Below are 57,671 nucleotides of genomic sequence, written 5' to 3'. Positions count from 1 at the left end.
AATAACCAAGTCCTTCTAAAAAAACTAAAACCGAATGAATCAACTCTCCTAACATCATGTACCTCTCTTTACTGTTTTCATTACAAAAATAAAAGTACAAGCAGGAAATATCTTGTACTTTTATTTTTTTCAATTTAGTTAGTCTTCGTATCCCACTTAAAGATTTTATTTAAGAATTTATATACATTCTTCGACTCTTTTGTCAAAAGTGGGCCTAAAATGGATAGTATAAGCACGTATAGTGCTGAGAATGGTTTCAGTACTGACATTAAACCACCGGCGATACCGATATTAGCCATAATGATGGAGAACTCTCCTCTTGAAACGATTGTTAATCCGATATTTGTTGATGCTTTATGAGATAATCCAGCTTGTCTTCCTGCGATCATTCCTGCTACAAAGTTACCGATTATCGTAAGAAGGACAGCGCCTAACGTTAACCATATCGCTCCGCCTAATGAGAACGGATCAATACTTAACCCGAAGCTGAAGAAGAAAATAGCTCCGAAAAAGTCTCTAAATGGAACAACAAGATGTTCAATTCGATCACTATGCTCTGTCTCAGAGAAAACTAATCCTAGAAGAAGTGCTCCAATTGCTTCTGCAACGTGAATTGTTTCTGAAAAACCAGCAATGAAGAATAACGAAGCAAATACTACAATAATAAAGATTTCATCTGAGCTAATGTTGAGCAATTTATTTAATAACGGCGTAGCCTTTCTAGCTACTATAAAGAATAGAAGCATATATCCTAAAGCAATTCCAATTGAAGTAAGGGCACCTAAGAAGGAAGCGTGATCTCCAAGTACTAAACCAGAAACAACTGATAGATATACAGCAAGGAATATATCTTCAAACATAATAATTCCTAAAATTAATTCGGTTTCATTATTACCAGTTCTTCTTAAGTCCACTAACACTTTAGCAACGATAGCGCTAGAAGAAATCGTAATAATACCCGCAATAATTAAGATTTCTAGTAATGGGAATCCCATTATAAATCCGTATAACAAACCAAGTGAAAAGTTAATTAAAATATAAATCGTTCCACCAATCGCAATAGAGCGTCCAGATTTAATTAGTTTTTTCATTGAAAATTCTAATCCTAGATAGAATAGAAGGAATAGAACCCCAATCCGTCCAAGGAAGGAAATTACACTTGCACTTTCAATAAATTTGAGATCGATAACACCTATCGTCGGTGCATGCGGTCCTACTAACATTCCAAGAACAATTAGAAAAGGAATTACTGAGAATTTAAATTTTCCAGCAATTACTGCTGCAATTGCCACTAAAACTAAAGCTGTACCAACTTCAAAAATTAACGTATCCATCTAATCAGTCCCCCCTATTTGAAAGTAATTCATTAATAATTTTTTTAATTTCTTCTCTCTCACCTGAAACTACAAGCATATCTCCGTCTTCAATTACTGTTTCTGGTCCTGGATTAAATAGCTTCTTCATGTTCTTCTTCATAACTGCGATTATCGTTACGCTATATGTTTTTCTTATTTCAAGATCGCCAATTGTTTTTCCGATTGCTGGAGCTGTATTCTCCACTTTGAACCACTCAATCGCTAAACCTTCAAAAACCATCTCAACATTTTCTAACGCCCTAGGCTTATATACCATTCCACCTAATATTGCTGCGATTTGTCTTGCCTCTGAGTCACGTAGTGAAATACTTGAGATGCTTTCTTCATGGTCTGAATCAAAATGATACATTTCTCTACGTCCATCATCATGAATGACAATTACCATCTTTTCGTTACCTTTCGTAACGATTTGAAACTTATAACCAATACCCGGAAGTTCACTTTCTCTAATATTCATTTTTAGCTCCTCCATAACTTTTTTTATTTTAATTTTCTGTTTTTCTGTCTTTTATTCATCCAATCAATTTTAGAAATTCTAACCACTCAGGATATTTGTGATTTGGAAATCTTTTATTGTAATAATAAGTGGATCCTAAAAAGATACTTAAAGATGTAATGATAAAAAATATATTACTTCTCATTTTCAAACTCTCAAGGCTTACTTTCCATAAAGAATCTTCTTTCAAATTATCCCCACCTTCTCGCTTTAAATTTAGTTTTTTAAAATGTAAATAATTCTAAAAATATTACGATGTAACATAATCATAACACAAAAATGATTTAAGTAACATAATTTTTTAGAAAAATTGATTCTCGTATATTTTTTGCATATAATTTTCTTATTACGAAAAAAAGGAAGTGTATTATATGGTTGATATCTTTAGCAGATTCCTTGAGGTAACGAATAATATTTTATGGTCATATATTCTTATTGCAATGCTAATCGGCTTCGGTCTTTACTTCTCTTTTAAATTAAAATTTGTCCAAATTACTCATTTCAGTGAGATGGTCAGCTTAATTAGTAAAGGGTTTAATCGAAAAGAAAAAAAGAAAGATAGCATCTCTCCATTCCAAGCATTTTGCTTAAGTGCAGCAGCACGTATCGGTATTGGGAACTTAGCCGGTGTAGCATTAGCAATTTCAATGGGTGGACCTGGCGCAATATTTTGGATGTGGTTTATCGCGATTATCGGAGCAGCTACTAGTTTCGTAGAATGTACACTTGCGCAAATTTATAAAGTAAAAGATGGAAGTAGGTTCCGTGGTGGACCAGCATATTACATGGAAAAAGGGTTAAACAAACGCTGGATGGGCGTCTGGTTTTCACTTCTTATTACAGTTGCGTACGGATTAATTTTCAATTCAGTTCAAGCGAATACAGTAACAATAGCGTTTGAAAATGCTTTTGGACTAGAGCGAACGATCGTAGGAGCTCTATTAGCCTTATTAGTTGCAGTTATTATTTTTGGTGGTATTAAGAGCATTTCACGTATTACAGAAATGATTGTTCCGCCAATGGCAATCGTTTATATCGGCGTGGCTATTTTTGTCGTTATTAACAACTTCAGTATGTTACCAAGCATTTTCATGGAAATCTTTAACGGTGCATTCGGTTTAGACCAAGCCATCGCTGGTGGTGTTGGAGCAGCAATCAAGTTCGGTATTCAGCGCGGTTTATTCGCTACAGAAGCAGGAATGGGTAGTTCTCCTAATGCAGCCGCAACATCTGATGTATCTCACCCTGTAAAACAAGGGCTTGTTCAAGCATTAGGCGTTTTCGTAGATACATTCTTAGTATGTACATCAACAGCATTTATCGTATTATGTTCTGGACTTTACAAAGGATCAAATTTAGAAGGCATCGAATTAACACAAAACGCATTAAGTTCACAAATTGGACCGTGGGCAAGCACTTTCTTAGCGATTATTATTTTCCTATTCGCTTTCAGTTCACTTCTAGGAAACTACTATTATGGTGAAACAAATATCGCATTCATTAAAGAAAGCAAAACATGGTTAATGATTTATCGTGTTGCAGTTGTCGGAATGGTATTCTTCGGATCAATCGCTGCTCTTAAAACAGTTTGGAGTTTAGCTGATTTATTCATGGGACTAATGGTATTCACAAACTTAATTGCCATCTCATTCCTTAGCAAATTTGCTTACGCTGCATTAGTAGACTATTTGAAGCAAAAGAAACAAGGCAAAGATCCTGTCTTCGTTGCAAACTCTATCCCTGGCTTAAAGAATACAGAGTGCTGGGATGGACAGGATGTAGAAGAAAAACAAAAGGCTGTTTAACAAATAAAAGCGGAGGTGACTTGCTCAGAACAGGAGGGCATTGGAGCTCCTGACGAAGAGGCGTTCTTTGCCTCACAGGAAGGCGCGAAATGACCGACTGGTCTAGTCACCGGAGCTGGATATCACTAAAAGCACAAGCGGCTCGTTTAGAACAAGAGCCATATCTCAAACAAAGGCCCTATTACTTCATCGTAATAGGGCCTTTTATTTACAACAGTTCATAATTTGTTCAAATTAATTCCAGCAAAAGGGTTGATTTATAGAGATTACTAGATTATAATAATTATAAATTAGTAATTGATATCACATAACAACTCAAAAGGAGATTGATCATAATGAACAAACAAGTAATCGAAGTATTAAACAAACAAGTAGCAGACTGGAGCGTTTTATTCACAAAACTTCACAACTTCCATTGGTACGTAAAAGGACCTCAATTCTTCACATTACACGAGAAATTCGAAGAACTTTACACAGAATCAGCTACTCACATCGACGAAATTGCAGAACGTATTTTAGCAATTGGTGGTAAACCAGTAGCAACAATGAAAGAATACCTAGAAATATCTTCTATTCAAGAAGCAGCTTACGGAGAAACTGCAGAAGGGATGGTCGAAGCAATCATGAAAGACTACCAAATGATGCTAGTCGAACTGAAAAAAGGCATGGAAATTGCTCAAGACTCTGACGATGAAATGACATCTGACCTACTACTAGGCATCTACACAGAACTAGAAAAACACGCTTGGATGCTACGTGCGTTCTTGAATCAATAATACTTAAAAGCGGAAGCGGCTCGTTTAGAGTCGCTTTTTTATGTAATGGTCGCACTTAACGGTACACGAAATTATATCAACGATTTTTCAAATATATCGATCATAACTCGCAATATATCAACGATTTTTTCATTATATCGATCATTACCCGCAATATATCAACGATTTGACAAAGGATATCAATTTGCCGACAAATCACGACAATATCAGCGCCCCTCTCCCCCTACTTTTATCAATATATTACAATCTCATCTATGTTAAAATATAGGAAACACCCTTTAGCTTTTCCAAATTCATCATTTACTACTTAAATGACGGGAGTGGTTCAGTTGAAAGACTACTTAATTAGAGCATTTTTTGCGTTAATAACAGTTGGGATTCTCTTACTTATAGCTAATATTTTCAATATACGTGTCGAGGTTAAGGACTATGCTTTCCTCGTTGTCGTAGCAATTGGTGGCGGCTGGGGTGGCTGGTACCTGTATAAAAAACAAAATAAAAATAACAATAAAGGCATTCCGAAATAATATGGAATGCCTTTATTCTATATTACATAATTAAACTTAAACCAATAATAAAAGCAGTCCCCAAAAAATATCATAAAAACCCATATTCTATGGTAAATAAAAAGAATTCATTTTGAATATAGAAACAGTCCAAAATCTTGCATAACAGAGGTATAACCCATTTGCCGCAACATTGTGGCTATATTCCCACGGTGATATGCTCCGTGGGTGACGACGTGTAGTATTGTTTCAGAAACCGTCGTATCTAGGTGCCCAGCATATGGATTATCAACCTCAACCACTTTTTCATAATCTTGTTGACTACTTAAAAGTACTTTATATCGTTTAGATAATTCATAAAAACTAGTTTTCATTTCCTCAATATTTTTTGTTTCCAGCTGCTCTTTCAATTGGTCTGTGTGTACCATTGCATCACTCATGCTTTTACCAGAAATAATCTCAAACCAGGCTAAATCTGTGAGGTATATGTGAGACATTACTTTTGCCACCGAAGAAAAACCACTCTTAACTTCCTTATGGAAAATGTCTTGCGGTAGTTCTTTTAAGCGATTTAAAATAACTTCATTTGCCCATAAGTGGTAGTTATACATTTTTAATACAGAACGCCCCATGCTCATCTCTCCTCCAATTTTCATTTTAATGATTAGATTATGATACATAGCTGATTAAAAATTTCCAAAGGATTACATCTATAAAATTTATTCTCATTTCGATTAAAAAAACCTCTACTAACTTCATAAAAACATTCGGTATCTTCCACAATCTGACCCTTTAACGGAACAATTATATGTCACTCAATAATTCCTTACTCACCCTTTATTCAGATGTTCTTTTTTAATTCATCAAAACATCCCTCCATCTACTTCCCCTCTTCAAACGCTTCCACATCTCACTATCAATATATTGAACCAAATTAAAAACACATGCTTTTTTAAAATAAACTTTCATGTGTTTCCAAAGACATCTATAAAAAACAAAGCAATCAAAATGATAATGGCATTCCAAAGTAATATGGAATGCCTCTTTTATTGCCTTCTGTAATAAATAATGAAATTCAGACCACTAATACAACCAATCGCAATAAACATACAAAACGATTGTGGATCTCCAGCCAAATTATACTCATCAACAATAAAGCCAATCATAAAGAGTGTTATCGCCGAAACACCGATACACAATATCGAAATAAACCAAAGCGAAAATTCATTAATTAGCTCTTTCTTCTGTGTTGAAACGATTAGCATAACAAGAATAGACGCTGCTAAAATACTTTTAAAAACAGGACGTAAATACACAAACTCCTCCATCAATTTCTCCTTTTCCAAAAAACATCATATCTCAACATTAACATATTTAACCAAATTAAAAACACATGCCATCTTAAATTAAAACGACATGTGTTTCCGTATTTGCTATGATAGTTGCTTCCACTTCGTTCCCAAAACAGGACGCTCATAATTTTGGATTGCATGAATTAGTTTATCTGCCGTCTCAGCTGAAACGATCAATTCTTTATTTGATGGATTCATAAATCCTTCTTCTGCTGCACGTTCAACCATTTGCAGAATTGGCCCGTAAAAACATTTTATGTTTAATAAACCAACCGGCTTATTATGTATACCAATTTGTGACCAACATACAACTTCAAATAGTTCTTCAAACGTTCCGTATCCGCCTGGAAGCGCAATAAAAGCATCTGCAAGCTCTGCCATTTTCGCTTTACGTTCATGCATCGTCTCTACTTCAATTAATTCTGTTAATCCTGTATGCACAATTTCTCCTCGGAATAGACCGCGTGGCATAACACCTGTTACACGTCCACCTAAACGAAGAACTTCGTTTGCTACTTCTCCCATTAATCCAACGCATGAACCACCGTATACGAGCTCATACTCGTTCTCAACAAACATTTTACCTAACTGAATTGCCTGCTCTTTGAATTCTGGTCTCTCCCCTAAATTAGAACCTGCAAACACACAAATCTTTCTCATTCCTACACCCCGAAACTATATATTGTTATGATACAATTGACATTGTACAACATATTGAGGAGATGAGGAAGAAATGGATATCGTTGCATTTCAAAGATGGGTTGAGGAATTTTACGAAAAACGAAGCTGGTCACAGTATAATGCCTTTATTCGCTTAAATTTCTTAACCGAGGAAGTTGGGGAAGTTTCACGAGTCGTTCGTGCTATTGAAATCGGCCGCGATCGCCCTGATGAAGATGCGAAAACAGAAGAAGAGCTAAAACAAGAACTAAAAGAAGAACTTGGCGATGTACTATCTAACCTTATTATTCTTTCGCAAAAATATGATTTAGACTTACAAGACATTATGGACGCACACGTCACAAAGCTTTCGAAAAGGTTCGAAGTATCTAAATGAGAATATTATCAATTATGGTATAATATTCTTGTCACAATACTAAGGGGGATTTTATGTTATCAAAAAAATTGCACGACGCATTAAATGAACAAATGAACTTTGAATTTTACTCTGCCCATGCTTATATGGCAATGGCTGCTTACTGTACAGCTGAGAGCTATGATGGATTCGCTAACTTTTTCCTTGTACAAGCTGAAGAAGAACGTTTCCACGCAATGAAGCTTTACAACTATATTAATGACCGCGGAGAGCGCGCTATTATTACTGGATTTGATAATCCGAATAACGAATACGAATCTGTATTAAACGCTTTTGAAGTCGCACTTGAGCACGAGCGTGAAGTAACGAAACGTATTTACAACTTATCTGATATCGCTTGGGATGAGCGTGAACATGCAACAATTACATTCTTAAAATGGTTCGTTGACGAACAAGTTGAAGAAGAAGCTTCATTCGATAGCATCATCCAAAAACTAAAACGTATTACAAGCGATTCAAACGCACTGTTTATGCTAGATGCTGAATTAGAGAAACGTACATTTACGCCTCCAGCTGAGTAATATTTCAATCACCTTAATACATGTATTAAGGTGATTTTTTTGTTTGCTCTCTATCTTAAAATCACCTTAAATTTCCTCATATTTGACATAGTGCCAGATATAAAATGGTATTATTTTCAATATAAAAACGAATATACGAGGAGAGGAAAAATGAATCAACGTGTAGAAGCTGTTGATGCAATTCGTGGTTTCGCTTTGTTTGGCATTTTACTAGTCAATATGACATTAATTCAATTTGGGTTCTTCACCAGTGAAAAACCAACTTATCTATTTGGCGATCTTGATAAAGGTGCTAATTGGTTTATTCAATTTTTCGGCACACATAACTTTATATCCCTATTTTCTTTTCTATTTGGGCTTAGCATTATTTTGTTACAAAAAAGTATTATCGCAAAAGGAAAAAAATTCTTCCCCACATACATAAGACGTATTATCATTCTTTTACTACTCGGCTACATTCATGGCACTTTTGTTTGGGAGGGAGATATTTTATTTGCATACGGAATAATCGGGATTTTTTTAATGATATTCATCAATCGAAAACCGAAAACTTTGCTTATTTGGGCGATTATTCTACTCGCACTTATTACACTTATGTCTTATCAAACTGATCCATCTACAAATATAAATGATTTCGCACCTTATACTGAAAAAGAACATAAAGTCCATCAAACTGGAAGCTATATGGATCACGTCAACTTTAGATTGACTGAAAATCCTTTTGATTACATGGGAATTGACGGTGCATTCGGATTATTTTTCATATCAGTTTTCGCAATAATTTTTATGTCTCCACTGTTCCTACTCGGAATGTATGTAGGGAAAAAAGGCTGGCTATTTGAGGTCAGTAAACATATACCTGCTGTCAAAAAAATATGGTTTGCCACCGGTCTCTTCTCTTTTACAATTAAAATCTTAGCTATGTTCATAAAACACCCGGTTTTAATTATGTTACAAGATGGCCTTACACCAGTAACTATGACCTTCTTTTACGGAAGCACAATCATTTTATTATTCCATTACAAAAAAGCAACCCGTCTACTAACATACATGGCGAACATGGGGAAAATGTCCGTTAGTAATTACTTAGCGCAATCTATTATCGCAACAACCATTTTTTACGCATATGGATTTGGCTTATACGGGAAAATCGGCTATTTCTTCGGTATTCTTTTAACCATCGGAATTTATACGATTCAATTATTCGTTAGCACCTATTGGCTCCAGAAATACCGAATGGGGCTAGTGGAATATGTCTGGAGACTGGGAACTTATTTAGAGAAACCACATTTTAAAAGAGACTTGGATAAAGCAAGTTAAAAAAAAAAGCAATGAGCCTACGCTCATTGCTTTTCTTAATTTATTAAAGCATAACCCCAACGATAATCGCTGATAATATACTTACTAACGTTGCACCGTATACAAGTTTTAAACCGAATGATGATACAACGTTTGCTTGTTTGCCATCGATACTCTTCGTTGCACCTGCGATAATTCCGATAGATGAGAAGTTCGCAAATGATACAAGGAAGATAGATAGAATACCTACTGTACGAGCTGATAAATCGCCCGCTACTTTTCCAAGGTCAAGCATTGCAACGAATTCGTTCGTTACTAATTTTGTTGCCATAATTTGTCCTGCTTGTAACATCTCTGATGTTGGAATACCCATTACGAATGCTAATGGTGAGAAGATATATCCTAAAATGCTTTGGAATGTGATTCCGAAAATTGAATCGAATACACCATTAATTGCTGTAATTAATGCCACGAAACCGATTAACATCGCCGCTACTGTTACAGCGATTGAGAAACCAAGCATAATATATTCGCCTAACATTTCAAAGAATGTTTGTTTCTTGTCTTCTTGTAATTCTAAAATATCGTCTTCTTCTTTTACTTCATATGGATTAATGATATGAACGATAATGAATCCACTGAATAAGTTTAATACAAGTGCTGTTACTACATATTTTGGATCAATCATTTTCATATAAGAACCGACAATTGACATCGATACTGTAGACATTGAAGATGCACAAAGTGTGTATAAACGATTTTTCGGTAATTTGCTTAGTTGATCTTTTACTGTAATGAATACTTCCCCTTGACCAACGATTGCAGCTGCTACCGCATTATATGATTCTAGTTTTCCTAAACCGTTAACTTTACTTAATAGGAAACCGACTGCACGAATGATAATCGGTAAAACTTTAATATGTTGCAGGATCCCGATTAATACTGCTAAGAAAATAATCGGTAATAATACTGTTAAGAAGAATGGTGCTTGTCCATCGTTTGCTAGACCACCAAATACGAAATTAACCCCAGCTTCCGCAAATTTTAAAATAGAACCAAATCCATCTGCGATCCCTTTTACTAATACAAATCCGACCTTTGTATTTAGTAAGAAATACGCAAGTACCAATTGAATGACGAGCATAAGTGCAATTGGTTTATATTTAATCTTCTTACGATCTGAACTGATAAGGAAACCTAGTACAAACACTACAAGTAAACCGACTAGAAACATTACGAACTTCATATGTGAATCCTCCACTTCTCCCACGAGTTATTGGTCGTATAACGTATAACGAATGACGTCTGACCATTGTTGTTAAAAAAATTTAAAACCCCTAAAACTATTCAACTGTCATCTAAAATCAGTAAGCGTTTACATAAATTGCAATTTATAAAAGGTAGCTTCTTCTCTCCTACCATACTTGAAAGCCTGAAATTGATACCACCTACAAATCAAATTGTAAGCGTTATCTAGGTGAAATGCAATATAAATTTTAAAAGATTTTTATATGTTAATATATTCCTAATTAATTGGTTTTTTCATGCAAATTTACCATAAAAAAAATAGCCCTAGCTATGAGCTAGAGCCATCCTTTTTTTATAACATAACACCAACGATAATCGCTGATAGAATACTTACTAACGTCGCACCGTACACAAGGCGTAAACCGAATGATGATACAACATTTGATTGATTTTCATCGATACCTTTCGTTGCACCTGCGATAATTCCGATAGATGAGAAGTTCGCAAATGATACAAGGAATACAGAAAGAATACCAACCGTACGAGCCGATAAATCACCAGCTACTTTTCCAAGGTCAAGCATCGCAACAAACTCGTTTGATACTAATTTTGTTGCCATAATTTGTCCCGCTGTTACCATTTCTGCTTGCGGGATGCCCATTACGAATGCTAATGGTGAGAAAATATATCCTAAAATAGCTTGGAATGTAATACCGAACATTGTATCAAACAAGCTATTGATTGCTGTAATTAATGCTACGAAACCGAGTAACATAGCTGCTACTGTAATCGCAATCGTGAAACCAAGCATAATGTACTCGCTCAGCATTTCAAAGAATGATTGTTTTTTCTTATTTTCTAATTTCAGTGTATCTTCTTCTTCTGTAATATCGTACGGGTTAATAATATGAATGATAATGAAACCACTAAATAAATTTAATACAAGTGCTGTTACTACATATTTCGGTTCGATCATTTTCATATAAGAACCAACGATTGACATCGACACTGTCGACATAGAAGATGCACATAATGTATATAAACGATGTTTTGGGATTTTACTTAATTGATCTTTTACTGTAATAAATACTTCTGCTTGTCCAACAATGGCAGCTGCTACTGCGTTATATGATTCTAGTTTTCCTAGACCATTCACTTTACTTAACAACGTACCAATAGCACGAATAAATATCGGTAAAATTTTAAAGTGTTGCAGAATTCCGATTAAAACCGCAAAGAATACGATTGGTAATAACGCTGTTAAGAAGAATGAAACCTCTCCTTTATTAACAAGACCACCAAATACGAAAACGATTCCAGCTTCCGCATATCCAAGAAGTGCGCCAAATCCATCTGAAATTCCTTTTACTAAAATATAACCAACTTGCGTATTTAATAAGAAATAAGATAATGCTAGCTGAATAATAAGCATAATTGCGATTGGTTTATACTTAATCTTCTTTCGATCGGCACTTATAAGAAAACCGAGTACAAATACAACGAGTAATCCTACAAGGAACATAACAAACTTCATTAATAAAATCCTCCATTTAACTCTTCATTAACGTTGAACGTCTGACCATTCAAAACAAGAAATAATCCGAACTTTCCATTTCTCCTCCAAAATCTTCAATCGGATAGGAAAGATCATAAAACCTCTTATTTCAAAGGCATTTTCCATTCTAACATAAATCACAACTCATATCCGCACTTTTCTTAAAAAAATACATTTTATTATGAAACATTCATGAATGTTCGTCTTTTTCATTATAAAGCGAAACTTTAATGATCAGGAGTTTCACTTCACACAAATAGCTGAACCAACAAAAAATGAGCATCAAGTTTCACTTGATGCTCACCTCATTATACTGCTTTTTCTTTATCAGCTACCGCTGGCTTATCCCAACACTCTGTATTGTTCAAACCTGGAATAGACTCCGCATAAAAGACTGGATCTTTCCCTTGTTTCTTTTGCTTAATATAATCTGATAACGCTGCGAAAGCGTACTTAGAAAGGAATACAATTGCTACTAAGTTAATAACAGCCATAATTCCCATAAATAAATCTGCTAAATCCCAAACGATTTGAATTGTCGCTACAGATCCTAGCATAACCATACCAAGTACAGCAATGCGGTATGCATTTAATAGCACTTTACTTCCATTTAAGAATTCAATATTTGTTTCACCATAGTAGTAGTTACCTACTAATGAACTGAATGCAAACAAGAAGATTGCAACTGCTACAAATATAGAAGCCCATGGACCGATATGTTGACTTAACGCCTGCTGCGTTAATTGAATTCCATTTAAATCAGCTGCATTATGCACGTCTGATAAAAGAATGATAAATGCTGTACAACTACAAATTAATAATGTATCTGTAAATACCCCTAAAGTTTGAATGAAACCTTGTTTAACTGGGTGCGTTACGTTTGCAGTCGCTGCTGCGTTTGGCGCACTACCCATACCTGCTTCATTTGAGAATAATCCACGTTTTACCCCTAATAAAATCGCAGCTCCTAATCCTCCGCCTACTACTTCTTTAATTCCGAAAGCATGTAAGAAAATTTCTTTAAATACATATGGAATTGCCGTAATGTTTGTTACAACAACGAATAATGCTACTGCTACATAAATAATTGCCATTACTGGAACAATCATTTCAACCGCGCGAGCAATTCGTTTTACTCCGCCGAAAATAATAACTGCAAGTAAACCAGCCATAACAAGACCTACTAATCTGCTATCTGTTTTAAATGCACCATCAAAGGCAGCTGCTACAGTATTAGACTGTACAGCGTTAAAAATCAATCCGAAACTTACTGTTATTAGAACAGAGAACACAACACCTAACCAGCGTTTCTTTAAACCCTTTTCCATATAATACGCTGGGCCCCCACGGAATGCATTCCCATCTTTTACTTTATAAATTTGCGCTAATGTGCTCTCTACAAATGCAGAAGCACCCCCAATTACCGCAATTAACCACATCCAAAATACTGCTCCTGGACCACCTGCTGAGATCGCAATAGCTACACCTGCTAAGTTACCAGTACCTACACGAGAAGCTGTACTCATACAAAACGCTTGGAATGATGATACGCCGCTCTTCTCTTTTTGCGCTTTTCTCGTTTTCGAGCTTGCTCCATCCCCAAGCAAACGAATCATTTCACCGAAGTAACGAACTTGGACAAATTTCACACGAAATGAAAAATAGAGCCCTAACCCAATTAACATCGCAATAATGACATATGACCAAAGGATATTATTTACATCCCCAATTACCCTAGCTAAAAAATCCATATTTGTATTGCCCCCTCTTCCTAACAATAAGAAAATTATATTCTAAAAACTTTAAGTAATCAAGAACTTTATGTAAGGTTTTATGACATTAGTATGTTAACTATCTTAACATACGTGTTTTTTTTCATAAAAATATAGCTATTACATGCATTTATCCAATACTCAATCACTTATCCTCTTCAACCAGTCATACTTTTAAAACAGCACGTTCCCCAAAAATAACGAGAGGAACAAATAAAAAAAGTTATATTAATAACTACCTCTCACCCTTTTCATCATTTACTACAACAAAAAAGGCGAGCATCGAATTCACCTCGATGCTCGCCTTTTCATTTACACTGCTTTTTCTTTATCTGTTACCGCTGACTTATCCCAACACTCTGTATTCGTTAAACCAGGAATAGAATCTGCACTGAAGACTGGATCTTTCCCTTGTTTCTTTTGCCTTACATAGTCTGCTAATGCTGCATACGCAAATCGGCCAAGAAGTGTAATCGCAATTAAGTTCGTGATTACCATTAGACCCATAAATAAGTCTGCCATATTCCACACAACTTGAAGCGTCGCAACAGAACCGAATAATACCATTCCAACTACCGCAATACGGTAAATTGTTAACCACGTTTTGCTTTGCTTAATGAATTCAATATTTGTTTCACCATAATAGTAGTTTCCTAGAAGTGAACTAAATGCAAATAAGAAAATAATAATCGCTAAGAAACTGCTCGCCCATGGGCCAATTTGTGAACTTAATGCATTTTGTGTTAATTCAATACCTTCTAAATTCGTTGCTTTATACGCACCAGAACATAGTACGATAAATGCTGTTGATGTACACACTAAGAATGTATCTACTAATACTCCAATCGTTTGAATAAAACCTTGTTTTGCTGGATGCGTTACATCAGCTGTTGCTGCCGCGTTCGGCGCACTACCCATACCTGCTTCGTTCGCAAATAATCCGCGCTGGATACCATATTTCATCGCAGCACCGATACCACCACCTACAGCTGAATCTAAACCGAATGCACCTTTAAAGATTTCCGTAAACACATCTGGTATTAAATAGAAGTTTTTAATGACAACAAAAATAGCTACTGCAATATAAATAAGTGCCATTGGCGGAACAATCATTTCCGACATACGTGCAATACTTTTTACACCACCAAAAATAATAACCCCAACTAATGCAGCTAATACAATACCAACAATATAACGCTCTAAGCCAAATGCATTTTCAAACGCTAATGTTACTGTATTTGCTTGTACTGAGTTGAAAATTAAACCGTAACTAATTGTAATCAGAATAGAGAACCAAATCCCCATCCAACGTTTATTTAAACCTTTTTCCATATAATAAGCAGGACCACCACGGAAGCCACTGCCATCTTTTATTTTATAAATTTGCGCAAGCGTACTTTCTACGAAACTTGAAGACGCACCGATAATCGCAATAACCCACATCCAAAATACAGCCCCAGGTCCTCCCATAGAAATAGCTAACGCTACACCAGCTAAGTTCCCGATACCAATACGAGCTGCAGAACTCATACAAAATGCTTGGAACGATGATACGCTGCCCTTTTTACGTGTCTTGCCAGTTAGTCCATCACTCATTAAACGAATCATTTCCCCTAAATGAGTAAGTTGTACGAATTTTAATTTAATAGAAAAATAAAGCCCTAAACCAATTAACATTGCAATAAGAATATATGACCAAAGAATCGTATTCGTTGACGAAACGAATTGTTCCAAAATATTCATACAATTAACCCCTCCTTTTCTCCATAAAACGAATTATATTTAAAAAACATTCAAAAATCAACATTTTTCGACAATTTGCAATTTCCAAATATTAGCCAAGCGCGAAGTAACAATATCTTTATGACTCTCCTCCCTCTAACTGTGCATACTAAAACAAAAAATAAATCTACAAACTACCCCATTGACAAAAACACCAACCTGTAACTATAATGATTACAACAGGTTGTAACAAACTTAATTACAATATATTCATTCACTTTCAGATATACAATTTAACAAAACACTTTGGAGGGATTTATTATGAAAATCGGAATTATCGGAGCAACTGGTAAAGCAGGAAGTCGTATTTTAAAAGAAGCATTAGATCGTGGACATGAAGTAACTGCAATCGTAAGAAACGCTGCAAAAATTACAGAAGAAAACGTAAAAGTTTTAGAAAAAGACGTATTTTCTCTTACATCTAACGACCTACAAGCATTCGACGTAGTTGTAAATGCATTTGGCGCTCCAGCAGGACAAGAACACCTTCACGTAGATGCAGGAAACGTACTAATTGAAGCTATGAAAGGTGCACCTAATACAAAATTACTTGTAGTTGGTGGCGCTGGAAGCTTATTTGTAGACGAAGAGAAAACAACACGTGTATTTGAGACATCAGGTTTCCCAGGCGAATACCTTGCAACAGCTCAAAACCAAGGTAAAAACCTAGAAATCTTACAACAAACAAATGATATCACTTGGACATTCATCAGCCCTTCTGCACTATTCGCATTAGGAAAACGCACTGGTTCTTACAAAGCTGGCAAAGACAATCTCCTTGTTAACTCAAAAGGTGATAGCTACGTAAGTTACGAAGACTTCGCAGTTGCAGCACTTGATGAAATAGAAAACCCAAAACACGTAAATGAACGCTTCACAGTAGTTTCTGAAGCTGAATAATAAAAAAAGCTCGTAAAACATTATGTTTTACGAGCTTTTTCTTATTATTGCACTTGCTCTAATCCATTTTGAGTAATCTTAAAGGATATTTCTTGCCCCTTCATCGCATCCTCTTTTTTAACTAACTCATTCTTTTTGTACCAATTCAAACGACTCGGTTCCGCATGGTATACTTTCAGTACATCTCCATACTCAAATGCCGTTCCATTTACTTGCCCAGCAAAATTCTTTGAAGTCTCTTGTCCTTCTGCCGTTACATGCTTCTTCTCTTTTCCATTTTTATCATAAATCGTAAGTCCTATATACTGTTCATTTACAAAACGATAATGTATTTCATCATCGGTAAATGTCGCATGTAATTTCTTTTCTTCATTATTTAACGTAACGATTGAACGTGTTACATTAGCTACACCTTGATATACTATACTATCTCCATATGTTACTTCTAATGAAACTTCCGTCACTTTCTTATTTCCAAAGCGATCTTTCGTTTCTACTTTTACTTTTTGTTCACCAATTTTTGTTGTATTCGGTTTTTCTACAAAACCAATTACTTCTCCGTCTTTTACTTGAACAAAGTTTTTGGCATCTAATTTATCAGCGTTTGTTCCGATTACTACTTTTTGCGGTACAGTTGTTACTTCTTGCTTAGCTTCCATTCTTTCAAAGCCGTTTTCAGTAATTTTGAAGACTAGTTCCTTTATCTCTTTATTCTTTCCTTCTCCCGCATATACATCTTTTTTGTACCAGTGTAAGCGTGAAGATTCAGCATGATACACTTTCACCACATCTCCATATTCAAACGCTAGTCCGTTTATTTCCTTAGCAAAAGCTTCTGTACTCTCCAGCCCTTTTACCTCTATATTTTTCTTCTCTTTTCCCTCTCTGTTGTACAGAGTGAATGCAAAATACTTCTCATCTCCAAAATAATCATGAATCAAATTACTCGTATCCGTCGCACTCATTTTTTTCGCATCATGATGTAACGTTACAATTGATTTCATATCGTCACCACCATAGCTTAACCCATATACAAGTAAGCTATCTCCATATGTTACTTCCAGGAGAACTTCCGTCACTTGCTTATTTCCAAAGCGATCTTTCGTTTCCACTTTTACTTTTTGTTCACCGATTTTTGTCGTAATTGGTTTTTCTACAAATCCAATTACTTCTCCATCTTTTACTTGAACAAAATCTTTTGCATTTAATTTTTCAACTTCTGTCCCAATTACTACTTTTTGCGGTACTACCGTTACTTCTTGTTGAGCTTCCATTCTCTCGAAACCTTGCTCTGTCACTTTAAAGATCACTTCATGAACACCATACTGTGTATCCACTAGTTCATTCTTTTTATATACTTTAAATCTATCAAACTCTTTTTGATATACTTTTACTATATCTCCATATTCAAACGTCATTTCGTTGAATTGTTCCGCAAATCCTTTTGTATTTTCAGATGCTTTTACTGATAGAGTTTTCTTCTCTTTTCCATCTTTATCGTATACAGTCATCGCCATATACTTCTCATCTGCAAATGAAGTATGCATTGGACCTTCTGAATCTGTTGTACTGAATTTCTTTTCTTCATGATTTAACGTGACAACCGATTTAATATTTGTTCCTCCATAACTTGTACCGAAGAACATAATACTATCACCGTAAATCACTTCTAATGGAACTTCTGTCACCTTTTTATTACCAAAGCGATCTTTCGTTTCCACTTTTACTTTTTGTTCACCGATTTTTGTTGTATTTGGCTTTTCTACAAACCCTACTACTTCTCCGTCTTTCACTTGAACAAAGTTTTTTGCTTCTAATTTTTCAGCGTCTGTTCCAATTACTACTTTTTGCGGTACCAGTGTTACTTCTTGCTGAGCTTCCATTTTCTCAAAGCCTTTTTCTGTAACTTTAAACATCACTTCATGAACACCGTATTCCGTATCCACTAGTTCATTCTTTTTATATACTTTAAATCTATCAAACTCTTTTTGGTATATCTTTACCATATCCCCATATTCAAAGGCCATGCCATTAAATTGTTCTGCGAACCCTTTTGTATTTTCAGATCCTTTTACTGATGCTTCTTTCTTTTCTTTTCCATCTTTATCGTATACAGTCATTCCCATATACTTTTCGTCTTTAAATGACGTATGCGCTGCACCTTCTGCACCCGTTGTACTGAATTTCTTTTCTTCATGATTTAACGTTACAACTGATTTAATATTTGTTCCTCCATAACTTGTACCAAAGAACATAATACTATCTCCGTAAATCACTTCCACCGGAACTTCCGTCACCGTTTTATTTCCAAAGCGATCTTTCGTTTCTACTTTTACTTTTTGTTCACCAATTTTTGTTGTATTTGGCTTTTCTACAAAACCTACTACTTCTCCGTCTTTTATTTCAACAAAGTTTTTCGCATCTAACTTTTCTACATCCGTTCCAACTATTACTTGTTGAGGCTTCACTGTTACTTCTTGCAACATATCCATTCTCTCAAAGCCTTTTTCTGTCACTTTGAAGAATAGTTCTTTTGCCCCTTTTTTCTCACCTTGACCAGTAAGTGTATTATTTTGATACCATTTCAAACGAACCGGTTCTGCGTGGAATACTTTCACTACATCTCCATACTCGAACTGCATACCATTCACTTGCTTCGCAAAGTTCTCTGATGTTTCTTGTCCCTCTGCTGTTACTTGTTTCTTCTCTTTTCCTGCTCCATCATATAACGTGATTCCCATGTATAGCTCTTTATTAAAATACTCATGAATTTCGCTATCCATATCAGTTGCATGGAATCTCTTCTCTTCGTGCTTTAAAGTTACGATTGAAGCAATATCATCGCCATATCCTGCATATGCAATACTATCTCCATAAACCACTTCTACTGGCACTTCTGTTACTTGCTTATTTCCAAAACGATCTTTCGTTTCTACTTTTACTTTTTGTTCACCGATTTTTGTTGTATTTGGTTTTTCTACAAATCCGATTACTTCTCCATCTTTTACTTGAATAAAGTCTTTTGCATTTAATTTTTCAGTGTCTATTCCAATTACTACCTTTTGCGGTACTGCTGTTACTTGTTGCTGAGCTTCGACTCTCTCGAAACCTTGCTCCGTTATTTTAAAGTAAAACTTTTGTTCCGCTTTCCCTTTCCCCTTGCCTACAAATTCGTTATTTTGATACCAGTTTAATCGATCTGATTCCGCATGATATACTTCGACAACATCACCATATGCGAAATCTAAGCCATTTAATTGATTTGCAAAGTTTTTCGAACTCTCTTGCCCTTCTACTGAAATGCTTTTCTTTACATTTCCACTTCGATCATATATCGTTATTCCCATATATTTTTCGTTTTCAAAACGATAATGAACTTTAGAGTCCGTAAATGTTGCCTGTAGCTTTTTCGTATTATAATTAGCCGTTACGATAGAACGTATCTTATTCCCATCACCTTGGAAGACTATACCATTTTCATAACCGACATTCACCACAACAGGAATTAAATTCTTATTACCTTTTTCATCTATAATTTCTACTTTTACAGTTTTTTCTCCAACTTCAGGCTTATCTTGCATAATCACACCTGTTGTCTTTACACCTTCTCCTAAATTCTGTACAAGTTCCTTTGCTTTTTCCTCATCATATGTAGTACCGATTACCACATTTTGTATTTTTTCATTATTTGGCTCGCCATATGGAACTTCATATAACTCAGTTTGTTTTTCACGAATTGGATTGCTATCTGTAGATAACCATATTTCTTTTTCTAATTTTGGTAAATTTAATTTTTCAATCTTTTCTCTTGTAGCATCATTTGCAATTAATCCCCATTTATCAAAGAAAGGAATTAAATTTTGTCCTGCCACTTTTGACGTCATATAAATAAACATCTGCTTTTTCTCTTCATCAGATTTAGGCAGTTCTGTATCATGTAACAAACGATACATTTGATGTAAATTTGGATAGAATTGATCCCCATAGGCTAAATGCAACTGCCAAAACATAACTAATTTCTCAAATTCATTCATCTTTTCTTGTGCATCCGGTTTACCTAAATAAGCAAATGCAGCTTCATAGCGCCCCTCTTGCTCTAACCTTGTTTTATGCCCGAATGTAGTTTGAACTGCCAAAGAATAAATATTAACGGTTACTTCTCCAAGTCCATCCCATAACCAAGTGTCTTGTTGATGTTGATGTCCAACTTCATGCCAAGGCCCCCATCCATCATTGGTTAACTCTTCTAGATTTAGTACTGACTCTAAATTGCCTTTACTATAAGCTGTTCGATAATAAGTCGCATACATATAATCGTCTGTATACCAGTCTTCAACAAAATGAATGGAATGTTTACCTTGATTCGCAACACCCGCACCATCTTTTGATAAACCTGATATCTTATGTTCTATATTAATTATTTCATCGTGCTTCTTTAATAGCGCAGCTGGATCTTCTTGCTTCAAATGTTCCGCCACAGTTTCAGGATGCATAGTTAATAAACTATTTTCTCCCTTCATTTCTATTGCATATGGATCAGGGTTTTCTGCCAACATACGCTTCCAATCTTTTGTCGTATGCTTTCCTAAAATAAATAAAGGGTTTGGTGTACCACCTTTTTTCACTTTAGCGACTACTTCTGCTGTGTTGTGATAATTGTAAAAGTATAATAGTCCCCCATTTGAAGAAGAAATTTTATTCTCACCAGGATTTAAATTGAATTGTTTAGGTTCTTCTTTTTCATAAGAATATGTACCAATATAAGCTTTAATCTGTTGAGTCCCTTCTACTTGAATAACTACTTCTTCACCTGGCTTTACATAAATGCCCGTTGGCTCATAAGGAGAAAAACTCATTCGACGCTGATGCAACTCACGCATCCCTTCTACATCACCTTTTGGCAGTAATTGATACACTCGCTCTTCTTGCTGTTTCTCTTTATCTTCAATCGTCATCTCTGCATACACCTTAGGTAATTCAAGTCCATATGGCGTTAATAACGTAGCTAAACAAACACCAGCTACTAATACCCTACTCGTCTTTTTCTTCGACATAATCTGTGTCCCCTGTTCCTTTATTTAGAGAAACTATCCTATATATCCATTTAATAAGAAATCCTATTATTTTTATAAAAACATTTAATGAATAGACTAACACCTCGCGCACCTGTATCAATTACTACCGCATTCCTCCCTATGTATTCGCTTTCTTACATTGTAAAATTTTTATGTAATATGCCCTCCTCACTTCTCTCTATTTGTGATGAGTTCTCTTCGTACATAAAAAGAGAATAGTAAAAGATACACTTTAGTATTGTCATCTATACATCTAAAAGTAAAAATAGTAATAGAATCTTACATTTTCTTCATATATGACCATCTATAGGTAGTTTTTCCAACTGAATTGTACACTCTTTACACTTTGTTTGATAGCCTCTCCAATTAGAATAATGTTACAATTTTGTGAATAAAATCCGTTGATTGTAACGTTTAGATTTTGTTATATTTTATTATTTTAAAATACTTTTTAAAACGTTGAAATAGTGTTTCACTTGATTAATTATTATCTTGGTATATCTTTAAAGAATCCATAATGAAAAAGCATTGGCACACGCCAATGCTTTTTCATTATCTTTTTTGATTCGGTTTATGTGGCTCATTTGGAGTATACGGTTTATTTGGCGTCTGTGGCCCTTCTGGTTTCTTCCAACTTACCGCTAACTCTGGACTTGTTTTTTCTTCACTACGCTCAAGTAATACTACTGCATTTTGAATAGTCGGTGTACCTTTATGCGCAATTCCTTGTAGTTTCGTTAAATTTCCTGATACTTTAAAGCTAAATCCACCAGCTGGCGTTTGTTTCGGAATTAAAATGCGGAACTTCTCTCCTACATTAAATTCTGTTTTTGTTTCGCCTTTTTCATTTGCAAATTTCACGCCCGCTGGTGCACCTGTTGCTTGCACTTTATACGTTCCGCTTTTTGCATTTGTTTCTACCGTATATAAACCTGTTTCAAAGAAATCATTTTTTAATACTGCTTCTTGTTCTTCTGTAGGAGTTACACTCATCGTAATTTCTTGTAGCTCTTCGCTAGCGTTTGCTTTTGCAACGATATCTTTTGTTACTTTCTCTACATTTTTATTTCGGAAATCTAAATCATTAACATCAATTTGTTTTAACGCATTCCATACTGCAAGCTGCGTTGCGTAATGCGCCTCTCTCCAATCAGATACTCCTAATTCTTGTGGGCTCTTTTGTGGATATCCATTCAACAGTACACGGTACACATTAATATCCACTTTACCCATTTCTGGTAAATCTTGACCACTCGGAGATTTTAAATCTACATTTAAGCAAAATGCAATTTTTCCATCTGCCGTTTTAATAAGTTCTGTTCGAATTGGTTTCTTCTTTGACTTACTATAACTCCAATTCATTTCATACTTTGTATGATCCATAACTTCTGCGAATGCTTTTTGAAGTGGGAATAATACAAATAAGACACTTAAAAACATAGCTAAAAGTTTGAACGATTGCTTTATATTCATGTTTACAGCCCCTTAATAACAAACTTAATACTAAGTAGTATTTAATTAGAAAATATTTTTATGCAAAAAAAAGAGCGCATAAAAGCACTCTTTTTTCTTTCTTACTTTAATCTTAGAAATCGAAGTTATCAGGATCTGGACCAACGCGGTGATTTTGGTTTAACGCATCGATTTTTTCCATGTCTTCTTTTGTTAATTCAAAGTTAAATACATCAGCATTTGCAATAATACGGTGTTCTTTCGTTGATTTTGGAATTGTAATTACTCCGTTTTGAAGATCCCAACGTAAAATAACTTGAGCTGTTGTTTTACCGTGTTTCTCAGCAATCTCTTGTAATGTTTCGTTATCTAATAATTGACCTTGCATTAGTGGTGACCATGCTTCCATTTGAATACCTTGTTCTTTACAGAAAGCTTGTAGTTCTTTTTGTGTTAAACGAGGGTGGTATTCTACTTGGTTAATCATTGGTTTAATTTCTGCATCTTTCATTACATCTTGTAAGTGATGGATTTGGAAGTTACTTACACCAATTGCACGTACGCGCTTTTCTTTATAAAGTGTTTCTAGCGCTCTCCATGTATCTTTATATTTTCCTTCTGAAGGCCAGTGAACAAGATATAAATCTAAATAATCTAGTCCTAATTTTTTTAGACTCTCTTCGTATGCAGCGATTGTTGTTTCATATCCTTGATCTGCGTTCCATACTTTTGAAGTGATGAATAATTCTTCTCTTGAAATACCAGTCGCTTCAATACCTGCACGGATTCCTTCACCTACAGCTTTTTCATTTCCGTAAATTGCAGCTGTATCGATGCTACGGTATCCTGCTTTAATCGCTGATTTTACAGCTTCTACAAGTTCTGGTCCTTCTTCTACTTTAAATACACCTAAACCGAACCAAGGCATTTCTACACCATTATTTAATACTGTTTTACTTTGTAAGTTTTTCATTTTATTTTCTCTCCTTTTATTTTACTTGATCTCTTTTTTCTAATGTCATGCTCCATGCTGTTAAAATCACAGCACCTACTACCATAAGACCGCCTACCCAAGCAGTATGGATTAATCCTAACGAATTCGTTACAAGGCCACCTATATAAGAACCTAAAGCGATTCCTCCGTTAAATGCGGCAATATTAATTGCTGAAGCAACATCAACCGCACTTGGAACAAAGCGCTCTGCCAATATAACTACATATACTTGTAGCCCCGGAACATTCATAAATGCGAATAGTCCCATGAAAATAATTGTGATTAATCCAGCTACTTTAAATGGCGCTGTAAATGTTAAAACAAATAATATAATCGCTTGAATAAGGAACATGTAAAATAGCGCTCGGATCGGATTATGATTCGATAATTTTCCGCCGACCATATTCCCTATCGCAATGGCAATTCCATACACTAATAAAATGATGGTAACGGTACTTGCTTCAAATCCTGTTACTTCTTGTAATAGGGGTGATAAATAAGTAAATGTTACGAATGTACCACCGTATCCAAGTGCAGTAATAATGAAAACAAGTAACAGTCTTCCATTTTTAATTAGTTTAAATTGATCACGAAACGATACAGGTACACCATTTTTTAAATTAGATGGGACCAATATACTGTTTGCGATGAAAGCAATAATTCCAATTACAACAATCGCCATAAATGACGCTCTCCAGCCAAACTCTTGACCGATAAATGTTCCAATTGGCACACCAGTAATAGTCGCAACTGTTAATCCAGTAAACATAATCGCAATTGCGCTAGCACGTTTATTTTCTGGTACGATTGCAGCCGCAATTGTAGATCCTATCGACATAAACACACCGTGTGCAAATGCAGCTACAATCCTTGCGATAATTAATACAGTGAAGCTTGTTGCAACAGCCGCAATGCCATTACCAATAATGAAAATAACCATAATCCACATTAATAATGTCTTTCGCGACATACTAGCCGTTAACGCTGTTAAAACAGGAGCTCCTACTGCCGCTCCTAACGCATATAAGGAAACCGTTAAACCAGCTGTTGTAACCGACACATTTAAATCTTTTGAAATAGATGGTAGTAAACCGACACTAATAAACTCGGTCGTACCAATCCCAAATGCACTAATTGCTAGTGCTAATAAAGCAAACATACTTCTTCGACTCGTCTGAGCTTCCGAAGATGGTACTGTATATGAACTCAATTGAATTCCTCCTTATTACAAGAAATCCAATCATAATAGTGTGATAAAAAGGCCCTTTTATCTTCTAAAAAATATATTTCATACTTACAAATGCTATTATGAATGGTTTCATTCCTTTTTTGAAGAACGCACTTTAAAGTACGATAGGCACTAAAAAGTAACATAGTCACTTTTCGGTACCGTACTACTCATTTGCCTCTTACATGTGCTATTATGAAACATATTTAACATAATAAAAAGTACGTACTTTAAAGTGCTATAGGTACTAAAAAGTAACATTTGTATTATTAAACTTACTTTACTCAAAAAGGGAGGGTTTCATATGAAGAAATACAATATTCCTGTAGAGGCGACTTTAGAAGTTATCGGCGGCAAATGGAAAGTTGTTATTCTTTGTCACTTAACGAAAGGTACAAAGAGAACGAGTGAATTAAAACGCTCAATGCCTGGTATTACACAAAAAATGTTAACGCAGCAATTACGTGAATTAGAAGACGACGGTGTTATTCAAAGAAAAGTATACAACCAAGTCCCACCGAAAGTAGAATATTCTCTTACCGACTACGGTTGGTCTTTAGAATCCATTCTTGATTCTCTTTGTTCTTGGGGTGAATGCCATCTTGAAAAAGAAGGTAACACATCGATGCTAATTGCGGAAGGTGAATAATAGGAAAAAGGAAAAAACGAACATGAATTTGTTCGTTTTTTCCTTTTTTTCTATATATATATGTACATTTCTAACTGAAACAAAATATTTTATACGCTTTCATACCTTGTCAGCACTACGTTATACACTCAATATCAAATAATTAGGAATCATTTTTATGTTAACATAGGTGTATATAGTATATAATATAGGATATATATTATATACACTTTCCGGTAACGGAGCTTTTCCATTATGCGGACAAGCCATATATCGGACAGTTCATAAATAATAAGTAAGACGTTATGGTTTTAGATTTATGTTTGCAGCTTACTTGCTGTCATAAATTTAAAGGCATTTTATTGTGTTTTGTGAAACTTTGCATAAAGTTTCGTAAACGTTTACTATCTTACTTATAAAAAAATAAGAGTATTGCTATCGTAAAGGAGAATTGGAGATGCCAGAAACTATGACTCAAACAAAGCCAGAACAAGAAACTGTACAAATTTCTGCTAGCCAAGGACAACTTGATGTACTTGATCAATTGTTAAAACCTGAGGTACAAGAATCATTAACAACACTAGTAGAACAGCTTCCAAAATTAACTGAGCTTGTTAACATTTTAACTAAGTCTTATGACTTCGCTCAAACTGTTGCTACTGATGAAGTATTAAAAAGCGACACTGTTGGTGCAATTACAGAGCTTGTAGAACCTGTAAAAGATACAGTGAAAAGCATGGCTGCAACTGCAATCGAAGCGAAAGATCGTGCTGACGAAAGCAACGAAGTTATCGGCCTATTCGGTCTGTTAAAATTACTAAAAGATCCACAAGCACAAAAAATGTTCCGCTTTGTGAACGCATATCTTCAAATTAGTGCAGAACGTAACAATAAATAATTTAACTTATAACAACAATTAGTAAAGACGGGGGATATCATACTATGTCAAAACAAATTGTCATCTTAGGCGCTGGTTATGGCGGTCTTCTTGCCGCTTTAAACGTACGTAAATATTACAGCAAATCAGAAGCACAAGTTACAGTGATTAACCAATACCCAACACACCAAATCATCACTGAATTACACCGCCTTGCAGCTGGTAACGTGTCTGAGCAAGCAATTGCAATGCCACTTACAAAGCTTTTCAAAGGTAAAGATATCGATCTTAAAATTGCAACAGTTGAGTCATTCTCAGTTGATAGCAAAGAAATCAAACTAGCTGGCGGCACTACTTTATCTTACGATGCGCTTGTAGTTGCTTTAGGAAGTAAAACTGCTTACTTCGGTATTCCAGGACTAGAAGAAAACAGCATGGTATTAAAATCTGCTGCTGATGCAAACAAAATCTACAAACACGTTGAAGACCGTATTCGTGAATACGCGAAAACGAAAAACGAAGCTGATGCTACAATCGTAATCGGTGGTGGCGGATTAACTGGCGTTGAGCTAGTTGGTGAGCTTGCTGACATTATGCCTAAACTTGCAAAAAGCCACGGCGTAAATCCAAAAGAAGTTAAACTTCTTCTTGTTGAAGCAGGTCCAAAAATCCTTCCAGTATTACCAGACCACTTAATCGAACGTGCAACTACTAGCCTAGAAGCACGCGGCGTTACATTCTTAACTGGTCTTCCTGTAACAAACGTTGCTGGCAATGAAATCGACTTAAAAGACGGTCAAAAACTTGTTGCTAACACATTCGTTTGGACAGGTGGCGTTCAAGGTAACCCATTAATCGGTGAATCAGGTCTTGAAGTTAACCGTGGACGTGCAACAGTTGATGCATACCTACAATCTACTTCTCACAAAGACGTATTCGTTGCTGGAGACAGCGCTGTTGTCTTCTCTCCAGACGGTCGTCCATACCCACCAACTGCACAAATCGCTTGGCAAATGGGTGAGTTAATTGGATACAACTTATACGCAGCACTAGAAGGCAAAGCATTCGAAGAGTTCGCACCTGTAAACTCTGGAACACTTGCTAGTCTAGGACGTAAAGATGCTGTTGCTACAATCGGAGCAAGCAATACTCCACTTAAAGGTCTACCAGCATCATTAATGAAAGAAGCAAGTAACGTTCGTTACTTATCACACATTAAAGGTCTATTCAGCTTAGCTTACTAATCTGAATATAAGCCCGAATCATTCCCTGCATGGTTCGGGCTATTTTTTATCCGTAATTTTCTCTAATTTATTTATTCGGCAAAAGAATAATATAACCCTTTTAATTATCTAAATTTACTGATTATTTTATGTCTAAATTGTGTATATGAAAAGAGTGAAAGCATCTTCTTTCCTTCCACTCTTCCACAAAAACTATTATCCCAATTTCACTAAGCTATAGTTCTTCTTTCCTTTACGGATAATAATAAATCTTCCATCAAACGAGTTTTCTACAGTAACATCTATACCCACATCTGTTACTTTCTCGCCATTCATAGATATAGCTCTATTATTAATATCCTCACGCGCTTGTCGTCTAGATGGTTCAATTCCTAAATCAACTAGCCACTCTACAATATTTTTCGTCTCTTTTGAAGACTGGAATGTCGGCATCTCTTTAAAGCCTTGTTCAATTTCATCAGCTGTTAACGATTTAATATCTCCGCTAAATAACGCTGCTGTAATTTTCTCAGCTTGTAATAACGCCTCTTCTCCATGAACGAATTTCGTCATTTCTTCTGCTAATACTTTTTGCGCTTCACGTTTATGAGGCTCTGTTTCTACCTTCGCTGCTAATTCATCAATACGCTCTTTCGTTAAGAACGTAAAGTATTTCAAGTATTTAATTACGTCACGGTCATCTGTATTTACCCAGAACTGGTAAAATTCAAACGGTGTCGTTTTTTCAGGATCAAGCCAAACCGCACCACCCGCTGATTTACCAAACTTCGTACCGTCCGATTTTAATAATAACGGAATCGTTAATCCGAATACTTTCGCCTCATGACCTTCTAACTTACGAATTAAATCTAAACCACTCGTAATATTTCCCCATTGGTCACTACCACCAATTTGAAGTTGAACATCCTCTTTCGTGTATAAATGATGGAAATCCATTGCTTGCAAAATTTGGTACGTGAATTCCGTGAAAGAAATACCTGTATCCAAACGGCTTGCTACAATATCCTTCGCTAACATGCTATTGATGCTAAAGTTTTTCCCGTAATCACGTAAAAACTCAATAATATTTATTTCATGTGTCCAATCATAGTTATTTACCATCTTCACTTCGCTATTTCCACCAAAATCAAATAGCTTTTTCATTTGTGCTGTTAACGCATCTACATTATGTTGAACCACTTCTAACGTTTGAAGTTGACGCTCTGATTGTCGTCCACTCGGATCACCAATTGTTCCTGTTGCCCCGCCAATTAAAATAACAGGATGATGACCAGCTAATTGGAATCTCTTCATCATCATAAACGGAATCAAATGTCCGATATGCATACTATCACCAGTCGGATCAACTCCGCAGTATAGTGAAATCTTTTTCTCTTCTACTAGCTTACGTAAGCCTTCTTCGTCAGTCTGCTGATTAACGGCGCCGCGCCATTCTAATTCATCAATAATATTCATCTTTTGTCATCCCCTTTATTTTTTAAAAACAAAAAAGCCCCTATGTCTACGATAGACATAGGGACGATTATTCACCGTGTTACCACCCAGTTTGCATAAATAGCATAGCTACTCATACCACTCTTAGCAATAATATCGATTGCTAGTCCGCTTAGCATTACCTAAGATACTCCAGAGTGTAATTCGCAAGTTTGTTTGTGCTAGGTTCCAGCAACCCCTAGCTCTCTCGTTAACAGTGACAAACTGCTACTGGGCTCTTTCAACGTATGTTATTTGTTAAATTATTAGCATTATATTGAATTGAAAACAAATTGTCAACAATATCCAAATATTATTTTAAAATAATTCATATCTTCATACGTATTTCGTTATTCCTTATCTTCTCCAATAATCCTTACTTCTCGCTCTAACTTCACGCCAAATTTCTCTTCAACTGTCTTTTGTACGAAGTGAATTAAATCGATGTAATCTTGTGCTGTTCCGTTATCAACATTCACCATAAATCCAGCGTGTTTTAAAGAAACTTCCACTCCACCAATTCGCTTACCTTGTAGTCCTGAGTCTTGAATTAACTTACCAGCAAAGTTATTTGGTGGACGCTTAAATACGCTACCACATGAAGGATATTCTAGAGGCTGTTTTGACTCACGTTTAAACGTTAAATCATCCATTTTAGCTTTAATTTCTTCATGTACACCTTCTTCAAGTTCAAATCTCGCTTCAAGAATAATGTAATGGTTGTTCGCAAATACACTCTTACGATATCCAAATTCAAATGCTTCTTTCGTCAAAGTACGTAGCTCTCCATCACCTGTCATTACGACAGCTTCTGTTAATACAAACGAAATTTCACCGCCGTATGCACCTGCATTCATATATAACGCTCCGCCAACTGAACCTGGAATACCACAAGCAAACTCAAGACCCGTTAAGTTATGGTCTAAAGCAATACGTGATACGTCAATAATTGCTGCACCACACTGTGCTACAATCGTCGTTCCTGTTACAGTAACACCTGTAATATGAATTAAACTTACTGTAATCCCGCGAATTCCACCATCTTTAATAATGACATTCGATCCATTTCCTAAAAACGTAACTGGAATATTATATTCGTTCGCATATTTGATAACTTCTTGAATTTCATCATAATTTGTAGGCGCAACAAAAACATCTGCTTTTCCACCAACTTTAATATGCGTATGATTCTTTAACATTTCATCTTGTTTAACATGTCCTTCAGGCAATACCGTACTTAAATATTTATAAACCTCTTGCATATTCATTTTACGATTCCTCTATTTCTATATTCATTTTATCCCGTTATACGGGCCCATAATATCCCCACGTACATGAAAGAACCTAAAGTGGTGGATACAGTGTACCCAAAATCAATTCGAGACACCTATAAACCTCTTAATTTATAAGAGGTGCCACTCATATTAAAATATATATTGCATAATAAAGCAACCCAAATGGACTACTAAACTTGACATGTCATCAGAAAGACAACAATTTGTAAAATATGTGACTTTTTCAAAACACTATCCCTCAGTATCTTACTATACCATACAAAAAGAAAGTGGTATTTTTTTGTACTTTTTACTTTATTTACATCAATAAAAAAAGCACATCCGACAGAATGTGCTCTTTCTATACTCTTTATATTACTTTTCGTTCTCTTCTTTTTCTTTATCAAACCATAACAGCTCATCGTTATCAACTTCACCATTATAATTGATTAAAATTTCTTCTCCTGCTTTTATATCCTTATAAGCAAAGAAGTTAAACGTATGGTTCTCGAAGACAATATCATACGTTGCATTCGGTTTATATGAATGATTAAATAACATACCGTATCCTAAAAGGATTGCCGTATGATTGATCCCATACTCAAATGCGTAGTCAGCAAGTAACGTTTTCTCAATATGTTCATGCTGTTCATTTGGATAAGAGATAACTGGTGCTGCGTGTATCAACTCACCCTTTTTAATATCACGAGTTGCAAATACACCTCTATTAAATTCTCCATCACTAAGTTCAGAAGTCTTAACTTCGATCATATGCGTCACCTATATAATTCTTTCTTTGAAGTATTTTATTCCGCTATTTGCGGATAGCTTGATTAGTGAGGGCTAATAATCAGTATGTACTAGTCTCACTTTATCTCCTTAAGCTTGGCAGAAAACGCGCAGAAAAGCAATTAAATTCCTATCAAGTATTCATTTCAATGAAAAAAGAGCACATCATTTGTGCTCTTTCCAAGCAATATTACTTTTCTAAAATATCTTCTAACAACTTCACTTGCTCGCTAACAGTTTGTAACGTCTTCACTGACGTATCATTTCGATGTTTTTCTTCTTCCACACTCGCTAGCACTTCTTCTGTAGCTGTAGAAGTTTGCTGAATTACGTTAGAAGCATGCGTAACATCCTTTACGATATTCGTCGTTTTAACGTGGAAACTTTCTTGATGAACAACAACCTCTCGCATTACTTCATTAATCGTATCAATAAACTTCCCTAAATCAGTTACGTTTGTTAAAACGCTTGCTAACATCTCGTTACATTCTTCTTGTACTCTTTCTGACTTCTCTACCTGCACTTCTACCTTACTTGCTTGATTACTAAACTCCTTCAAAATCCCTTGAATTCTTCCCGCAGAACGATTTGATTCTTCAGCAAGCTTTAACACTTCACTCGCTACAATAGCAAAACCTTTTCCATGCTCGCCTGCCCTCGCAGCTTCAATATTTGCATTTAAAGCTAGCAAACTCGTCTGACTTGAAATATTCGTTATTACATCTACAATTTCATTAATTTGTTTCGATTGCATCATTAAATCTCTAAATATAATTCCAGACTGTGAAACAACATCATTTAAACTTCTCATGTTAGCTTCAAAATTTCTTAAAGTATGTACGCTACCCTTTGAAATTTCTAAACTTTCATCCACACGAGCCGATGCAGTTCTTACTTGAGAGATGATTTGTTCAATATTTCCCTCCATATCATTCAATACTTCTACCGAACGATACATCATTTCTGATTGTGATTGCGTACCAACTGCTACCTCTTCAAAGGCAAAATTAATTTCACTCATCGATTCCATCGACGTGTTCATATTTTGTCTTAAATGATTGAAATTACTATCTAGTTTCACAACTGTTTCTTCAATAAGTCTTTGCGTCTCTTCTAACTCCTGAGCTTTTCTCATTACTTCTTGCTTCTCATCACTTAAACGAAGGAGCAGATTAGAACCGATTTTCGTGACGCCCCACATAGCGATTGTTACAATCGCTAACAAACTTGCGAAATTAGCAGCTTCAGATGAGGCTGTATAAGCAAAAAATTGCTCCGGCCAATAGCTACAAAGGATAAATGTGATCACAACAGCTACCCCGCCAAGAATTAAAATGAGGCGCTCACTTAAGTAAATAAGTGAAACAGCTAATGTAAAATAGACCATTTGAAATACAGCCGGGCTTTCATTAAAAGCTTGTACCATAATGTAAGACATTGTAAGCAACATAAATGTCATGATATATTTATACGCTGATTCCATACTTTTTATAAAAGTAAAAAGCGTTCCAAATACAACGACAGAAATACCACAAATCCAAAACGCTATTGCTCTCTCTGTAAAAATATATCCATAATACCCAATCGCGATTATCCCAAGGAAGAAACTACAAATCGTTATAAACAGTAATAAATGATTTTTCTGTGATTCTTTCTCAAGGTTAGAAAAACAAGTCCTCTTTAACCACTCCATATGAAGCCCCACCTTCTACTTATACATATCAATTACTTCAGTTTAAATACTGCACTCACTGGGTTATGATCGCTATTTTCAAACTTTAAATCTTTCCCTTGTACATTTACAATCTCTACATTCGGTGAAACGATAAAGCCATCAATAATAGTGACGAAATTTTCACCTTCTACATATTTCTTTACATCATCTCTCACAGTCATAACAGACGGATCTACAGCCCACTTAAAGCCACCATCCGTAAAGTCCTTCGGTAACTCTACTAACCACTCAGGGCGCTCTTTCACGAACTTCGGATCACTTAATTGAGCGTTCGAAACTAATTGATTCCAATCTCCGCCCATTATTACGTAATCACCATTTTCATAATGCTTGTTCATATATTCTTTTAAATACTCTACTTGCTGTTTTCTAATTTTCCCGCCTTCATCATAAGCAGACAAATGTAAATTTACGAGTCTAACATGTTTCCCATTATTAACAGGAATTTTATATTCCACAATTGCTCGATCTAAATCAAACAAACGCTTTGGCCAAGGCTCCATTCCAGGAAGCTGGAACCTCTTCGCTTCTTGAACAGTGTATTTAGAAAACGTACTTAATCCAGCCTCCGCATAGCCCATTGGATTTGTTATTGGCACTGGAACCCATTTCGTATCGTAGTTCTTGCCAAATGATGAAACATAATCAGGTAATCCTTTTTTCAAAAATTCATGTTCATTTACATCAAATGAACGAAGTGACTTTATATCAACTTCTTGTAATAGTGCAAAATCACTATTCTCATTTTGTAAAAACGAAAGCATATTCTTTAAATTAGTTTCCGTTTGCTCTTTACTACTTGAACCAGATCCCTTTCCACCATCCATAAAGAAATCTTGATCCTTATCTAACCCAGCATATCCAATATTAAATGTTGTAACTTTAAATTCATTTCCAGTCGCTAATACGCGCTCCTTATTATTCTCCACCTTCAAGCTTGTAACATCAGCAGGCTGTTCTTTAGTAAGTGTCATATACGCTAGAAATCCTCCTACAATGCCTGCTACTACTAAAACACATATAAATATGATTTTTAAAAATTTCTTCAAATAAATGACTCCTTTTCACGTGAATTTATTTTTCTTTATTTTCAGTCAAATGAAATAAAACGACACACATAAGAAACATTTTATCATAATTAAAACCTTATATCACTATATTTAGTTGATAAGTAATCTATCCCATTTTAATTACTTAAAAAGCCTTCAGACATCAAAAAAAGAAACGTTACACCCTTCTCCTCACTGGAAATTAAACGGTATATTTAGTACACTATATGTAATAATCATAGGCGATGGAGTTCGCCATAAACGCTGCTTAGCTAATGACTCCTACCAGTATGGATACTGGTAGGAGTCTATTTTTTTGAGCAAGCTATTTAAAGAGGTGAGAAAATTGATTTATATTATCGTTGGCATTGCTGGTATATTAGGAGCTCTTTCTCGTTATTATTTAGGTCTTAATATCAACACATTTTGGCATCATTCATTTCCATTGGCAACATTACTCATTAACTTAATCGGTTGCTTTTTCTTAGCGTGGCTAACTACTTATATCGCTCGGCTAAACATCTTACCTTCAGAGGTTATCACAGGCATCGGAACTGGATTCATCGGTTCCTTTACGACTTTTTCAACATTTAGTGTAGAAACTGTGCAATTGATCAATCATTCTGAGTGGAGCATAGCCTTCTTATATGTATCATGCAGCATACTTGGTGGCCTCATTATGTCTGGCCTTGGCTATACACTTGGAGATTTCTTAATTAAGAAATCTCTTACGGAAGGTGATTACTCATGATAGAAGCTTTATTAGTCGCAACAGGAGGATTTTTCGGTGCGATTACACGATTTGCAATTAGCAATTGGTTTAAGAAAAGAAATAAAATACAATTTCCAATTGCTACATTCCTTATTAATATAACAGGGGCGTTTTTACTTGGATATATAATTGGCAACGGAGTCACTACAGGCTGGCAACTATTATTAGGTACTGGATTTATGGGCGCATTCACTACATTTTCTACGTTTAAATTAGAATCTGTTCAGCTTCTCAATCGTAAAAAACTATACATCTTCCTTTTATATTTAAGTGCTACTTACATAATTGGTATCCTCTTCGCATTCCTTGGGATGAAGCTAGGTGGAATATAAAATGAAACTTTAATCAGGCCGCCCATAGCGGGATAAAAAAAGAAAGCGACTCTAACCAGTCGCTTTCTTTCATAAGAAATATGTCCCGCCATATGGAATGGAAAATAAACCAGCTGGATGTACATCGTAATGTACAATTTGCATCGGAAACTGTGAATACGGCATATACTGACTTTGCATCATTTGTGCAAAATATGCTTGTTGTTGCATTTGAATAGCTTGATTCATAGCATGAATTGTCCCCTGTGCCCCAGCCAGTGTAATAGCTGCTCCTACTTGTCTTCCATTATAAAAATGATGATTCATCATGATTCATCTCACTTATTCTTTTTCTTCCATATGGTATGTTTCTATTTCATAGTAAGTGTTTTGTCCCTATGGGTTGCCCCTATCTATTGCCCTTTTTTAGCTTGGAAGTAATAAATCCAAATAATAATACACCTATACCACTAAGGAACAATATATAACTTATCGGTACTAGGAAAAAGAAAGGTTCTTCAAGGAATCCATCCGCTCCTACTTTACTGTTTGAAGCATGTATAGTTAAAGAAATAATCGCTAAAATCATTAAAGAAATAGCTACTACGTATTTATTTTTCATCATATGCTCTCCTTTAATTCTCACTGATCTTATTACCATCATAATACGCCTGAAATTATTAAAAATCAACAATTATTTATCGTTTTACAATAAAAAATGTTTTTCACATCACAAAAAAGCTACAGATAATATTTTATCTATAGCTCTTCCAATCGGTTATTTTGTGCCAAAGTATGCCTTTTGGAACATACACATTCTTATTGCATTATGATAGTTACCATCAACGAAAAACTCATCGATAAGCTCACCTTCTATCATAAACCCAACTTTTTTATAAACATGTACTGCTTTTTCATTTTCCTTATCTACAACTAAATAAATCTTATGCATATTTAGTACGGAAAAAGCGTAATCCATTGCTAAACGCGTCGCATCCACTGCATAACCATATCCTTGATAATTCGGATCAATAATAATTTGGAATTCTGTTCTACGGTGAATATAATCGATTTCTACTAACTCAACTAATCCAACCATTTCATTGTCTTTCTCAACGATAAATCGGCGTTCACTTTGATCATGTATATGTTTATCATATAAGTCTTGCAGCTCCACAAATGCCTCATAAGGCTCTTCAAACCAATAAGACATAATATGTGCATTATTATTAAGTTCGTGTACAAACTTTAAATCTTCTCGCTCTAATGGACGTAACTTCAATTCCTGATTCATTCCTATAACCTCCAAGTAAAAGAAACCTCTTCACTTAATTTCTCAATTTTTTTCGATTTCAAACGCCCTAATTTCATTGTAAACTTTCAAGCAACTTGAAGGTCAAGATGAAAAAAGTAGTGCAAACTTACGTCTGCACTACTACTCTTTTCTCAAATCTCTCATATTCGATATGTATAAAGCAATAACTAAAACAAGAATTGCTCCTGCGTATAATAACGTCTCCATCGGTTCCTCATGAGACACAATAATTAATCGAATTAAAGCCGTAATTCCGATATAAATAAAATAACGTAACGGGAAATGATAATTCGATTTAAAATACTTAATAATTAATGCAATGAACTCGAAGTATAAGAAATAGACGATGATACTTTCAACCAATTTATAAGACGTATACTCTTTTGACGAAAAAATATACTGCACAAACGTGATCGTCTCATTCACTAAGAAAATTGATAACACAATGGATAATATAATTAAAGCTATATTTAATATCCATTGCAAAACACTAGCTATAACATGATCGATATTAAATGACTTCATTTTCTCTTTAGACTCCCCTTCGTATAAGTACTTATTTATTATAGCAAAATTACGATTGGAAAGAAGTTAAATCATATATTCGTCCTTTGTTGTTTCCAGTGTAGGGAAGATTTAGTGTGTGGAGAATTCTGTTTACAACCATACCCGACGAAACATTGAGAAACTCTTTCAAATTACCATTCGTACATGTCTTACTAATGAGCAATGCATAATCTCGTATAGCATCCACATGTGCCACTTTTGAAAAATCTTTACAACTTGTACAACGCCAACCCTTCTTAACTTTAACCATTGGAATAACTAAGCATTTCTCACATTGTACTCCATTTAGCAACTCCTCTTTTTCTATTTTATATTGCTCAAGTATATTTTGTTGAAGTGGAGAATGCTCCGCTATTATTTGATGAATGAGCCTATCTACATTATCTATAACTTTTCTCTTATATTTACTTTCAAACCACTTTATTTTATGAGGTAAATTGGCACTATGAATAATTGTATGAAGAAGATTGTCATCTGAAGATTTTATAATGGTACGAGGCGAGCTAATAACAACGAGGGACTCAATTGGAAGACTAGAGGAAAATCCATGTGAGTTTAACCATTTCTTTAGTTGTATTTCTTGCCTTTTTATTTGTAAAACCGGATCTGGAAATCCCTCTGAATTTCCTTCTGTTATTCGGATAAGTTGATTAAACTTTGCATCAAACATTAATGTACCTGCTATATTTTTTATCTCAAGAAAAAGAAGAAACTTTGTGGAAAGGATAATAGTATCAATTTGAAAGTATTTATCATAATTACATAAGCGAACATCATGTAAAACACTATACTCTTTCTCAGAAATAAAACTAAGCGGATAATCAATCGCTTGCTCTCCTTTATACCCCGCCATGTGTTTTGCCAAGTTTTCTCCAATTAAATTTCGTTTCGGATGATGTACAGGTAACCTTCTAAGAAGTGCTTCTAACTGTCTTATATAAATCGGCATTTTTCTCTCTTTCACAATCACCTCAAACACCCCTTTACAAATATATCAACGATTTTTTCAATATATCTATCACAACTCACAATATATCAACGATTTTTCCAATATATCGATTGGTCGACAATATCTGACACTACCTCACTCCAATCACTCACAGCATATCCTAGAAAAACATCTTCAGCAAAAACTTAAAATCGCATTTCCTCATAAAAAAACATAACCCGCTCCTCCAGCAAAGGTATGATTTTTAACCCTGCGATGCCACTCTATCTATAACCTTGCTGTGAATTCCACAAAATCCATTTGTACTTATACCAACTTTCACTTTTTTCACACTGAAACTATATCCGTTAAAATCGTTTCATACCGTTATTACTTCCGCATAGCTACAATTTATATAATAACGGTACAGTACAAATAACGTGCTGAATCACTAAGTATGGGGGAATAACGATGAACGAAGCGTTACTATTAGTAGACATACAAAATGATTACTTTGAAGGCGGCAATATGGAATTACATCAACCTGAAAAAGCCGCACAAAAAGCGAAAGAAGTTTTGAAAGTATTTCGCGAAAAACAGAAAACAGTTATTCACGTACAACATATCGCGAACAATGAAGGAGCTACTTTCTTCTTACCTGATACAGTAGGTGTTCAAATTCATGATGATGTACAACCGATTGTTAACGAAAGAGTCCTACAAAAACATCACCCCAACAGTTTTTTAAGAACAAATTTATTAGAAACATTAAAGACAGAAAAAATAGACCAACTAGTCATTTGCGGTATGATGACTCATGTATGTATTGATGCAACAGTACGCGCTGCCAGTGACTTCGGATTTCAATGTATTGTAATTGAAGATGCTTGTACAACAAAAGATTTAGAATTCCAAAGAAATCTAATCCCCGCAGTACACGCTCATCAATCGTTCATGAGTGCATTAGAGTTTGGTGATATTTATGCAACAGTCATGTCAGCAAACTGTTTTATAACCAAAAGCAAATAAAGAATTACAGTTCCATATGAAAAAAGAAAGGATAAGTATCTTATTCTTTCTTTTTTTCCATCGTCTTAATGACAGTATTTATACGATAATCACCATAATGTAAAACATCTGCAAGAGTCTCTTCTAATTGCTGATGCGAAGATGTGTGAAGAGTCATGACATAGCAACCATCGCCGCTTATACGATACATTTCAGTAATTACGTCCGTTTTTTCAAAAAAATTTTGAATTTGATTATGATAATGCGGTGCATGCAAAAATAGTGTAACAAAGGTCATAATAGATCCTTCTAGCTTAGCCCTGTCAATATTTATCGTATATTTTTGAATGACACCTGCCTCTTCTAATTTATTAATTCGCTTCCCAACAGCCTGACCAGTCAAATGTACTATCTCCCCAATTTCCTTCCAGTTCATTCTAGCGTTTCCTTGTAGTAATTGTATAATCTTAAAATCTGTTGAATCAAACATGGGCATCCCCTTCCTATACGAAACGAATTCTATAAAATCTTCATTTCTCCTACAGTTTTTCTCAAAAGTTTTGCACTACAATCGATTAGCTCTATTAGCAATTACATTATTGTTAGTGGCTTTCCTTCTTCTTTACAATGTATTTTTTGGATTACTCGTAGGTACTACAGCAAGCTAGCAATTTTTTATAAATATGAACAAATTTTAGGAATTAGTTTATCTTTTTTTAATGTTTTATTTAGAGGCAGTTTATAGTCGGGTATTAACATAAGAAACGTAGCAACTAAGTTCATATATGACGCACTGCTACTATAATCGCTAACCGTACTACTTGAAATCATAAAATAAGGAGACGATAAAACATGAACAAAAAAGCAAAAGCACTATCATCCGTATTGCTCGGATTCACATTAGCATTAACAGGGTGTGCTGGTACTAAAGCTGAAGAAAATCATGGGAAACAAAAACAAGAACAAGTTGCTAAAGAAACAAAAAAGGAAAATAAATTAACTAAAGGGCAAAAAATGGCTAATATTCTTAGCGAGACAAATTGGCAAGGTACACGAGTGTATGACAAAGATAAGAATGACTTAACAAAAGAGAATGCAAACTTCATTGGTCTTGCAAAATATGATGCGAAGTCAGGCAGATATGAATTTTTTGATGCTAAAACAGGTGCAAGTCGTGGCGATAAAGGAACCTTCTTTGTCACAAATGATGGGAAGAAGAGAATATTAATTTCAGAATCAATGAAGTATCAAGCTGTCGTTGACATGACAAAACTAAACAAAAATGTATTTACTTATAAACGAATGGGGAAAGACGCTAACGGTAAAGATGTAGAAGTTTTCGTTGAACATGTCCCATATAAAGAAAAAGAACTTTCTTTCACTGATCCGGACAAGCAGCTGAACACGACTACAGGAGATATTGTTAAAAACGTTGATGGAGATAAAATTTTGGGCGGTACCCTTTGGCACGGAACAAAGGTATTAGACGAAGCTGGTAACGATGTAACACAGTTTAATTCGAATTTTATAAGTTTAGCAAAATTTGATGACAAATCTAATAAATATGAGTTCTTCAATAGCGAAACAGGTCAAAGCCGCGGTGATTATGGCTACTTCGATGTTGTACACGAAAATAAAATAAGAGCCCATGTTTCAATTGGAAATAATAAATACGGTGCTGCTCTTGAGCTTACTGAACTAAATAAGAATAAATTTACGTATAAAAGAACTGGTAAAGACCAAACTGGTAAGGATATAACTATATTCGTTGAACATGAACCTTATAAAGGTGATATGAAACCACAATTTAGTTTTTAATTGATTTGATTAAAAATCTACTTTTTATATTCGAAACATGAATTAGTATACGCTGACCGTTTTGTTCAGCGTATACTATTTTTTACATTGAATAACCACTACAGCTCATCAATTACTTTCGTTAGCTTTTGAAGCGCTGATAAAAGGTTTGTTAACTCTTCAGGTGATAAACTTGCATAATATTTTTCAGAAACCTGTTGCATATATGCGTCCATTTCTTTTTTATATAACAAGCCTTTCTCACCTAATTCAACTGAAAATGCACGTTTATCTTCTGCATGTTGCCTTCTGAAAATATATCCTTCCGTTTCAAGTTTCACTAACTGCTGGCTAATGGCACTTTTCGTCACATTCATTTTTTCAGCTAACTCTTTAGGAGTGGATGATGGGTACCTAATAATTAATGTTAACAACGTATATTGCTGATTATTTAAATTAAAATTCGTATAAGATCTTTCTTTCGTTTCAAGTAATATCCATAGTTCTTCAAGTGTTTGATTGATTTCCTCAGCTATATTTTTATTTATCATACTTCTCTCTCTCACCTTTTCTTCTCCAATTTTTCGGGTTTAAATACTTTTTATATTTTGCCACCACTTCTTTTCCAACAAAGACAGCACCTATCAAAAATAGAATTTCTCCTATTACTATACACCCTGGAATGACAACGGTCTTTACCTGCGTCGAAAGTGAAGTAAATGGTATGATTAAAGCACTTCCCCAAAGTAGAACATATATGATTAGAAGTCCTATTCCAATTTTAAAAAGCAATGGCTTTTTTTGTTTATTTTCGTTTGAAATTATTTCTTTTTCCATTTCAAAACCCCCGAATACAATTTGATTTAGTTTACTTAACTAAACTATATATCAAGATTGATTTGATTGCAAGACTTTAAAATGTATTCACTAAAATTGCGTTTACTTGAATTCCAACCACATATTTTGAAAATAATTTTATTTGTATTCCCTATAAAAAAACACTTCTTCCGTGGAAAAAGTGTTTTTTTATACTTAATGACTAATACTAGCTGTTGGGTATAATGTTGTTCCTCCAATTGAAACTTTTATTTCATTTGTTAATGGAACGTTTTGTTCATTAATAATTGTTCTCCACCATTCCCATGCAAGACCTGTACATTCTCTTGCTACAATTTTTATATTTTTTGAATTCGGTGGAAGAGGGATAACTGTAGAGTAATGAGCCGTTTTGTCTTTTCCACTACCATCCCACGTTTTATGTGTTAGTACTTCGTTACCCTTTTGATCAAATGTGAATTCATCCCAAGATACATCAAATTGAGCAACGTAAGCACCGTAATGATCAAGTGTCATTTTAGCACTTGAATATTCTGTAGTTGTCGTCTCAATATAATCTGTATTGTTATGAACAGCAGCAGTTGCATTATCTTTTAAGAAAGTACTTGTATATGAAATTGGGTATGCTGGATTTTTAAGACTTAATTCAGCATTATCTTTAATAATATTTCGGATTTCATTGAAATCTTTAGTAACAACCTTGTTATGTTCTTTCGCATCTCCGCCTAATACTACAGCAGTAAAGGTACTTTCTTCAAAAATATCTTTATACTGTCCACTTGTTTCAACGCTGTTATTCTTAAGTAAGGCTTTAAAAGCAGCTTGTACATCTTTGCTCTTAGATGTTGTTTCTAATTTTACATAAATCGTTCTACCATAAGCTACATTTGAAACCATAACAGGTGGAGCCGAATTATTTACGCCTTTTCGAGTTAACTCGTCAAAAGTAACGCTATTATCAAAAAGGTCGGATGGATTGTTAGGTAGTTCAGCACTTACCGTATAAAATATTTGCTTATACGCCGCTACCATCACTTTTTTCTCTCCATTTGCAACCGCATTAAAATCAATATTTAGACTGTTATCAAGATATTTAGCGTTAACATTAAGAGCACTTGCAATTTGTGATTTACTATAAACCATAGATTCCGTATACTGCATTCTTGCAGGTAACGTATGTGTTGTAGAATACTTTTCATTCCAAGTAGATACTAAATCGTCTACTGCTCCAGCTACATTACCATATGTCGGATTTTGGACAGTGATTGTATTTTCTTTTCTCATGCCCGGTAAGTCTATACTAATATTCAAAGGCTTTCTCTTAGCCACTAATAAACTCGGTTGATTGTCTGCAAAAGCTTTATTAGCAAGTTGTACAGCTCCTGGATACGTGCGATTCACTACAGAATCAATAATTGAAATATCGACTGGTGACGTTGTAAGTGATTTTTTCTCGCGTTCCACTACTACAAATTTACCATTTGAATTGATACTTTCTTTCGGAACAAAACTTTCTACTTTATCACCATTTACAGCTAAAACCTCTTGATTATTATATTTAAGATTTGCTATACCAGTATCAATGCCACTAGCATTTTTGGTTACATCAGTTGCATTACTTGCTTGTGTTTCTGCGAAGGAAATAGATGAATAATTAATAGTGCATAGACTAACTAATAAACATGCAAGGAACTTTCTTCTTTTAGTGTTTTTCTTAATATTCAGAAAAATCACCCCGTTCTTTTTTTAGTAAAATATGATAATGATTGATAAATGATTGCTAACTAATAAATTTACATAAATGCTTTTAAAAGTTCTTGAATTAACGGGATTACGCCACCTACAAATTTTAAAACTGCCATTGCGATTTCCATATTATTTCCTCCTTTTTATTGCTACGAAAATGTGATTTATCTTTATGCCCTCATTATAGTGACCCCTTACACTTTTATCAATACACTCTGATATGCAATATTACATATACAAAAAACAAGCTGAATTCTTTTGAAAAATTATACAGAGATATTTTTTCGTTTGGTACATACTTGAAAAGGTGAAGCATTCTTTTGCATTTTATGAGTAATCACATAAAAAAAGCTGCTGCCTATAAAATATAGACAGCAACTTCAACTAGAGTAGCTTGCATAATCTACGCAAGACATTTTATAACTAATAAACTGCGATCGGCCCATAAGGACCATTAATAATTTCTATTTTTGTTTCAAAAATATCTGTCAAAAGTGTTGGGTCCATAACTTCTTCTACTGTTCCAAAAGCAGCAATTTGTCCATCTTTCATAGCACAAATTTTATCCGAGTATTTAGCTGCAAAATTTATGTCATGCATGACAGTCAAAATTGTTCGTCCAAATTCATTAGCTGCACGTCTCAAATGCTCCATCATTTGAACAGAACGAGCAACATCAAGGTTGTTCAGAGGTTCGTCCAAAAGTACATATTCCGTCTCTTGGCACAATACCATCGCTACATATGCCCTTTGTCTTTGACCACCAGAAAGCTCATCTAAATATCTATTCTCTAAACTAGTTAAATCTAAGAAATCGATATATTTAGAGATGATAGCCTCATCTTCTTTAGTCAATCTTCCCTTTGAATAAGGAAAGCGCCCAAATCCAACTAGTTGTCTCACAGTAAGCCTAGTTACAAAATGATTTTCTTGTCGCAATATAGTCAAAACTTTTGCTAAATCTTTTGATTTGGATTCAGAAACATCCATATTTGCTACCTGAATTTGGCCTTCATCCATATCTAAAAGTCTGCCAATCATCAAAAGTGTTGTTGACTTTCCGGCACCATTTGGTCCAATTAAAGAAGTAAAGCCTGCTTTTGGTATTTCAATATCCAAAGGTCCTATTTTTACCTTATCAGTATAGAACTTTTTAACATTATCGATTTTTATCATAAAGCCCTCTTCCTTAAAACTATAGTTAAGAATATGATTCCACCAAATAATTCAATAATAACTGAAACTACACCTTGAGCATGGAATACATGATACATTAAAAAGTATGCGCTCGTCATTATTAAAAATCCTATAGCAAAAGCCATCGGAAAAATATATCTATGATCATAAGTTGACGCTGCCTGATAACTCAAAGTTGCCACTAAAAAGCCGTAGAAAGTGAGTGGCCCAATTAGAGCTGTTGAAATGGACATTAAAATAGCTACTAATACAAGCGTATAAATTACACTAGGTTGGTATTTAACTCCAAAAGAAGTAGCAACATCTTTTCCTAGTGACAAAACATTCAAATTCTTAGAATGAGCAAAAATTAATACCGCTACAATTATGATCATAGGAATTACAATAGGAAAATATGCAGGATCTGCATGATTAACAGAACCAAATAATCTTGCTTGTAAAATATCAAATTCTGAAGGCGCAAGTAGTTTTCTCATGAAAGTTGACACAGAATTTAGCCCGGTACCAATAATAATTCCAACTAAAAGCATAAGTTGTAAATTCCCGTATTTACCGGAAAGTAACCATCCATAAAGTATTAAACTCATGAAGACCATAACAACAACTTGGAATAAAAATGAGCCAATTCCATTAAAATTTATTAACGCACTAGCACCAAAGAAGAATACTGTACTCGTTTGAATTGCTGAATAAAGTGATTCGAAACCTAAAAGTGAAGGAGTAATAATTTTATTATTCGTAATAGATTGGAAAGCAACTGTCGACAAGCTATGGCAAACCGCAGCAATAATCATTGCAACAATAGCTACTATCCTTCTCTTAACAACTGGGATAAAAGAAGGTGAATCTATCGGAACTGGATTGTTATACACTAAAAGGCCATATGAAGAAAGGAGACCTAAACCAATCAATGTTATCAGTAAAATCCAATAACGCCTTGCTTCCTTCTTAGAACGAAAAGCGCTAGCTGATCTACTTTCATTATGAAGGCTAGAATCGATTTCGACATTTTCTTTTTTTCTATATTCTAATGTGATCATCGTAGCCTCCTTGGTTTTCTTTGTCTCAATAAAATAGTAATAAACACGACTGCTCCCACTGTTGCAAGTATTAAAGAAACAGGTAATTCAAAAGGCTGTATAATTGTTCGAGAAATGATGTCACAGGCAGTTATTGATCCCATTCCGATCACACAAACCCAAGGTAAATTACTCCTAAGATCATCACCTCTAAACATTGAAACGATATTTGGCACAATTAATCCTAAGAAAGGTAAGTGTCCAATAACAGCTGCAACAATTCCAACTGCAACAGAGATAAGAGCAGTCCCAAAAAGAACAATTCTATTGTAATTAACTCCAAGACTTGTTGCGACATCTTCTCCTAGTCCAGCTAAAGTCAATCTATTAGCATACATAAAAATAAGAAAAGTAATGATAACAATCAGCCATAAATATTCATATCTTCCCACCTGAATGTTAGCAAATGAACCTACAAACCAAGTTTCAATACTTTGCGTCTTTTGAAAAAGGAGTCCTAAAAAAGTAGACACTGCAGAAATTACTGCTCCAAGCATCAATCCAATAATCGGAACAATTAAAGACGAACGAAGCTTAACTCTTCTTAAAAATAGAAAGAAAATCATAGTTCCTATAAAAGAAAAAATGATTGCACCAGTCATTCTTTGAACTAAAGTCGGGGCAGGAAATAATAAATACACAAAAAGCAGGCCTAAGCCTGACCATTCAATAGTCCCCGTTGTAGTAGGTTCAACAAAGCGATTCTGTGTAATGAGTTGCATTACGAGCCCTGCCATCGCCATCGCAGCTCCAGTAAGCATTAATGCAGCTGTTCTCGGAACACGAGTTATGAAAAACATCTCTGTCCCGTCCTCTTGTCCACGTATATCATAAACTCCAGTAAACAGTGATATAATCCCTAAAATTATAACAACTATAACTGCTATTATAAAAGGTTTTGTCCATATTTTATTTTGATTATAAAACTGGGGTTGAGAAATATTCTCAACCCTAGAAATCATATTTTTTGACACTGTTTCGTACCCCTTTACACTACTTAGCTAAAGTTTTTGCCATATTTCCAAATAACTCTATATAAGTTTGAATTGATTCATTTGTGTAAGTATCTTCTGGTGCATAAATAACTTGTTTTTTAGAAACAGCAGTTGTGTTTTGAAGAGCAGGTGATTTAGAAATAACATCCTTAGCAGGTGTTGACTTAGCTGCATCAGATGTTGCAGCATCACGATCTAATACGAAAATCCAATCAGGATTTGTTTGTGCAATAGCTTCAACAGAAACGTCATCACCTTTATGACCTGCAGTAGAATTTGAAACTTCTAACGCTGGAGTCCAACCGAAAATTTCATACATTGGTCCCCAAACGCGACCAGAATGTGGAGCAGCAAAACCAATATTACCACCAGTAACGATAACACTCATAACTTTATCTTTTCCGTTATAAGCAGATTTTGCTTTTTCAATAGATTTATCAAAATCAGCTACTAATTGTTTAGCTTCTTTATCTTTATTAAAGATTTTTCCTAAAGTAATTGTAGAATCTTTAAGTCCTTTTACTAAGTTTTCGCCAGGCTTAGTAGCTTTCTCAGAAACATCAAAATTAAGATCAATAACTGCTGCATTTGGTACTAATTTTTTGATTTCTTCGTAATGGTCAGCAAATCTTTGACCAACGATTACAAGGTCAGGGTTTGCCGCTGCAATAATTTCTAGATTTGGTTCACGGTGATTCCCAATATTTTGAACTTTTTCATCCTTTTTATATGCTGAATCAGCAGGCATGATATCCTTTGGAGCAGCCGCTAATTTAATTCCCCAATCAGATAAAGTTTCAAAAGTTCTGTTATCCAAAGCAACTACATTCTTTGGGTTTACAGGGACTTTAACAGTTCCATGAGCATCAGTGATTTCAACCGTTTTTGGCTTATCACTACCATTATCTTTATTATTAGCCTTCGAAGTTTCTTTACTTGAATCTGAGCAAGCTACTAACATTAAAGTGAAAACTGCTAGAATACTCACTAATTTTAAAAGCATAGATTTTTTCATATGTATACTCCTTATAGTGTGATTTATTTCGAAAATGATGACATCCATAGATTGAATTAGAAGGTAACTTTTATTCAATTGAATCGCTATTGATAATCATTTTCATTTGAACATCCTGTTAATTAGTATAGTCATTAATTCTGTGAAAATCTTGTGAATGGTGTGAATTCATAAAATCAGGCATAAAAAGTAATATGTGACGTCAGGCGTGTTGATTAACCATGATTTCCTCTACAAAACACGCTCATTAATAGCTAATATTTTCGTAATCCATTTTTTCACGTCTTTTAATACTTCTAAGAAACTATTTGATTATCATATTTAATAAAAAAATGAGTAAAACCGAATGAAATAATTTTACTCATTTTTTATTATCTTATTTTTATCAGTCAATCATTGAATAGCCTCTGCCATGTATCGTTTGAATATATCTGTCTTTCTTCTCGCACTTTAACTTTTTTCTTACATACCCAATATATAAGTCTACTACATTTGGATTTACTACTACGTTATATCCCCATACTTGATTCAAAAGCATTTCACGGCTCAATATTGTGTTTTTATTCTTGATTAAAAATACAAGTAAATCGTACTCTCGCTTAGTAAGCGACAGGTTTTCGCCACCTTTTTTCACAATATTGCTTGATGCATCAACAAAGAGATCTTTAAACTGAAAAAAGTTTATCTCCTTTTGCTGGTTACAATCACTTCTCCTTAAAATTGCTTGAACCCTTGCTACTAATTCTTCTTTCGCAAATGGTTTTCTGATATAATCATCTGCTCCTGCTTGTAACCCTGCTACGCAATCCTTGCTAGAAACATTGTCGGTCACAATAATGATCGGTGTCGTTTTAACTAATCGTATTTGTCTACAAATTTCTGGTCCGGATATACTTAATGAATCCCAATCCAATATGATAATATCCCAATCTTGTTCATATATTATATTTAAACCTTCGTTTTCATTGTGAAGTTTTAAAATGAAATAGCCTTCTTGCGTTAGACCGCTTACGATTTTCTTCGCTAAAGACCGTTCATTCTTAATTACTAAAACCTGCTTCACCGATGGTTCACCTCTACTTCAATATAACTTAGTTAGATAAAAAATTATCTCCAAAAAACAATTTAAGATTTATAAATTTAAAACTCCTAAATAATCCATTAAAACAGTTTATTAGGAGAACTCTATATAATCTTACAATAGGTATGGATAAAAACACAAAACATATAGAGATTTGAATAAAGTGAAATTTTAATGAGATCTCACCAATTGGGCGTTTACGGTCAGCTATAGTATCTATCTGCTTATCATCAATAACTAGTTCTTCATTTTCTGTTTCAGAGGTACCGCCCGATTCCCATCAACTTAAGCATTTTATAAAACCACAAAATGAAAAAACGGTATTCTTTCTATTACTTTAAATCTAGAAAACAAATCACTTCAATGTTTTCTGAATATTATGGGAGGATGTAAATACTGTGAACACTGTATATTTAGTGTTTAGTTGACCTTATAATAAAAAAAAGCGCGCTAAATTGAATTGAAAGGTGCAAAAACATGATTACAAATCAACAATTAGTAATAAACAATTTGGAAGAAAAATTAAAAGTATTTACTCATACAGTTAGTGGAAAACTTACAAAGGAAGAAGATTTCATCATAGCAAATACAGAAATTCCTACTGATACATTCAATGTTGTATTGCCGAAATCTCCAAATATCAAAAATGCAGTTAAGATTAGACATGGAATCGATAATTTTTCATATAAAAAATATCCCTTTAGTATTTGGATTGATGCTCAGTATTTAACTGAGGATTGGACAAAACTTATGCAAGAATATGACCTAAAAGAAGCGGAACGTAATGTAATGATGAAACTTGACAATACTCTTAATGTTGATCAAAGAATTTCCCATCAACTTATGATTACTAATGTGAAAAATAATGAAGAACTTTTAAAATATATAGACGTATTCATGAGCTTATTTGAGGGTACACCAGAAAAAGATGCATTAGAAAGTTATTTTAATAAGTTTTCACAAGTAAAATTAGGTTCAGAAGTTCAAATGTTTATTGGATGCATAGATGACATGCCTGTAACTACTGGTTTATTAATAGAAAGCAAAGATAGTTATGGTATTTATGATGTGATGACAAAAGAAACATTTAGAGGTAAAGGAATTGGCAGTGAAATGTTTCAATTTCTTCTAAATCAAACAACAGATAAACAAAAACCAGTTGTATTACAGGCTTCAGATGATGGGAAAAATATCTATAAGCGATTTGGATTTATAGATGTCGGAGAAATGGTTGTATTTGAATAAAAGGTTTTCTTATTAAGCTATAGGGTGGAATTGTTGAGCAATATAGATAGGAAATGATCCAACTTTTTATAAAAGAATAAACCAATTGAAAATATTAAGGGCGTGTTTTGAACAAACTTTTTTCAAAACACGCTTTTTTCTTTTTGTTTGTTTATCAAGGTTATTTGCTTAACTTGAACAAACTTTATTCTAAAACAACATGAATTATTAATTAATATCACTTTGAAGAAGCATATCTTTACATAACAAAAAAGAAGCATAAACCTGCACATCATGCAAAGTTATGCTTCCTGTTATACAAAATAAAAAAACCACCAAATATGTATTGGTGGAGACGGTGGGAGTCGAACCCACGTCCAAAAATATCGGCACTTAAGCTTCTACGAGTGTAGTCGATATATTAGCATTTCGCGAACTCTTCGGCCTATCGACAGGCTTCCAAGTTGCTAGTCTGATTGTTCTCTTCCTTCGCCCTCAGACGGCGAACTCCGGCGTAGTCCACTTAGTTTGAGTCCCTTACCCTACCACATGGACGATGGAGGGAGGAACCTTTAGTGCAATTAAGCAGCTAAAGAAAGATTGTTTTGTTTGCCAATTATAGGCTTTGACGTTTTAACGAGGCCGATCCCCTCGACTCGCAACCTAAGCTCGAACTATCCCTGTCGAATCCGTAACGTCCCCATGATAAAAATGGAGCATACGAAGAAAATATCGTGATAGCTACTAAGAGCTGTTTTTCAATGTGCAACAACCTTACATAAGTTATTATATCATACGCGCGCCGTTTTACAAATGTAAATATCTGTATTACATCTTTTGGCGATCACGGAACACGCGTGCAATTTCACGTTTTGCTTCTTTCTCTTTTAAATCGTGACGTTTATCGTATTGTTTCTTACCTTTTGCTAAACCAAGTGCCATTTTTGCAAATCCATTTTTCAAATAGATTCTAAGTGGAACTAATGCGTAACCTGTTTCTTTTGCAGCGCCCGCTAGCTTATCAATTTCTTTTTTATGAAGAAGTAATTTTCTCGTACGAAGTGGATCATGGTTGAAACGATTCCCTTGTTCGTATGTATTAATGTGCATATTATGAACCCATACTTCACCATTATGTACACGTGCAAACGCATCTTTCAAGTTCACGCGACCAGCGCGAATCGACTTAATTTCCGTTCCTTGAAGGACAAGCCCTGCTTCGTATGTTTCTTCGATGAAATAATCATGAAATGCTTTTTTATTCTGTGCAATAACCTTACCTGTACCCTTTGGCATATAACGTCCCTCCTCTATTTTTACTATTGTAACAAATGTAAACAAAAAGCGAAAGTGGCTCGCTTAGAATCTTTGGACATTGGAACTCCCGACAGAGAAGCGCTTTTTGCTTCGTCCGAGGGAGTGAAATGGCCAACAGATTCTAGCCACTGTAGCTGGATTATACAAAAAGCGAAAGTGGCTCGTTCAGAATGTGAGGTGGATGGAGCTTCTGACCTTGAGGCGCTCTTTGCCTCTGGGGAAGAAGCGAAGCCGCCAAACATTCTAGCCACTGTAGCTGGATTCCGATAAAAAGCGAAAGTGGCTCGCTCTCAAGCCACGAAGAAAAAAGAAAACGGCCCCGCTTTTCATCAAAGCGAAGCCACTCTTTTCTTACTTACGCTTTTTCTTTTTCTTCTTGAATCCTGGTACGTTTTCGAAAAATCCTTTTTTCTTCTTGCCGTTACCATCTTTTTTCCCTGGCTGACTTGCGGATGTGGATGCAGATGCGGATCCTCTTCCTTTTCCTTTGCCACCACGGTCAAATTTTCTACCTGTGCCACGTTCACCGCCACGCTCATTACTGCGCTCGCTACGTCCACCGCGTTTCTTTCTGCCTGTTCTTGGCTGCTCGATAACGACTGGACGATCTTTGAACTTACGGCGAGGTGTGCCTTTCATACCAACGATTTCAAAGTCGATTGCACGCTCGTCTTTATTTACGTTAATAACGCGAATTGTAATTTCATCACCGATGCGGAATACGTTACCTGTACGTTCTCCGATCATTGCGAAATGTTTTTCGTCGTAACGATAGTAATCATCCGTTAAGTAGCTAACGTGTACAAGACCTTCAATCGTATTTGGAAGCTCTACAAACAGACCGAAGTTTGTTACAGAGCTAATCATACCGTCATACTCTTCACCGATCTTATCGACCATATACTCTGCTTTTTTCATTTCGTCTGTTTCACGCTCTGCTTCAACAGCACGGCGTTCCATATTAGAAGAGTGCTCTGCAATCTCTGGTAAGTTTTCACGCCATTTTGCTTGTGTTTCACTGTCGACTTTACCGTTAATGATGTATTCACGAATTAATCTATGAACAATCGTATCTGGGTAACGACGAATTGGCGATGTGAAATGCGTGTAGAACTCAGTTGATAAGCCGAAATGTCCTAAGCTCTCCGAATCGTAACGTGCTTGCTTCATAGAACGAAGCATAACCGTTGAAATAACTACTTCTTCTGGCTGTCCTTGAACCATTTCAAGAATTTGTTGCAGCGCACGAGGGTGCACTTCATTCGCACGTCCTTTTACCGCATATCCGAAGTTCGTTACAAACTCGAAGAAACGCTCAAGCTTATCTTCTTTCGGATCTTCATGGACACGGTACATAAACGGTACGTTCATCCAGTGGAAGTGCTCTGCTACTGTTTCGTTCGCAACAAGCATAAATTCTTCAATTAACTTCTCTGATACAGAACGATCGCGCATAACAACATCAGTCGGTTTTCCTTCTTCATCTACTAATACTTTCGCTTCTTTAAAGTCAAAGTCAATTGCACCACGGCGCATACGTTTTTCACGTAGAATTTGTGCCAATTGCCCCATCTCTTTAAACATCGGTACTAATGGCTCATAACGCTTAATTAACTCTTCGTCCTCATCTTCTAAAATGCTTCTTACGTCAGCATACGTCATACGCTCTGTCGTTTTAATCACACTTTGGAAAATCTCGTGTTTAACAACATCACCTAAGTTGTTGATTTCCATTTCACAAGATAAAGTCAGACGGTCTACTTTCGGATTTAATGAGCAAATACCGTTAGATAGACGATGTGGAATCATTGGAATTACACGGTCAACAAGATACACACTTGTCGCTCTTTCCGCTGCTTCTACATCAATTGGAGAACCTTCTTGAACGTAATGACTTACATCCGCAATGTGAACGCCTAGCTTGTAATTGCCGTTCTCAAGCTTCGTTACTGTAACAGCGTCATCTAAATCTTTCGCATCTGCACCATCAATCGTTACGATCATTTGATCACGTAAATCACGGCGATCTTTTAAATCTTCTTCTGAAATCGTTTCTGGTACACTGTTTGCATGCTCCATCACTTCTTCAGGGAATGCTAAAGGTAAATGATGTTTATGAATGACAGATAAAATATCTACTCCTGGATCATTTTTATGACCTAGAATTTGAATAACTTCACCTTCTGCACTTAAACGGTTTTCTGGGTAGCTCGTAATTTTCACAACTACCTTATGACCTTCTACAGCACCCATTGATGCACTTTTCAAGATAAAGATATCACTCGTCCAGCGCTTATTGTCAGGTATAACAAAGCCAAAGTTTTTCGATTCTGTATATGTACCAACAAGTTCTTTCGTTCCACGCTCTAAAATGCGTACAATTGAACCTTCTTGACGTGAACCGCTCGATTGAGAACTAAGTCGTGCTAATACTGTATCGCCATGAAGTGCACCGTTTAATTCTGTAGGAGGGATGAAAAGATCATCGTCTCCCGTTTTCTTCTCGTCTGGTACAACGAATGCAAAACCACGTGCATGTCCAATTAACTTACCTCTTACTAAATTCATCTTTTCAGGAAGACCGTAACGGTTGCTACGTGTACGAATAACAAGTCCCTTCTCTTCCATCATTACAAGTGCCTTTACAAAATCTTTAAAGCCCTCAGAACCTTCAATTCCAAATGCCTCTTCTAACTCTTGTATCGTTAGCGGTTTATACGCTTCTTCTCTCATAAATAATAACAACTTATCAATATGTTCTTGTGTGATTTCTTCCAAGCAAAAATACCTCCTTTAAAACCTTATATTATTTAGTGTATCCGAAAGATAGGGGATGTATAAAGCGAAACTTCAATACTCCCCTTATGATTTTTACAGTTTTCACAAAAAATTCCTTATGAAAAAAAGAGGCAACTAGATCTTACCAATCTAGTTGCTCCAAGAAGTTATATACATCCTCATGTAGCTCGTCACGTTGTTTATCAAGTGTAATGACATGCGTAGAGTCTTCATACCATTTAATGTCTTTTAACGTAGATTCTACACCGTTATAAATAATGTTAGCACTATCTGTATTAATCATTTCGTCATGACGCGCTTGTACAACAAATGTTGGTGCATAAATCATATCCACATTGTTACGTACGTCAGCAATTAATTGTTGTAATGCTTTTAATGTATTCATCGGTGTCTTTTGGAATTCCAACATTTCTTGTTCAATTTGTTCTGGTGATTTTTGCTCACGTTTTTTATATTCGCGGGCATATGCCAATATACCTTGGTACATCGTTTCTTCGCTCTTAATATACATCGGTGCACACATTGGTACTACACCTAAAACCGGTACTGTATAACCTAATTTTAAAGAAAATACGCCGCCAAGTGACAATCCAACAACAGCAATTTTCTCAAAACCTTTATCTTTTAAAAGCTGATATGCCTCCGTTACATCTTGCCACCAATCTGTAGGGCCTGTATGAACAAGCTCTTCTGGTGGTACACCGTGCCCTTTATAAATTGGCGCATGACAAGTATAGCCTTTCTTTTCTAAGAAACGCCCTAACATACGTACATCAGCTGAGTTCCCTGTGAATCCATGTAGTAATAAAACAGCGCGGTCTCCACCCTCAAATGTAAATGGTTTCGGAGATGCTAATTTCATCATGTACTTCTCCTCTTTCTCTTCTGTAATCTAGTCGTATTCTTTCTATATCTAGTGTACCATATTTACATTTCTATAATCTAATTAGAAACATCTTTCAAATGGCAAAACAAAAAAGAAGAACCATTAGTACATCTTACTAACGCTTCTTCTTTCAATTCTATAAGTTTAAGTACGTAACAGCAATTGTTAATACAAAGAACAATACAGCTAAAACAATTGTAATACGGTTTAATACTGCTTCAATTCCACGTGCTTTTTGCTTACCAAATAATTGCTCTGCACCGCCTGAAATTGCACCTGAAAGGCCTGAGCTATTACTAGACTGCATAAGTACCATAACAATCATTAAAATCGATACAGTAATAAGTAAAACGGATAATAACGTATGCACTTGGCGTACCTCCTACAAAGATTCAGTTATTGTAACTGTAGCATAAATCCTATAGAAAAGCGAGAGCTATAGAGTTGCCCTCGCTTTTCTTCTATTACATAAACATCATTGCAAATAACGGTCCAAGTAAACATGTCAAAATTGCTGTTAATGTCATTGTTACCGATCCAATAACACCTTCATGCTCGTTATTTTTCATTGCTCTCATAACACCCATAATATGAGAAGCACATCCAAATCCGATACCTTTACCAACTGAGTTTGTAACACGGCTCCATTTTAATAAGAGAGGTCCTGTAATTGTTCCAGTAATACCTGCGATAACAACGAAAGCTGCTGTTAAGGAAGGTACACCACCAACTTGTTCAGAAACGCTCATCGCAACTGGCATTGTTACCGATTTTGGTAAAGACGATAAGATTAAGCTTTTATCTGTTCCCATAAGTGAAGCAATAGCAAAATCACTAGCGATTGCGACTGTTGTACCTACTAATACCCCGCCAGCAATCGGTACAACATATTTTTGCAGAACATGACGTTGTTTATAAAGAGGAATTGCAAATGCTACAACACCGGGTCCAAGTAGCTTTGCAATCCAGCCACCACCACTTTCCATATAATGTTGATATGGTATATCAAGCACGATAAATAGGAAAGCCATTAATCCTGTTGCTACAAGCATTGGAATGGTGAATGGTGTTGGAAATAATTTATAGATTTTTTTAGATAATTGATATAATAGCACCGTAAAAAGAACCCAACCGATTCCGATTAATATTTGGCTCATCGCGACTCTCTTTCCTTCCTATTCGCAAGATATTGTCCTGTATGTCCTGCGACAATAATAATTAAAAATGTACTCGCTACAACTGTAATGAAAAGAGAAATTCCTTTACTCATAAAAAAAGCACCGTAATTCATTAGGCCAAGCGTTGGCGGAATTAATAAAAACGGCATAATAGCAACGAGTGTTTCTGCTCCTAAATCGAACCATTTCACTGGAAGAACTTTTAGGCTAAGTAAAACAAGTAAGAGGAACATCCCTATCAAACTTCCTGGAATTGGAATGTTTAACATTTCTTGCACCCAAGTTCCAACCATATAAAACACGTAAAGAGCAGCAATTTGGACAAGAATCTTTGTAAATTTCATGTTCATCATCCCTCATGTTTATACGATCTTCTGTTAATATCTTTATCATAGTATAAATTGTAAAAAGCTGCAATTTATCAACTTGACAGCAAAAACAGCCTATGTTACACGCTTACAACCTTGATATGACTGCATTTCCAAACGAAAATTACGTCAAAAACCTTGACCTAATATAAAAAGTTTTTATTTTCTGAATTTATAAGACTGTTATTTCAATAAAATAATCTTTTTATCCTTAAACTTACATAATATATAAAGTGAAACTTTAATCATTGAGGGTTTCCTCATCCCCATTGATCATTCCTCACCAAGCGGGTTTGTACGGGATAAACAAGATAGGTGGTGAACATATGCCCAAAAAAGTTCTCATTTTTTGTGATCCTGGGATTGATGATACGATGGCTCTCCTCTTAGCATTCTTTATCAATGAAATAGAAATCGTCGGTATCGTTGCTGATTATGGCAATGTTCCAAAAAAAATGGCCGTAGAAAATGCTCATTTTCTTACAAGCGAAGTAAAGGGTAGAAATATCAAAATCTTTGGTGGATCAGAACGTCCAATTACTGGTGCTCCTCCTGCTTTTTTTACAGATGTACACGGGAAACAAGGGCTCGGGCCAATTATTCCAAAGGTGAATGTAACTAACGAAGAAATGGAGAATTTTTTTGAAGTTATTCCTCTTATTGAACAGTATAAAGATGAATTAATTATTGTGAGCTTAGGAAGACTTACCTCCCTAGCAATTTTATTTATCGTATGTAAACAATTAATGGAGCAAGTTAAACCCTACTACGTAATGGGCGGTGCCTTTTTACATCCTGGTAATGTTACCCCTATTTCCGAAGCAAACTTTTATGGCGACCCTACTGCAGCTAATATAGTCCTTCAATCCGCAGCTAACATGTACATATACCCATTAAACGTCACCCAATATTCCATCATTACACCAGAAATGGCCGAATACATTGAGGC

General features: G+C 35.1%; 56 protein-coding genes, 1 other RNA gene, 1 riboswitch and 1 other annotated feature (2 of these 59 cut by a window edge). Of the genes, 17 read left to right on the top strand and 40 right to left on the bottom strand.

The window, feature by feature from the left end; all coding sequences use genetic code 11:
* The 3 genes from ACO6VI_RS11710 to ACO6VI_RS11700 all read right to left on the bottom strand — a co-directional run.
* On the bottom strand, positions 1-55 hold the 5' end (the start) of the coding sequence (locus tag ACO6VI_RS11710) for a DedA family protein (RefSeq protein WP_000900214.1). 539 nt of this gene lie to the left of the window's left edge; only the first 55 of its 594 coding nucleotides appear in the window; it begins with the start codon at positions 53-55; the stop codon falls past the left edge of the window.
* 79 nt (positions 56-134) lie between these two features.
* Positions 135-1,334: a cation:proton antiporter gene (locus ACO6VI_RS11705; RefSeq protein WP_000380223.1), complete on the bottom strand. Its 1,200-nt coding sequence runs from the start codon at positions 1,332-1,334 to the stop codon at positions 135-137.
* A 4-nt stretch (positions 1,335-1,338) separates the two neighbouring features.
* Positions 1,339-1,833: a cation:proton antiporter regulatory subunit gene (locus tag ACO6VI_RS11700; protein WP_021036196.1), complete on the bottom strand. Its 495-nt coding sequence runs from the start codon at positions 1,831-1,833 to the stop codon at positions 1,339-1,341.
* A 410-nt stretch (positions 1,834-2,243) separates the two neighbouring features.
* Here ACO6VI_RS11700 and ACO6VI_RS11695 point away from each other — a divergent pair, with 410 nt between their 5' ends.
* The 3 genes from ACO6VI_RS11695 (at position 2,244) to ACO6VI_RS11685 (ending at position 4,980) form a co-directional block, all read left to right on the top strand.
* Positions 2,244-3,677, top strand: a complete 1,434-nt coding sequence (locus ACO6VI_RS11695; RefSeq protein WP_000227594.1) for an alanine/glycine:cation symporter family protein — start codon at positions 2,244-2,246, stop codon at positions 3,675-3,677.
* Between the two features lie 335 nt (positions 3,678-4,012).
* Positions 4,013-4,453, top strand: coding sequence for a Dps family protein (locus tag ACO6VI_RS11690; RefSeq protein WP_001041891.1), 441 nt, complete (start codon positions 4,013-4,015; stop codon positions 4,451-4,453).
* Between the two features lie 329 nt (positions 4,454-4,782).
* A complete protein-coding gene (locus ACO6VI_RS11685; protein WP_000656311.1) occupies positions 4,783-4,980 on the top strand; it encodes a hypothetical protein in 198 nt (65 codons plus the stop codon).
* 107 nt (positions 4,981-5,087) lie between these two features.
* Here ACO6VI_RS11685 and ACO6VI_RS11680 read toward each other — a convergent pair whose 3' ends face one another.
* The 3 genes from ACO6VI_RS11680 to ACO6VI_RS11670 all read right to left on the bottom strand — a co-directional run bounded on the left by ACO6VI_RS11680 (position 5,088) and on the right by ACO6VI_RS11670 (position 6,956).
* A complete protein-coding gene (locus tag ACO6VI_RS11680) occupies positions 5,088-5,591 on the bottom strand; it encodes a DinB family protein (protein WP_000533785.1) in 504 nt (167 codons plus the stop codon).
* Positions 5,592-6,005: 414 nt separating this feature from the next.
* On the bottom strand, positions 6,006-6,287 hold the full coding sequence (locus tag ACO6VI_RS11675) for a hypothetical protein (protein ID WP_000390916.1): 282 nt from the start codon (positions 6,285-6,287) through the stop codon (positions 6,006-6,008).
* Between the two features lie 105 nt (positions 6,288-6,392).
* Entirely contained in the window at positions 6,393-6,956 is a 564-nt protein-coding gene (locus ACO6VI_RS11670; RefSeq protein ID WP_176328707.1) for a TIGR00730 family Rossman fold protein, read from the bottom strand.
* A gap of 88 nt (positions 6,957-7,044) precedes the next feature.
* Between ACO6VI_RS11670 and ACO6VI_RS11665 the strand changes: the two genes are divergently transcribed.
* The 3 genes from ACO6VI_RS11665 (at position 7,045) to ACO6VI_RS11655 (ending at position 9,248) form a co-directional block, all read left to right on the top strand.
* Complete coding sequence (locus ACO6VI_RS11665; RefSeq protein ID WP_000355749.1) at positions 7,045-7,368, top strand: MazG nucleotide pyrophosphohydrolase domain-containing protein; 324 nt, start codon at positions 7,045-7,047, stop codon at positions 7,366-7,368.
* A gap of 53 nt (positions 7,369-7,421) precedes the next feature.
* The gene (locus ACO6VI_RS11660) at positions 7,422-7,928 is read left to right on the top strand and encodes a ferritin (protein WP_000949403.1); all 507 of its coding nucleotides are present in this window, start codon (positions 7,422-7,424) and stop codon (positions 7,926-7,928) included.
* A 150-nt stretch (positions 7,929-8,078) separates the two neighbouring features.
* Positions 8,079-9,248 (top strand): DUF418 domain-containing protein, encoded by a 1,170-nt coding sequence (locus tag ACO6VI_RS11655; protein ID WP_063548979.1) that lies wholly within the window; start codon positions 8,079-8,081, stop codon positions 9,246-9,248.
* Positions 9,249-9,291: 43 nt separating this feature from the next.
* Here the strand turns inward: ACO6VI_RS11655 and ACO6VI_RS11650 are convergent, their stop codons facing one another.
* The 4 genes from ACO6VI_RS11650 to ACO6VI_RS11635 form a co-directional block, all read right to left on the bottom strand.
* Positions 9,292-10,473: a NupC/NupG family nucleoside CNT transporter gene (locus ACO6VI_RS11650; protein ID WP_053563400.1), complete on the bottom strand. Its 1,182-nt coding sequence runs from the start codon at positions 10,471-10,473 to the stop codon at positions 9,292-9,294.
* A 354-nt stretch (positions 10,474-10,827) separates the two neighbouring features.
* Positions 10,828-12,009, bottom strand: a complete 1,182-nt coding sequence (locus ACO6VI_RS11645) for a NupC/NupG family nucleoside CNT transporter (RefSeq protein ID WP_000673841.1) — start codon at positions 12,007-12,009, stop codon at positions 10,828-10,830.
* A gap of 329 nt (positions 12,010-12,338) precedes the next feature.
* Positions 12,339-13,781 (bottom strand): alanine/glycine:cation symporter family protein, encoded by a 1,443-nt coding sequence (locus ACO6VI_RS11640; protein ID WP_000346409.1) that lies wholly within the window; start codon positions 13,779-13,781, stop codon positions 12,339-12,341.
* A gap of 333 nt (positions 13,782-14,114) precedes the next feature.
* Positions 14,115-15,545 (bottom strand): alanine/glycine:cation symporter family protein, encoded by a 1,431-nt coding sequence (locus ACO6VI_RS11635; RefSeq protein WP_016079792.1) that lies wholly within the window; start codon positions 15,543-15,545, stop codon positions 14,115-14,117.
* Positions 15,546-15,845: 300 nt separating this feature from the next.
* Here ACO6VI_RS11635 and ACO6VI_RS11630 point away from each other — a divergent pair, with 300 nt between their 5' ends.
* Positions 15,846-16,484, top strand: coding sequence for an NAD(P)-dependent oxidoreductase (locus tag ACO6VI_RS11630; protein ID WP_049107568.1), 639 nt, complete (start codon positions 15,846-15,848; stop codon positions 16,482-16,484).
* A 44-nt stretch (positions 16,485-16,528) separates the two neighbouring features.
* Here ACO6VI_RS11630 and ACO6VI_RS11625 read toward each other — a convergent pair whose 3' ends face one another.
* From ACO6VI_RS11625 to ACO6VI_RS11610, 4 genes are all read right to left on the bottom strand, one after another.
* Positions 16,529-21,538, bottom strand: a complete 5,010-nt coding sequence (locus ACO6VI_RS11625) for a putative mucin/carbohydrate-binding domain-containing protein (protein ID WP_422423367.1) — start codon at positions 21,536-21,538, stop codon at positions 16,529-16,531.
* Between the two features lie 573 nt (positions 21,539-22,111).
* Complete coding sequence (locus ACO6VI_RS11620) at positions 22,112-23,032, bottom strand: thioester domain-containing protein (protein ID WP_001022535.1); 921 nt, start codon at positions 23,030-23,032, stop codon at positions 22,112-22,114.
* Positions 23,033-23,144: 112 nt separating this feature from the next.
* On the bottom strand, positions 23,145-23,984 hold the full coding sequence (locus ACO6VI_RS11615; RefSeq protein WP_000793561.1) for an aldo/keto reductase: 840 nt from the start codon (positions 23,982-23,984) through the stop codon (positions 23,145-23,147).
* 16 nt (positions 23,985-24,000) lie between these two features.
* Positions 24,001-25,164, bottom strand: coding sequence for an MFS transporter (locus tag ACO6VI_RS11610; protein ID WP_003272282.1), 1,164 nt, complete (start codon positions 25,162-25,164; stop codon positions 24,001-24,003).
* 373 nt (positions 25,165-25,537) lie between these two features.
* Here ACO6VI_RS11610 and ACO6VI_RS11605 point away from each other — a divergent pair, with 373 nt between their 5' ends.
* The 3 genes from ACO6VI_RS11605 (at position 25,538) to ACO6VI_RS11595 (ending at position 27,982) form a co-directional block, all read left to right on the top strand.
* On the top strand, positions 25,538-25,882 hold the full coding sequence (locus ACO6VI_RS11605; protein ID WP_000760481.1) for a winged helix-turn-helix transcriptional regulator: 345 nt from the start codon (positions 25,538-25,540) through the stop codon (positions 25,880-25,882).
* Between the two features lie 436 nt (positions 25,883-26,318).
* The gene (locus tag ACO6VI_RS11600; protein WP_001115309.1) at positions 26,319-26,759 is read left to right on the top strand and encodes a DUF1641 domain-containing protein; all 441 of its coding nucleotides are present in this window, start codon (positions 26,319-26,321) and stop codon (positions 26,757-26,759) included.
* A 44-nt stretch (positions 26,760-26,803) separates the two neighbouring features.
* Positions 26,804-27,982 carry an NAD(P)/FAD-dependent oxidoreductase gene (locus ACO6VI_RS11595; RefSeq protein ID WP_000043199.1) on the top strand — a complete coding sequence of 393 codons (1,179 nt, stop codon included), beginning with the start codon at positions 26,804-26,806 and terminating at the stop codon, positions 27,980-27,982.
* A 195-nt stretch (positions 27,983-28,177) separates the two neighbouring features.
* Here the strand turns inward: ACO6VI_RS11595 and tyrS are convergent, their stop codons facing one another.
* From tyrS to ACO6VI_RS11570, 5 genes are all read right to left on the bottom strand, one after another.
* On the bottom strand, positions 28,178-29,437 hold the full coding sequence (gene tyrS, locus ACO6VI_RS11590) for a tyrosine--tRNA ligase (protein ID WP_063548983.1): 1,260 nt from the start codon (positions 29,435-29,437) through the stop codon (positions 28,178-28,180).
* A gap of 56 nt (positions 29,438-29,493) precedes the next feature.
* Positions 29,494-29,709 (bottom strand) — a binding site (T-box leader).
* A 96-nt stretch (positions 29,710-29,805) separates the two neighbouring features.
* Positions 29,806-30,723, bottom strand: a complete 918-nt coding sequence (gene murB, locus ACO6VI_RS11585; protein WP_001057102.1) for a UDP-N-acetylmuramate dehydrogenase — start codon at positions 30,721-30,723, stop codon at positions 29,806-29,808.
* A gap of 381 nt (positions 30,724-31,104) precedes the next feature.
* Positions 31,105-31,500 carry an SET domain-containing protein gene (locus ACO6VI_RS11580; protein ID WP_000573647.1) on the bottom strand — a complete coding sequence of 132 codons (396 nt, stop codon included), beginning with the start codon at positions 31,498-31,500 and terminating at the stop codon, positions 31,105-31,107.
* 208 nt (positions 31,501-31,708) lie between these two features.
* On the bottom strand, positions 31,709-33,211 hold the full coding sequence (locus tag ACO6VI_RS11575; protein ID WP_063548985.1) for a DUF4077 domain-containing protein: 1,503 nt from the start codon (positions 33,209-33,211) through the stop codon (positions 31,709-31,711).
* Between the two features lie 32 nt (positions 33,212-33,243).
* Positions 33,244-34,302 carry an endonuclease/exonuclease/phosphatase family protein gene (locus tag ACO6VI_RS11570; RefSeq protein ID WP_063548987.1) on the bottom strand — a complete coding sequence of 353 codons (1,059 nt, stop codon included), beginning with the start codon at positions 34,300-34,302 and terminating at the stop codon, positions 33,244-33,246.
* Between the two features lie 232 nt (positions 34,303-34,534).
* Positions 34,535-34,594, top strand: a riboswitch (Fluoride riboswitch).
* A gap of 54 nt (positions 34,595-34,648) precedes the next feature.
* On the opposite strand from ACO6VI_RS11570, the gene crcB (ACO6VI_RS11565) reads away from it, so the two are divergent.
* Together crcB (ACO6VI_RS11565) and crcB (ACO6VI_RS11560) are read left to right on the top strand one after the other, a co-directional pair.
* Positions 34,649-35,053: a fluoride efflux transporter CrcB gene (gene crcB, locus ACO6VI_RS11565; RefSeq protein ID WP_000639312.1), complete on the top strand. Its 405-nt coding sequence runs from the start codon at positions 34,649-34,651 to the stop codon at positions 35,051-35,053.
* Positions 35,050-35,406 carry a fluoride efflux transporter CrcB gene (gene crcB / locus ACO6VI_RS11560; RefSeq protein WP_063548989.1) on the top strand — a complete coding sequence of 119 codons (357 nt, stop codon included), beginning with the start codon at positions 35,050-35,052 and terminating at the stop codon, positions 35,404-35,406. The genes crcB (ACO6VI_RS11565) and crcB (ACO6VI_RS11560) overlap by 4 nt, the downstream gene beginning before the upstream one ends.
* 69 nt (positions 35,407-35,475) lie before the next feature.
* Here the strand turns inward: crcB (ACO6VI_RS11560) and ACO6VI_RS11555 are convergent, their stop codons facing one another.
* From ACO6VI_RS11555 to ACO6VI_RS11535, 5 genes are all read right to left on the bottom strand, one after another.
* Positions 35,476-35,715, bottom strand: a complete 240-nt coding sequence (locus ACO6VI_RS11555; RefSeq protein ID WP_023523378.1) for a DUF3947 family protein — start codon at positions 35,713-35,715, stop codon at positions 35,476-35,478.
* A 79-nt stretch (positions 35,716-35,794) separates the two neighbouring features.
* Positions 35,795-36,010, bottom strand: a complete 216-nt coding sequence (locus tag ACO6VI_RS11550; RefSeq protein WP_223617937.1) for a DUF3955 domain-containing protein — start codon at positions 36,008-36,010, stop codon at positions 35,795-35,797.
* 153 nt (positions 36,011-36,163) lie between these two features.
* A complete protein-coding gene (gene speG / locus ACO6VI_RS11545) occupies positions 36,164-36,679 on the bottom strand; it encodes a spermidine N1-acetyltransferase (RefSeq protein ID WP_001071090.1) in 516 nt (171 codons plus the stop codon).
* A gap of 141 nt (positions 36,680-36,820) precedes the next feature.
* Positions 36,821-37,225: a phosphate-starvation-inducible protein PsiE gene (gene psiE, locus ACO6VI_RS11540; RefSeq protein WP_000834709.1), complete on the bottom strand. Its 405-nt coding sequence runs from the start codon at positions 37,223-37,225 to the stop codon at positions 36,821-36,823.
* A gap of 49 nt (positions 37,226-37,274) precedes the next feature.
* Positions 37,275-38,231 carry a nuclease-related domain-containing protein gene (locus tag ACO6VI_RS11535; protein ID WP_016079776.1) on the bottom strand — a complete coding sequence of 319 codons (957 nt, stop codon included), beginning with the start codon at positions 38,229-38,231 and terminating at the stop codon, positions 37,275-37,277.
* 435 nt (positions 38,232-38,666) lie between these two features.
* Here ACO6VI_RS11535 and ACO6VI_RS11530 point away from each other — a divergent pair, with 435 nt between their 5' ends.
* Positions 38,667-39,224 carry a cysteine hydrolase family protein gene (locus ACO6VI_RS11530; protein ID WP_001001091.1) on the top strand — a complete coding sequence of 186 codons (558 nt, stop codon included), beginning with the start codon at positions 38,667-38,669 and terminating at the stop codon, positions 39,222-39,224.
* Between the two features lie 40 nt (positions 39,225-39,264).
* Here ACO6VI_RS11530 and ACO6VI_RS11525 read toward each other — a convergent pair whose 3' ends face one another.
* Positions 39,265-39,693 (bottom strand): Lrp/AsnC family transcriptional regulator, encoded by a 429-nt coding sequence (locus ACO6VI_RS11525; RefSeq protein ID WP_000460485.1) that lies wholly within the window; start codon positions 39,691-39,693, stop codon positions 39,265-39,267.
* 362 nt (positions 39,694-40,055) lie between these two features.
* Between ACO6VI_RS11525 and ACO6VI_RS11520 the strand changes: the two genes are divergently transcribed.
* Positions 40,056-41,021 (top strand): DUF4822 domain-containing protein, encoded by a 966-nt coding sequence (locus tag ACO6VI_RS11520; protein ID WP_001034144.1) that lies wholly within the window; start codon positions 40,056-40,058, stop codon positions 41,019-41,021.
* A gap of 98 nt (positions 41,022-41,119) precedes the next feature.
* Here ACO6VI_RS11520 and ACO6VI_RS11515 read toward each other — a convergent pair whose 3' ends face one another.
* The 8 genes from ACO6VI_RS11515 to ACO6VI_RS11480 all read right to left on the bottom strand — a co-directional run bounded on the left by ACO6VI_RS11515 (position 41,120) and on the right by ACO6VI_RS11480 (position 48,932).
* Positions 41,120-41,551 (bottom strand): MarR family winged helix-turn-helix transcriptional regulator, encoded by a 432-nt coding sequence (locus tag ACO6VI_RS11515; protein WP_000608841.1) that lies wholly within the window; start codon positions 41,549-41,551, stop codon positions 41,120-41,122.
* Positions 41,541-41,837, bottom strand: coding sequence for a transporter suffix domain-containing protein (locus ACO6VI_RS11510; RefSeq protein ID WP_161520116.1), 297 nt, complete (start codon positions 41,835-41,837; stop codon positions 41,541-41,543). Before ACO6VI_RS11510 ends, ACO6VI_RS11515 begins: the two co-directional genes overlap by 11 nt.
* Before the next feature lie 195 nt (positions 41,838-42,032).
* The gene (gene alo, locus ACO6VI_RS11505) at positions 42,033-43,571 is read right to left on the bottom strand and encodes an anthrolysin O/cereolysin O family cholesterol-dependent cytolysin Alo (protein ID WP_000576726.1); all 1,539 of its coding nucleotides are present in this window, start codon (positions 43,569-43,571) and stop codon (positions 42,033-42,035) included.
* Positions 43,572-44,006: 435 nt separating this feature from the next.
* The gene (locus ACO6VI_RS11500; RefSeq protein WP_000590061.1) at positions 44,007-44,759 is read right to left on the bottom strand and encodes an ABC transporter ATP-binding protein; all 753 of its coding nucleotides are present in this window, start codon (positions 44,757-44,759) and stop codon (positions 44,007-44,009) included.
* On the bottom strand, positions 44,756-45,820 hold the full coding sequence (locus tag ACO6VI_RS11495; protein WP_000631247.1) for an iron chelate uptake ABC transporter family permease subunit: 1,065 nt from the start codon (positions 45,818-45,820) through the stop codon (positions 44,756-44,758). The genes ACO6VI_RS11500 and ACO6VI_RS11495 overlap by 4 nt, the downstream gene beginning before the upstream one ends.
* Positions 45,817-46,833 (bottom strand): ABC transporter permease, encoded by a 1,017-nt coding sequence (locus tag ACO6VI_RS11490; protein WP_000042077.1) that lies wholly within the window; start codon positions 46,831-46,833, stop codon positions 45,817-45,819. Before ACO6VI_RS11490 ends, ACO6VI_RS11495 begins: the two co-directional genes overlap by 4 nt.
* Positions 46,834-46,852: 19 nt before the next feature.
* The gene (locus ACO6VI_RS11485) at positions 46,853-47,869 is read right to left on the bottom strand and encodes a siderophore ABC transporter substrate-binding protein (RefSeq protein ID WP_000749445.1); all 1,017 of its coding nucleotides are present in this window, start codon (positions 47,867-47,869) and stop codon (positions 46,853-46,855) included.
* A gap of 385 nt (positions 47,870-48,254) precedes the next feature.
* Positions 48,255-48,932 carry a response regulator transcription factor gene (locus ACO6VI_RS11480; protein WP_000815803.1) on the bottom strand — a complete coding sequence of 226 codons (678 nt, stop codon included), beginning with the start codon at positions 48,930-48,932 and terminating at the stop codon, positions 48,255-48,257.
* A gap of 495 nt (positions 48,933-49,427) precedes the next feature.
* Between ACO6VI_RS11480 and ACO6VI_RS11475 the strand changes: the two genes are divergently transcribed.
* Positions 49,428-50,195 (top strand): GNAT family N-acetyltransferase, encoded by a 768-nt coding sequence (locus ACO6VI_RS11475; RefSeq protein WP_016123739.1) that lies wholly within the window; start codon positions 49,428-49,430, stop codon positions 50,193-50,195.
* Positions 50,196-50,521: 326 nt separating this feature from the next.
* On the opposite strand, the gene ssrA is transcribed toward ACO6VI_RS11475, so the two are convergent.
* Positions 50,522-50,876: a transfer-messenger RNA gene (gene ssrA, locus ACO6VI_RS11470) on the bottom strand.
* 126 nt (positions 50,877-51,002) lie between these two features.
* Positions 51,003-51,470 carry an SsrA-binding protein gene (gene smpB, locus ACO6VI_RS11465; protein WP_001123920.1) on the bottom strand — a complete coding sequence of 156 codons (468 nt, stop codon included), beginning with the start codon at positions 51,468-51,470 and terminating at the stop codon, positions 51,003-51,005.
* A gap of 72 nt (positions 51,471-51,542) precedes the next feature.
* Between smpB and ACO6VI_RS11460 the strand changes: the two genes are divergently transcribed.
* The gene (locus ACO6VI_RS11460) at positions 51,543-51,761 is read left to right on the top strand and encodes a hypothetical protein (protein ID WP_141435899.1); all 219 of its coding nucleotides are present in this window, start codon (positions 51,543-51,545) and stop codon (positions 51,759-51,761) included.
* Between the two features lie 81 nt (positions 51,762-51,842).
* Here the strand turns inward: ACO6VI_RS11460 and rnr are convergent, their stop codons facing one another.
* The 5 genes from rnr to ACO6VI_RS11435 form a co-directional block, all read right to left on the bottom strand.
* The gene (gene rnr, locus ACO6VI_RS11455; protein WP_098033354.1) at positions 51,843-54,269 is read right to left on the bottom strand and encodes a ribonuclease R; all 2,427 of its coding nucleotides are present in this window, start codon (positions 54,267-54,269) and stop codon (positions 51,843-51,845) included.
* A gap of 142 nt (positions 54,270-54,411) precedes the next feature.
* Positions 54,412-55,152: a carboxylesterase gene (gene estA, locus ACO6VI_RS11450; RefSeq protein WP_000761986.1), complete on the bottom strand. Its 741-nt coding sequence runs from the start codon at positions 55,150-55,152 to the stop codon at positions 54,412-54,414.
* A gap of 160 nt (positions 55,153-55,312) precedes the next feature.
* Positions 55,313-55,546, bottom strand: coding sequence for a preprotein translocase subunit SecG (secG, locus tag ACO6VI_RS11445; RefSeq protein ID WP_000557266.1), 234 nt, complete (start codon positions 55,544-55,546; stop codon positions 55,313-55,315).
* A gap of 94 nt (positions 55,547-55,640) precedes the next feature.
* A complete protein-coding gene (locus ACO6VI_RS11440) occupies positions 55,641-56,333 on the bottom strand; it encodes an LrgB family protein (protein ID WP_000078304.1) in 693 nt (230 codons plus the stop codon).
* Positions 56,330-56,698, bottom strand: a complete 369-nt coding sequence (locus ACO6VI_RS11435; RefSeq protein ID WP_000673222.1) for a CidA/LrgA family holin-like protein — start codon at positions 56,696-56,698, stop codon at positions 56,330-56,332. The genes ACO6VI_RS11440 and ACO6VI_RS11435 overlap by 4 nt, the downstream gene beginning before the upstream one ends.
* A gap of 350 nt (positions 56,699-57,048) precedes the next feature.
* On the opposite strand from ACO6VI_RS11435, the gene ACO6VI_RS11430 reads away from it, so the two are divergent.
* Positions 57,049-57,671 carry the 5' portion of a nucleoside hydrolase gene (locus ACO6VI_RS11430; protein WP_098033355.1) on the top strand. It continues 328 nt past the right edge of the window, so 623 of the gene's 951 nt are visible here — the first part of the coding sequence; its start codon is at positions 57,049-57,051; the stop codon falls past the right edge of the window.

This window comes from Bacillus sp. PSXD-155, assembly GCF_049310765.1.
In the GTDB taxonomy this organism is placed as follows: Bacteria; Bacillota; Bacilli; order Bacillales; family Bacillaceae_G; genus Bacillus_A; species Bacillus_A cereus.
Note: the sequence above shows the minus strand (reverse complement) of the source record. Positions and strands in the feature narration are given on the sequence as shown.

Excerpts from the sequence above, each read along its gene's own strand:
- ACO6VI_RS11580 (WP_000573647.1), bottom strand. The coding sequence starts at position 31,500 with ATGATCGAAGTTAAGACTTCTGAACTTAGTGATGGAGAATTTAATAGA.
- ACO6VI_RS11520 (WP_001034144.1), top strand. The coding sequence starts at position 40,056 with ATGAACAAAAAAGCAAAAGCACTATCATCCGTATTGCTCGGATTCACA.
- ACO6VI_RS11630 (WP_049107568.1), top strand. The coding sequence starts at position 15,846 with ATGAAAATCGGAATTATCGGAGCAACTGGTAAAGCAGGAAGTCGTATT.
- ACO6VI_RS11555 (WP_023523378.1), bottom strand. The coding sequence starts at position 35,715 with ATGATGAATCATCATTTTTATAATGGAAGACAAGTAGGAGCAGCTATT.
- ACO6VI_RS11665 (WP_000355749.1), top strand. The coding sequence starts at position 7,045 with ATGGATATCGTTGCATTTCAAAGATGGGTTGAGGAATTTTACGAAAAA.
- ACO6VI_RS11510 (WP_161520116.1), bottom strand. The coding sequence starts at position 41,837 with ATGGAAAAAGAAATAATTTCAAACGAAAATAAACAAAAAAAGCCATTG.
- ACO6VI_RS11515 (WP_000608841.1), bottom strand. The coding sequence starts at position 41,551 with ATGATAAATAAAAATATAGCTGAGGAAATCAATCAAACACTTGAAGAA.
- ACO6VI_RS11705 (WP_000380223.1), bottom strand. The coding sequence starts at position 1,334 with ATGGATACGTTAATTTTTGAAGTTGGTACAGCTTTAGTTTTAGTGGCA.
- ACO6VI_RS11495 (WP_000631247.1), bottom strand. The coding sequence starts at position 45,820 with ATGATCACATTAGAATATAGAAAAAAAGAAAATGTCGAAATCGATTCT.
- estA (WP_000761986.1), bottom strand. The coding sequence starts at position 55,152 with ATGAAATTAGCATCTCCGAAACCATTTACATTTGAGGGTGGAGACCGC.
- ACO6VI_RS11635 (WP_016079792.1), bottom strand. The coding sequence starts at position 15,545 with ATGAATATTTTGGAACAATTCGTTTCGTCAACGAATACGATTCTTTGG.
- ACO6VI_RS11675 (WP_000390916.1), bottom strand. The coding sequence starts at position 6,287 with ATGGAGGAGTTTGTGTATTTACGTCCTGTTTTTAAAAGTATTTTAGCA.
- tyrS (WP_063548983.1), bottom strand. The coding sequence starts at position 29,437 with ATGAATATTATTGATGAATTAGAATGGCGCGGCGCCGTTAATCAGCAG.
- murB (WP_001057102.1), bottom strand. The coding sequence starts at position 30,723 with ATGAATATGCAAGAGGTTTATAAATATTTAAGTACGGTATTGCCTGAA.
- psiE (WP_000834709.1), bottom strand. The coding sequence starts at position 37,225 with ATGAAGTCATTTAATATCGATCATGTTATAGCTAGTGTTTTGCAATGG.
- ACO6VI_RS11435 (WP_000673222.1), bottom strand. The coding sequence starts at position 56,698 with ATGAAATTTACAAAGATTCTTGTCCAAATTGCTGCTCTTTACGTGTTT.
- ACO6VI_RS11485 (WP_000749445.1), bottom strand. The coding sequence starts at position 47,869 with ATGAAAAAATCTATGCTTTTAAAATTAGTGAGTATTCTAGCAGTTTTC.
- ACO6VI_RS11680 (WP_000533785.1), bottom strand. The coding sequence starts at position 5,591 with ATGGGGCGTTCTGTATTAAAAATGTATAACTACCACTTATGGGCAAAT.
- ACO6VI_RS11575 (WP_063548985.1), bottom strand. The coding sequence starts at position 33,211 with ATGGAGTGGTTAAAGAGGACTTGTTTTTCTAACCTTGAGAAAGAATCA.
- ACO6VI_RS11550 (WP_223617937.1), bottom strand. The coding sequence starts at position 36,010 with ATGATGAAAAATAAATACGTAGTAGCTATTTCTTTAATGATTTTAGCG.
- crcB (WP_063548989.1), top strand. The coding sequence starts at position 35,050 with ATGATAGAAGCTTTATTAGTCGCAACAGGAGGATTTTTCGGTGCGATT.
- ACO6VI_RS11615 (WP_000793561.1), bottom strand. The coding sequence starts at position 23,984 with ATGAAAAACTTACAAAGTAAAACAGTATTAAATAATGGTGTAGAAATG.
- ACO6VI_RS11620 (WP_001022535.1), bottom strand. The coding sequence starts at position 23,032 with ATGAATATAAAGCAATCGTTCAAACTTTTAGCTATGTTTTTAAGTGTC.
- ACO6VI_RS11525 (WP_000460485.1), bottom strand. The coding sequence starts at position 39,693 with ATGTTTGATTCAACAGATTTTAAGATTATACAATTACTACAAGGAAAC.
- ACO6VI_RS11440 (WP_000078304.1), bottom strand. The coding sequence starts at position 56,333 with ATGAGCCAAATATTAATCGGAATCGGTTGGGTTCTTTTTACGGTGCTA.
- ACO6VI_RS11690 (WP_001041891.1), top strand. The coding sequence starts at position 4,013 with ATGAACAAACAAGTAATCGAAGTATTAAACAAACAAGTAGCAGACTGG.
- ACO6VI_RS11610 (WP_003272282.1), bottom strand. The coding sequence starts at position 25,164 with ATGTTTGCTTTATTAGCACTAGCAATTAGTGCATTTGGGATTGGTACG.
- ACO6VI_RS11645 (WP_000673841.1), bottom strand. The coding sequence starts at position 12,009 with ATGAAGTTTGTTATGTTCCTTGTAGGATTACTCGTTGTATTTGTACTC.
- ACO6VI_RS11500 (WP_000590061.1), bottom strand. The coding sequence starts at position 44,759 with ATGATAAAAATCGATAATGTTAAAAAGTTCTATACTGATAAGGTAAAA.
- ACO6VI_RS11605 (WP_000760481.1), top strand. The coding sequence starts at position 25,538 with ATGAAGAAATACAATATTCCTGTAGAGGCGACTTTAGAAGTTATCGGC.
- smpB (WP_001123920.1), bottom strand. The coding sequence starts at position 51,470 with ATGCCAAAGGGTACAGGTAAGGTTATTGCACAGAATAAAAAAGCATTT.
- ACO6VI_RS11595 (WP_000043199.1), top strand. The coding sequence starts at position 26,804 with ATGTCAAAACAAATTGTCATCTTAGGCGCTGGTTATGGCGGTCTTCTT.
- ACO6VI_RS11650 (WP_053563400.1), bottom strand. The coding sequence starts at position 10,473 with ATGAAGTTCGTAATGTTTCTAGTCGGTTTACTTGTAGTGTTTGTACTA.
- ACO6VI_RS11600 (WP_001115309.1), top strand. The coding sequence starts at position 26,319 with ATGCCAGAAACTATGACTCAAACAAAGCCAGAACAAGAAACTGTACAA.
- ACO6VI_RS11475 (WP_016123739.1), top strand. The coding sequence starts at position 49,428 with ATGATTACAAATCAACAATTAGTAATAAACAATTTGGAAGAAAAATTA.
- ACO6VI_RS11695 (WP_000227594.1), top strand. The coding sequence starts at position 2,244 with ATGGTTGATATCTTTAGCAGATTCCTTGAGGTAACGAATAATATTTTA.
- ACO6VI_RS11625 (WP_422423367.1), bottom strand. The coding sequence starts at position 21,538 with ATGTCGAAGAAAAAGACGAGTAGGGTATTAGTAGCTGGTGTTTGTTTA.
- ACO6VI_RS11660 (WP_000949403.1), top strand. The coding sequence starts at position 7,422 with ATGTTATCAAAAAAATTGCACGACGCATTAAATGAACAAATGAACTTT.
- speG (WP_001071090.1), bottom strand. The coding sequence starts at position 36,679 with ATGAATCAGGAATTGAAGTTACGTCCATTAGAGCGAGAAGATTTAAAG.
- ACO6VI_RS11530 (WP_001001091.1), top strand. The coding sequence starts at position 38,667 with ATGAACGAAGCGTTACTATTAGTAGACATACAAAATGATTACTTTGAA.
- ACO6VI_RS11640 (WP_000346409.1), bottom strand. The coding sequence starts at position 13,781 with ATGGATTTTTTAGCTAGGGTAATTGGGGATGTAAATAATATCCTTTGG.
- ACO6VI_RS11655 (WP_063548979.1), top strand. The coding sequence starts at position 8,079 with ATGAATCAACGTGTAGAAGCTGTTGATGCAATTCGTGGTTTCGCTTTG.
- ACO6VI_RS11700 (WP_021036196.1), bottom strand. The coding sequence starts at position 1,833 with ATGAATATTAGAGAAAGTGAACTTCCGGGTATTGGTTATAAGTTTCAA.